The 42,196-nt window shown below is 70.1% G+C and carries 36 protein-coding genes and 4 pseudogenes; 24 read left to right on the top strand and 16 right to left on the bottom strand.

Translation table 11 applies throughout. The annotated features are described in order from the left end of the window. The 3 genes and pseudogenes from B056_RS43690 to B056_RS40975 form a co-directional block, all read left to right on the top strand. Positions 1–272 (top strand): annotated as a pseudogene (locus B056_RS43690) (IS3-like element ISCARN54 family transposase); the annotation flags it as partial. Between the two features lie 394 nt (positions 273–666). Then, positions 667–1,098 carry a GNAT family N-acetyltransferase gene (locus B056_RS37740; protein ID WP_018504341.1) on the top strand — a complete coding sequence of 144 codons (432 nt, stop codon included), beginning with the start codon at positions 667–669 and terminating at the stop codon, positions 1,096–1,098. 56 nt (positions 1,099–1,154) lie between these two features. Continuing rightward, positions 1,155–1,541 (top strand): tetratricopeptide repeat protein, encoded by a 387-nt coding sequence (locus tag B056_RS40975; RefSeq protein WP_076784760.1) that lies wholly within the window; start codon positions 1,155–1,157, stop codon positions 1,539–1,541. A 12-nt stretch (positions 1,542–1,553) separates the two neighbouring features. Here B056_RS40975 and B056_RS40970 read toward each other — a convergent pair. Continuing rightward, positions 1,554–2,342: pseudogene (locus B056_RS40970) on the bottom strand (transposase). 153 nt (positions 2,343–2,495) lie between these two features. On the opposite strand from B056_RS40970, the gene B056_RS44675 reads away from it, so the two are divergent. Beyond that, positions 2,496–2,999: a transposase family protein gene (locus tag B056_RS44675; RefSeq protein WP_230203153.1), complete on the top strand. Its 504-nt coding sequence runs from the start codon at positions 2,496–2,498 to the stop codon at positions 2,997–2,999. Continuing rightward, entirely contained in the window at positions 2,954–3,604 is a 651-nt protein-coding gene (locus tag B056_RS44670) for an ISAs1 family transposase (RefSeq protein WP_230203152.1), read from the top strand. Before B056_RS44675 ends, B056_RS44670 begins: the two co-directional genes overlap by 46 nt. Positions 3,605–3,680: 76 nt before the next feature. On the opposite strand, the gene B056_RS0123660 is transcribed toward B056_RS44670, so the two are convergent. After that, positions 3,681–4,049, bottom strand: a complete 369-nt coding sequence (locus tag B056_RS0123660) for a VOC family protein (protein WP_018504339.1) — start codon at positions 4,047–4,049, stop codon at positions 3,681–3,683. A gap of 64 nt (positions 4,050–4,113) precedes the next feature. On the opposite strand from B056_RS0123660, the gene B056_RS0123655 reads away from it, so the two are divergent. Next, positions 4,114–4,575 carry a MarR family winged helix-turn-helix transcriptional regulator gene (locus B056_RS0123655; RefSeq protein WP_026240063.1) on the top strand — a complete coding sequence of 154 codons (462 nt, stop codon included), beginning with the start codon at positions 4,114–4,116 and terminating at the stop codon, positions 4,573–4,575. Here the strand turns inward: B056_RS0123655 and B056_RS46385 are convergent. The 3 genes and pseudogenes from B056_RS46385 to B056_RS0123645 form a co-directional block, all read right to left on the bottom strand. After that, positions 4,563–4,688 (bottom strand): annotated as a pseudogene (locus tag B056_RS46385) (IS256 family transposase); the annotation flags it as partial. The gene B056_RS0123655 and the pseudogene B056_RS46385 overlap by 13 nt on opposite strands. A gap of 238 nt (positions 4,689–4,926) precedes the next feature. Further along, positions 4,927–5,496, bottom strand: a complete 570-nt coding sequence (locus B056_RS0123650) for a DUF4062 domain-containing protein (RefSeq protein ID WP_230203151.1) — start codon at positions 5,494–5,496, stop codon at positions 4,927–4,929. Positions 5,497–6,450: 954 nt separating this feature from the next. Beyond that, entirely contained in the window at positions 6,451–7,110 is a 660-nt protein-coding gene (locus tag B056_RS0123645; protein ID WP_018504336.1) for a TetR family transcriptional regulator, read from the bottom strand. 200 nt (positions 7,111–7,310) lie between these two features. Between B056_RS0123645 and B056_RS0123640 the strand changes: the two genes are divergently transcribed. The 3 genes from B056_RS0123640 to B056_RS0123630 all read left to right on the top strand — a co-directional run bounded on the left by B056_RS0123640 (position 7,311) and on the right by B056_RS0123630 (position 8,736). Next, entirely contained in the window at positions 7,311–8,030 is a 720-nt protein-coding gene (locus B056_RS0123640) for an alpha/beta hydrolase (RefSeq protein WP_018504335.1), read from the top strand. 173 nt (positions 8,031–8,203) lie between these two features. Further along, the gene (locus B056_RS37725; protein ID WP_230203150.1) at positions 8,204–8,548 is read left to right on the top strand and encodes a hypothetical protein; all 345 of its coding nucleotides are present in this window, start codon (positions 8,204–8,206) and stop codon (positions 8,546–8,548) included. Beyond that, the gene (locus B056_RS0123630; RefSeq protein ID WP_018504333.1) at positions 8,467–8,736 is read left to right on the top strand and encodes an FG-GAP-like repeat-containing protein; all 270 of its coding nucleotides are present in this window, start codon (positions 8,467–8,469) and stop codon (positions 8,734–8,736) included. The genes B056_RS37725 and B056_RS0123630 overlap by 82 nt, the downstream gene beginning before the upstream one ends. 51 nt (positions 8,737–8,787) lie before the next feature. On the opposite strand, the gene B056_RS0123625 is transcribed toward B056_RS0123630, so the two are convergent. After that, positions 8,788–9,999 carry an ABC transporter substrate-binding protein gene (locus B056_RS0123625; RefSeq protein ID WP_018504332.1) on the bottom strand — a complete coding sequence of 404 codons (1,212 nt, stop codon included), beginning with the start codon at positions 9,997–9,999 and terminating at the stop codon, positions 8,788–8,790. Positions 10,000–11,013: 1,014 nt separating this feature from the next. Here B056_RS0123625 and B056_RS46155 point away from each other — a divergent pair. After that, positions 11,014–11,172 (top strand): annotated as a pseudogene (locus B056_RS46155) (ABC transporter ATP-binding protein); the annotation flags it as partial. A gap of 18 nt (positions 11,173–11,190) precedes the next feature. Next, complete coding sequence (locus B056_RS45480) at positions 11,191–11,619, top strand: hypothetical protein (protein ID WP_018504331.1); 429 nt, start codon at positions 11,191–11,193, stop codon at positions 11,617–11,619. Here B056_RS45480 and B056_RS0123615 read toward each other — a convergent pair. Further along, complete coding sequence (locus tag B056_RS0123615) at positions 11,595–11,993, bottom strand: TetR/AcrR family transcriptional regulator C-terminal domain-containing protein (protein WP_230203149.1); 399 nt, start codon at positions 11,991–11,993, stop codon at positions 11,595–11,597. The two genes, B056_RS45480 and B056_RS0123615, sit on opposite strands and share 25 nt — an antisense overlap. A gap of 369 nt (positions 11,994–12,362) precedes the next feature. After that, a complete protein-coding gene (locus B056_RS0123610; RefSeq protein ID WP_018504329.1) occupies positions 12,363–13,049 on the bottom strand; it encodes a TetR/AcrR family transcriptional regulator in 687 nt (228 codons plus the stop codon). 715 nt (positions 13,050–13,764) lie between these two features. Between B056_RS0123610 and B056_RS0123600 the strand changes: the two genes are divergently transcribed. After that, positions 13,765–14,025 carry a hotdog family protein gene (locus B056_RS0123600; protein WP_018504327.1) on the top strand — a complete coding sequence of 87 codons (261 nt, stop codon included), beginning with the start codon at positions 13,765–13,767 and terminating at the stop codon, positions 14,023–14,025. Between the two features lie 128 nt (positions 14,026–14,153). Continuing rightward, positions 14,154–15,194 (top strand): LLM class F420-dependent oxidoreductase, encoded by a 1,041-nt coding sequence (locus tag B056_RS0123595; protein ID WP_026240060.1) that lies wholly within the window; start codon positions 14,154–14,156, stop codon positions 15,192–15,194. 33 nt (positions 15,195–15,227) lie between these two features. On the opposite strand, the gene B056_RS0123590 is transcribed toward B056_RS0123595, so the two are convergent. The 5 genes from B056_RS0123590 to B056_RS0123570 all read right to left on the bottom strand — a co-directional run bounded on the left by B056_RS0123590 (position 15,228) and on the right by B056_RS0123570 (position 19,327). Beyond that, on the bottom strand, positions 15,228–15,662 hold the full coding sequence (locus B056_RS0123590; RefSeq protein WP_018504325.1) for a nuclear transport factor 2 family protein: 435 nt from the start codon (positions 15,660–15,662) through the stop codon (positions 15,228–15,230). A 29-nt stretch (positions 15,663–15,691) separates the two neighbouring features. Then, positions 15,692–16,342 carry a TetR/AcrR family transcriptional regulator gene (locus tag B056_RS0123585; protein WP_018504324.1) on the bottom strand — a complete coding sequence of 217 codons (651 nt, stop codon included), beginning with the start codon at positions 16,340–16,342 and terminating at the stop codon, positions 15,692–15,694. Then, the gene (locus B056_RS0123580; RefSeq protein WP_026240059.1) at positions 16,339–16,815 is read right to left on the bottom strand and encodes a hypothetical protein; all 477 of its coding nucleotides are present in this window, start codon (positions 16,813–16,815) and stop codon (positions 16,339–16,341) included. The genes B056_RS0123585 and B056_RS0123580 overlap by 4 nt, the downstream gene beginning before the upstream one ends. A 307-nt stretch (positions 16,816–17,122) precedes the next feature. Next, the gene (locus B056_RS0123575) at positions 17,123–17,917 is read right to left on the bottom strand and encodes an enoyl-CoA hydratase/isomerase family protein (RefSeq protein WP_018504322.1); all 795 of its coding nucleotides are present in this window, start codon (positions 17,915–17,917) and stop codon (positions 17,123–17,125) included. Positions 17,918–18,073: 156 nt separating this feature from the next. Then, entirely contained in the window at positions 18,074–19,327 is a 1,254-nt protein-coding gene (locus B056_RS0123570; protein WP_020572663.1) for an MFS transporter, read from the bottom strand. Between the two features lie 123 nt (positions 19,328–19,450). Between B056_RS0123570 and B056_RS0123565 the strand changes: the two genes are divergently transcribed. Then, a complete protein-coding gene (locus tag B056_RS0123565; protein ID WP_018504320.1) occupies positions 19,451–20,395 on the top strand; it encodes a LysR family transcriptional regulator in 945 nt (314 codons plus the stop codon). On the opposite strand, the gene B056_RS0123560 is transcribed toward B056_RS0123565, so the two are convergent. Continuing rightward, positions 20,392–21,069, bottom strand: coding sequence for a uracil-DNA glycosylase (locus B056_RS0123560; protein ID WP_018504319.1), 678 nt, complete (start codon positions 21,067–21,069; stop codon positions 20,392–20,394). The two genes, B056_RS0123565 and B056_RS0123560, sit on opposite strands and share 4 nt — an antisense overlap. Before the next feature lie 439 nt (positions 21,070–21,508). Here B056_RS0123560 and B056_RS0123555 point away from each other — a divergent pair, with 439 nt between their 5' ends. The 8 genes from B056_RS0123555 to B056_RS0123510 all read left to right on the top strand — a co-directional run bounded on the left by B056_RS0123555 (position 21,509) and on the right by B056_RS0123510 (position 35,709). After that, positions 21,509–22,306 (top strand): hypothetical protein, encoded by a 798-nt coding sequence (locus tag B056_RS0123555; RefSeq protein WP_026240058.1) that lies wholly within the window; start codon positions 21,509–21,511, stop codon positions 22,304–22,306. 446 nt (positions 22,307–22,752) lie between these two features. Next, complete coding sequence (locus B056_RS0123550) at positions 22,753–27,675, top strand: diguanylate cyclase (protein ID WP_026240057.1); 4,923 nt, start codon at positions 22,753–22,755, stop codon at positions 27,673–27,675. Between the two features lie 152 nt (positions 27,676–27,827). Then, positions 27,828–28,400 carry a DUF5990 family protein gene (locus B056_RS37715; RefSeq protein WP_018504316.1) on the top strand — a complete coding sequence of 191 codons (573 nt, stop codon included), beginning with the start codon at positions 27,828–27,830 and terminating at the stop codon, positions 28,398–28,400. A 423-nt stretch (positions 28,401–28,823) separates the two neighbouring features. Then, a complete protein-coding gene (locus B056_RS0123530) occupies positions 28,824–30,074 on the top strand; it encodes an ABC transporter substrate-binding protein (protein WP_018504314.1) in 1,251 nt (416 codons plus the stop codon). Continuing rightward, entirely contained in the window at positions 30,071–30,967 is an 897-nt protein-coding gene (locus B056_RS0123525; RefSeq protein WP_018504313.1) for a carbohydrate ABC transporter permease, read from the top strand. The genes B056_RS0123530 and B056_RS0123525 overlap by 4 nt, the downstream gene beginning before the upstream one ends. Beyond that, positions 30,967–31,860, top strand: a complete 894-nt coding sequence (locus tag B056_RS0123520) for a carbohydrate ABC transporter permease (RefSeq protein ID WP_018504312.1) — start codon at positions 30,967–30,969, stop codon at positions 31,858–31,860. Before B056_RS0123525 ends, B056_RS0123520 begins: the two co-directional genes overlap by 1 nt. 8 nt (positions 31,861–31,868) lie before the next feature. Beyond that, positions 31,869–33,074, top strand: coding sequence for an ABC transporter ATP-binding protein (locus B056_RS0123515; protein ID WP_018504311.1), 1,206 nt, complete (start codon positions 31,869–31,871; stop codon positions 33,072–33,074). 184 nt (positions 33,075–33,258) lie between these two features. After that, on the top strand, positions 33,259–35,709 hold the full coding sequence (locus tag B056_RS0123510) for an endonuclease/exonuclease/phosphatase family protein (RefSeq protein ID WP_026240056.1): 2,451 nt from the start codon (positions 33,259–33,261) through the stop codon (positions 35,707–35,709). Positions 35,710–35,828: 119 nt separating this feature from the next. On the opposite strand, the gene B056_RS0123505 is transcribed toward B056_RS0123510, so the two are convergent. Both B056_RS0123505 and B056_RS0123500 read right to left on the bottom strand, forming a co-directional pair. Then, positions 35,829–37,031, bottom strand: a complete 1,203-nt coding sequence (locus B056_RS0123505; RefSeq protein WP_018504309.1) for a thiolase family protein — start codon at positions 37,029–37,031, stop codon at positions 35,829–35,831. A 32-nt stretch (positions 37,032–37,063) separates the two neighbouring features. Then, the gene (locus B056_RS0123500; RefSeq protein ID WP_026240055.1) at positions 37,064–37,456 is read right to left on the bottom strand and encodes a Zn-ribbon domain-containing OB-fold protein; all 393 of its coding nucleotides are present in this window, start codon (positions 37,454–37,456) and stop codon (positions 37,064–37,066) included. A gap of 187 nt (positions 37,457–37,643) precedes the next feature. Here B056_RS0123500 and B056_RS0123495 point away from each other — a divergent pair, with 187 nt between their 5' ends. Then, positions 37,644–39,188 (top strand): AMP-binding protein, encoded by a 1,545-nt coding sequence (locus tag B056_RS0123495; RefSeq protein ID WP_018504307.1) that lies wholly within the window; start codon positions 37,644–37,646, stop codon positions 39,186–39,188. A 1-nt stretch (position 39,189) separates the two neighbouring features. After that, entirely contained in the window at positions 39,190–41,619 is a 2,430-nt protein-coding gene (locus B056_RS0123490) for a CaiB/BaiF CoA transferase family protein (RefSeq protein ID WP_018504306.1), read from the top strand. Positions 41,620–42,196 lie beyond the last annotated feature (577 nt).

Below are 42,196 nucleotides of genomic sequence, written 5' to 3'. Positions count from 1 at the left end.
CCCGCGTCTTCTGCGACGTCTTCTTCCGCTACTACAACAACGAGCACAGGCATTCGGGTATCGCTCTGCACACCCCGGCCAGCGTCCATGACGGCACCGCCCATGAGATCCAGGCCCGTCGCTCCCAGGTCCTCGACGCCGCCTACGCGGCCCACCCTGAGCGGTTCCGCCGCCGACCGGCCCCGCCCGCGCTGCCGACCAGGGCGTGGATCAACCAGCCACCAACGATCATCGAGACCGAGGAGGCGCTACCCACGAACCAAGCAGCCTGATGTCTCATCGGGATTGACAGGCTCCGACCCGCCGGCCTGTCGACGCCGCCCTCACCCTGCCCCACCACAACGGCGGCACCTCCTGCTCGGCTAACACACAGTCACTAGCGAATGTGGAACAGAGCCGTTGAACGGACACTCCCTCTCCCGACCGACAGCGTCCGGCGCGACCCACGGACTGCTCGTACTGACGGGAGTGGAGCCCCACTGTCAACTACTGAACGTGACCGCAGTTCGGGTCCAGGTTGAGGACGAGGGTTGTCGCTGGACGGTCTGCCCCTCGCGCTCAGCGGACGTGGCGAAGCCAGCATTTCGATGGAGGTGTCCCCAGCCCCCCGCGCAGTGAAATAATTGCGCTGATGGGACGGGACCGGCGTTCGGGACGGGCGGAGCAGTGAGGATCGAACCGGCGGACGATGCCATGTTCGGCGAGCGCGCCGCCTGGCGGTACGACCCGCCCTACGACTTCTACGACGACGACGGCCTACCCGTGAAGAACCCCGAGCTTTTCTTCGCTGTGCGCGACGACGACGGTGCGCTGATGGGTTTCTACTTCTTCGAGTTGCACGGCGACGCGCTGTTCTACGGGTTCGGCCTGCGGCCCGATCTCACCGGCCGAGGGCTCGGCGAGCAGTTCGTGCTGGCCGGGTTGGAGTTCGCCCGCCCCTTCTACGGGCAGCGCCGGGTCGTGCTCTACGTCGCCGCCTTCAACGAACGCGCCATCCGCCTGTACCAGCGCCTCGGTTTCACCGAGACCGGCCGGCATGCCGAGACGTTCGACGGTTACGGGGCCGTGGAGTTCGTCGACATGGAAAAGCCAGGCTGAGCGCCCTCCGCGCCGGGCCGGGTCGATGCGGAGGGCCTGTTCACCGAGAACGGCCCGTGGCTCGTAGACGCCCGACCGACTCCGCGCGGCTGCTGGGCCAGAAACACCCAGACACCCTCACCGCCCGCCACAACCTCGCCCACTCGTACTGGCAGGCGGGGCGGACCACTGACGCAATCAACATCGAGAAGGGGGTGGCCGCCGACTTCGCGCGGCTGTTCGGCCAACAACACCCGAACACGGTCGCGGCGGCCGGCGCGGTGCGGGCGTGGCGGGACTGTGTCGCCAGCGGTCGGGTAGCCCGGGGGGGATCTCACCCCCGGGTTACCACAGATCCCGGCGTGACGATCTCTCGTCACCGGGCTCTTGTCATCCTGTCCGCCAGGACGCTGCGGCCCATGCCACGTCCACGGTGGTGGTGTACGGAGAGTGACTTCGCGTGATCCTGGTTCAGGTTATGCGGGGAGGGCTTCGGGTGTCACGCTGATCTCGGGTGTGTCGGCGGTTTTCTGCGCGGGGTCGGTTCTGGCGAGGATTTTCAGGCCGATGTAGCGGTGGGTTTCGATCCACTCGTCGTGTTGTTCGGCGAGGACGGCGCCGACGAGCCGGATGATGGCGTCACGGCTGGGGAAGATACCGGCGACGTCATCTCTGCCAGGACGCGCCGGGCAGGGTCGACCCGATCGCGTTGACCAGGCCGCGGTGGGCGTCCGAGGTCACCAGGCGGACCCCGGACAGGCCCCGGGCGACCAGGCCGCGGAAGAACGCCGGCCAGCCGGCCCCGTCCTCGCGGACCTTCATCGTCAGCGCGTCCGCCTGCACGAACCGGTACGGGCCGGCGTCCAGCGGCCGGGACCGGAACGCCTCGACCTGAACGTCGAGGTGCTTCGCGAGCTCGGACACCTGGGATTTCGAGATGTTCGCGACCCCGAGCTGCTCGACGAGCCTGTCGACTCTTCTCGTCGATACTCCGAGCAGACAGGAGGTGGCCACGACCGAGATCAGTGCCTGTTCGGCGCGGTGCCGGCGAGTCAGCAGCCATTCCGGGAAGTACGAGCCCTGCCGCAGCTTCGGCACCGCCAGCTTGATCGTCCCAGCCCGCGTGTCCCATTCCCGCGTCCGGTGGCCATTCCGACGGTTAACCCGATCCGGGATATCTCGCCATATTCGGCGTCACGGATCCCGTCCGCCTCGGCGCCCATCAACGCCTCCGCGAACGCCTTCACCATCGATCCCAGCAGCAGGGACCCGGCAAAGTCATGAAGTTAGGCCGTGACCTGCGGTGTCATAACCGCCGTGATGTGTTTGGCGTGTCTGAGGGTGGCGGGCGGGGCCCGGCGGAACGATGGAAGCTCTCACACTCACCGTCGTCTGCCACGAGGGACGCCCGCCCGCTTATGCCATCTCCCTCCCTGACGGCTGCTGCCCGCAGCCAGTACCTTCTTGATCTGCTTGCTCAGCTCCCGGACCCGCGGAAGAGACGCGGGCGGCGGCACTCGCTGGCCGGGCTGCTTGCCGTCGGCGTCGCGGCGGTGACCGCGGGCTCAAGGTCGTTCGCCGCGATCGGCCAGTGGGCCGCCGATGCCGGGGCCGACGTGCTGGCCGGGCTCGGAGCGGTCCGCGGGCCGGCGGAGGAGTCCACGTTCCGGCGCGCGTTCGCCCTGATCAGCGCGGACGTGCTCGACCAGGTCATTGGCGCCTGGCTTCACACCGGGGCGATGCAGGCCGGCGGCCGGCTGGTAATCGCGGTCGACGGCATGGCCGTCCGCGGCGCCCGGAACAGGGAAGAGAAGGCCCCGCACCTGGTCGCGGCCCTAGCGCACGGTATCGGCGCGGGGTCCTCGGCCAGGTCGCCGTGGACGCGAAGTCCAATGAGATTCCTGCCGTCCGGGAACTGCTGAAAGCGTTCACTGACCTGGCCGGGGCGGTCATCACGGTCGACGCCCTGCACACGCAGAGCGACACGGCGCAGGCCATCACCGGCCGGCACGCCGACTACGTGATGACCGTCAAGGCCAACATGCCGACCCTGTACAAGCAGCTGAAGAAGCTGCCCTGGACCGGGATCCCCGCGACCTCGGCCGTGAGCACGGGCCACGGCCGCCGGGCCCGTCGAAAGATCAAGGTCGTGCTGGTGCCGGCCTGGATCGAGTTCGCCGGCGCCGCCCAGGTCGCGCAGGTCCACCGCACGGTCACGAGGAAAGGAAAGAAGACCGTCGAGGTCGTGTACCTCATTACCAGCGACCGCGGCGCCGATCCCGCCACCCTGGCGGCCTGGGTCCGCGGCCACTGGGAGATGGAAAACCGGCTTCGCTGGGTCCGCGACGTGACTTATCAGGAGGATAGATCGCTGGTCAGGACAGGAAACGCGCCCCGTGTGATGGCCTCGCTGCGCAGCCTGGCCATCAGCCTGCTGCGCTTGGACGGCCAGGCCAACATCGCCGCCGCTAACCGCCACCACGCCCGCGACCCGCAGCGGACGCTAAAACTGCTTCAAACTGCATGAGCGGCTTTGCCGTGTCCCTGGCGGCTGGCCTTCCGCTGTAAGAAGCCCGCTCAGGGTGAAGACCGGGACGCCCGGCTCAGCCGCGGTCGTGGAGGGTCACCTGGTAGCCGTCCGGGTCGGCGAACGTGAAAGTGCGGCCGAACGGCCCGTCGACGGGCGCTGACACGATCGTCGCGCCGGCGGCGGCTAGGGCGTCGTGGATGTCCTGCGCGTCGGGGGCGTGCAGCCACAGCGCCATTCCCTGGCCCGGCTGCGCGATCGCGTCCAGGTCGGTGCCCGCGGCGACGTCGCGGACGGCGAACGCGATCGGCTTGGTGTCGAACACGACTGCGTGCGACGGGCCCGCGTCGGAGCGCTTCAGCCCCAGGTACCGCTCGTAGAAAGCGGCGGAACGCTCCAGGTCGCGCACCTGCAGTGAAACGAAGTCGGGTCCCGTGACGGCCATGATCCTTGCCTTCCCATTGGATGTCAGTCTTCTGACGCGCCGCAATCTATGTCAGACTGCTGACATGAGTCAAGGCGAGCCCGGAATCGAGCTGGACACATCGCTGGGGTACATGCTGAAGGCGGCCGCGAGCGCTCTGCACTCTGCCCTGGAGGCCGTGCTGAGGCCGCTCGGCATGACGATCACCCACTACGCCTGCCTGGAGCTGCTCGCCCAGCGGCCGGGCCTGTCGAACTCCGAGCTCGCCCGCGGCGCCTTCGTCACCCGGCAGTCGATGAACGTGCTCCTGCAGGCCCTCGAACGCCAGGGACTCGTCGTCCGCCCGGCACAGGCACCCGTAGGCAGGGCCCTGCCGACCGAGCTGACCGCCCGCGGGCGCCGCCAGCTCAAGGTGGCCAGCGCCGCGGTTCGCCGCGTCGAGCAAGACATGCTGGCCAATCTGGATACCGGCGAGCAAGATCAGATGCGGCGCCTGCTCGCTGCGTGCATCGCCTCACTGACCGAATCGCCCGCATCGGCGACGTAACTGCTCCGGAATTTACGACTTTGCCGTGTCCCTGATCCCAGCAGGTCCGGACTCGCTGCCATCAGCTCTTTGCCGAACGAGTCGGCATCGGTCACAGTCGGGCGCACGGCCATCGCGTATCTCCTCCTCGAGTCGCTTTCGCAGATTTCTCGTGAGGATCACGCGGTGGTCGCTCTACGTCACGGACCGCCACTCCGGCGAGTCGCTAGATCGTTGCTCTTCGTGCACCACGTCCATGGACTCCACTGCGATAGGTAGATAGATTAGAAACGCGGCGATGATCCCGGGGTAAATCGCCCCCGGGTAGTGACGGTCTATCCTGCAAGATTGGCGCCGTCGAACGTCCTCACTCTACGGCCAGCCTATGGCGTCAGAAATGCCTGACGCGATCTCCGGAGCCCAATCCTTCAGACCATTCGCGTCACACGCCGGGCCGATGCCCGGAGGGTCCTGCCGGGCGCGCTTCCTCGCGGCGCGTTTCGGCGAGCGGGACCGCCAGCCCTCCAGCGCGATCCGCGCCAGCCGATGCAGTTCCTCGTCGTCGACGAACCAGCCGCACAGCCCGTCCTGCCGTGCTCGTTCACGGAACGCCTGTTGACGACCGTCGATCGACTCGGTCTCGAGGGTTCTGACGAACACGATCCGGTGGAGGCCGGCCTTCTGCGCGGCGGCGTACTCCAGCTCGAGGTAGGACCGGGACGGCAGGTCGACGACCTGGGAGCCGTACTCACGGCCGATGAGCCCCAGGTATACGTCGCACGTGCCGACCTGCCGGCGGCGCTCCTCGGCCGGAGGGTCTTTGTGCCCGGTCGAGCCCGAAGGAGCGGCCACTCGGCAACCCGAATCGCGCACCGCGGCGTATGCGGCGGCGGCGAACGATCGCGGCCGGGGCGACAGCTCGAGTTCCTCCGCACAGCTCACGAACACGACCGGGGAGACCCTACCCATGATCATCATGGTAGTGCGGAGGCGGCGAAATGGGGAGAGCGTGTCGCGCGGCCGACGTACAGCCGACCGTCGTCCGCGGGGGCGCCGCACCCGGGATCAGCAGGAGCGCGCGGTGGAACCGGCCAGAACCGGCCGATTGTCCCGTCGGCCAGCGGGAGGACGGGAGAGTCCATCCAGGAGCCCTCTCCGTTCCTGATTCCAGCCATTCCGCCACGGTGGCGCAGAGATCCTTCGCCGCGCACGGCGAGGCGTTCCTGGTATTAACCTGTATTGCCGTCGTGCATTCGCTACCGGCCACGATCTCGCTTGTTTCACGGCACGCGTCGGTCATTTCCATCACCTGCGCCTCGGTCAGTTGCAGCCGCGCCACGTCCTGCAGCGGAGCCTGGACGTCACCGCCGACGTCCGGGGCATTCGGCTGTAGTGGGAGACTGGTCGGCTCTGTGGGCAGGGCCGAGGCCAGGCTCTCGGACGAGGACAGGGCCGCCCCGCCCCCACAGGAGGCGGTTACTACGACGGACGCGGCGACCAGAAATACCGGAAGCACCCCGTGACGGCCGTACGTCAGAATCGTGGTGTACATTTCTCGGCGACTCCCCTTTGGCTGGCCAGGACAGGGGCTGTCGAAATCGTCGCCATGGTAGGTGGGGTATTGGCTTGATCGCCAGCCGGCGACCGATTCCTGCCTGTCCGTACGGCTCTAATCTCGGTCGCCGCAGGCACGCGAACGGAACACTCCACCTCGTGGCGAGAAACCGGACATGGTTTCAGATCACCCGATGCCGACCACGGGAAACACCGACCACGGGAAACGGATCGCGATCAGCGCTGCCGACTAGATCGTCCAGCCGCTGATCTCGCTGAGAAGGATTCATACCCAACGGCGTTCATCGGCCGGTGGCCGGTATGCCGTCGTTCCAAGGATCGTCAGCGCTGTGACTCGCCCGGACCGGCCGCGTCCTGTCGGTCGCGGGGTACGGGCGATGTGGGGTACCCGCCGGGCTGCGTCCGTCGCGTCTGTGTCGCGGTCGCGGCGGGCTCGTTGTTCGTGGTGAGGCGGAAGACGGCCCGTTCGAGGGTCGGGAGAATGGCGGTGATGTCGAGCTCGCCGTTCGCGAACTGGCCGACCACGGCGTAGGCCATGTTCGTGAGGATGAGCCCGACGTCGTCGATGTAGTCGGGGTCGCCGCCGACCAGGATGGCGCGCGCGACGGGTTCGATGGCGCCCATGGCCTGCTGGTCGAGCTTTCGCCCGCCCGGCCCGTTGCGGGCCCGGTGGTAGGCCTCGAGGATGCGCGGGCTGCGTTCCCACGGTTCGAAGACGTGCCGGAACACCCGCATCAGGCCGTCGTAGAGGGATTCGCCGGGGGTCGGCGGCGCCACCGGCGCGCAGCTGTTGACCGTCAGCCACTGCTGCAGCGCGGCCACGACGAGCTCGTCCCGACTGGGGAACAGCTTGTAGATCGTCAGCGGCGAGACGTGCGCGCGGCGGACCACCTCGCGGATCTGGACGGCGTCGTGGCCGCCGGACTCGAGCAGCTCAAGCACCACCCGGAGGACCGCGTCGCCCGGCCGGGATCCGGACACCCGGTTTCTCCCCTCGTTCGTCTACGGGCCGGCAGATCCCGGGCTCCCGGGCCCAGGCTCACAGGCCTTGTTCAGGACATCACCTACGATATCCTGGTTATCCAGATATCCGTGATATCCGGACGGGCTACCGATCGGAGACGGCTCGCCGACCCGCCCCGCGGGTCGGCGGGGGAGCCGTCGTGGCGAAGGAGGATCACATGGCGACGTACGTCCTGGTGCCTGGTGGCGGGCACGGCGGCTGGTGCTACCAGCTGGTGGCCCGTCTGCTGCGGGCCGCCGGCCACGAGGTCTACGCGCCCACACTCACCGGAGTGGGGGAGCGCGCGCACCTGGCCAGCTCGAAGGTCGACCTCGACTTACACATCCAGGACATCGTCGCGGTGCTGCACTACGAGGACCTGCGTGACGTGATCCTGGTCGGGCACAGCTACGGCGGCATGGTCATCACCGGTGTCGCGGACCGGGCCGCCGACCGGGTGGGCCGCATCGTCTACCTCGACGCGGCGAACCCGATGAACGGCCAGTCGCTCGTCGATGTCGCCGGGCCGATCATCACGGTGACCCGGCCGCACGGCCAGGTTGTCGACGGTGTCGAGCTGGTCCTCCTGCCGGCCCCGGGTGCGGGGGCCTTCTACGGCGTGACCGACCCGGCCGACCTAGCCTGGATGGACGGTCGCCTGACCGGCCACCCGTGGCGGTGCTTCGAGCAGTCGCTGACGCTCACCAACGAGGCGGCGCTCTGGGCGATCCCGCAGTACCACATCGTCTGTACCTCCACCCTCGCCACCCGCGACGCGGAGCTCATGGAGAAGGCGCGCGCAGCCGGCCGTCTCTGGGCCGTCGACACCGGCCACGATCTCATGATCACAGAGCCGCGGGCGGTCGCCGACGCGCTCCTCGAGGTCGTCACCGTCTGACGAGACCGGTGCCTGCCCGAGCGGACGCCTGCCTGTCGGCGCCGCGGGCGGGCCGGGCCGGGCCGCGAGGTCGATCCGGCTGCCCGCTGCCCGCTGCCCGCTGCCCGCTGGCTTCGGGCGGACCAGGGCCCAGGCCTGGGTCGACCGCGGGCCGGGCCGTGCACCTGGTCGACATGAGCGCCGTCGGCACCGCCGACATGAACGACTCGCTGCATCCCAACGACACCGGCTACCAGAAGATGGGCGACGCCTTCTACCGGACGATCAGCGACGTGCTGAGGTACGACGCGTTCCGGGTCGCCCAGGCCGGTTTCGCGGACGCCGGTGGTTCCGCGACGGGTGGCGCGGGCGGCACGACCAACCCGACCGCCGGCTCGGTGGAGGGCTGGAACTACGAGGGGAAGATCGTCTCCGGGGTGGGGCGACCCGCGACGAGGTGCGGTTCGCCGACCTCGACGGTGACCACCGGGACGACTACCTCATCGCCAACAGCAACGGGCGGATCTGGGCCTGGCTGAACCGGCGCGGATCCGGCGGCTCGGCCCGGGCCGCCCAGGGCGAGATCGCCAGCGGCGTCGGCGCGGTCCGTAACCAGCTCAACCTGGTCGACTACGACGGCGACGGCCGCGACGACTATCTCGTCGTCGTCGACGCCGCCGGCGCGGTGACCGCCTGGACGGACAACGGCCTGATCCGCAAGGGATAGCGCACCGCGTTGCCGGCCCGCCGCCTGAACCACGGCGGCGGGCGCGCACCGTCAGTCGGGGATGGGGGAGTTCCCGAGAACCTTGAAGGCCGTGGGCTGGCCGTCGCCGTCGAGGGTTGTTGTCAGTCCGCCGCGGATGCACACCGCCGGGGTCTCCGGGGAGGCCTTGCCGTTGCAGCGGAACGTGAGGCCGCCGCCGCCGGGCAGCTCCTTCTCGGGCATGGCCTTGATGGCGGCGGTGGCGGATGCCGGGGTGATGTCACCCTTGACGCCCTCGAGCGCTGTCACGAGGCCGGCGAAGGTGACGAACATGCCCCGGCCGACCGACGAGCTGGGGTCGATCCCCTTCCCGTACGCCTCGAGCACTGCGTTGTAGAGGACGGTGGACGGGTCGTCGCCGCCGCTCGGCATGGACGCGGCGATGGTCATCCCCTTCAGGACGTCGCTCGGTACGGCCTTGCGGGTGGCGTCGGTGACGCACTGGGAGACGGCGCTGATGCTGCCGTCGTAGCCGACCGCCCGCAGGCCGTTGAAGGCGCTGATGCAGAACGAGTCGTTGCCGACGACGAACACGACTCCGGGCGTGCCACTCGTGACGCGCTGCAGCTGTGCGGTCATGTCGGCTGTTCCCGGGGGGACGCGGATCAGGCTGTACTCGAGGCCGGCGGCCTTCATGAGCTTCGGCGCGGTCTCCTGGACGCTGGGCAGCACCGCGGGCACGTCGATGACGACGGACGTGACCTTCTTGAGGTGTTCCCGCTTCGCGATGGCGATGGGCAGCTGCTGGATGGCGAAGTTCGGGTCGCTGACCGTGAAGGTCGTCGGGTCGCTCAGGAGCGCCGGGCTGGTCAGGCCGTAGAACATCGCCGGTACGTCCGCGTCGGTCAGGGGCTTGGCCACCGCGTCGCCGACTCCCGACTCGCCGATCGCGACCGCGACGACGTCCTGCTCGATCATCTGGTTGCCGCAGTCCGTGCCTTTGCCCGGATCGCCCTGCGTCTCGCAGGTGACCAGCTGGATGGGCCGGCCGGCGATCCCGCCGCGATGCTCGTTGAGCCACTTGACGGCGGCGTCGGCGACGTCGAACTGGATCGAGTTGTCCAGTGCGACGGACTGGCCGTCGGAGATGATGCCGATCTTGACCGGCGTGCCCGCCGCCTTGTTGACGGGGCCGAGCGCGTCTGTGTTCGCGGGCGGGTTCGGCGTGGTGCTGTCGGAGTCCGAGCCGCAGGCGGCGGTGAAGGTGAGCAGGGCGACCGGCAAGACTAACAGTGTGCTGGCGGAGCGTCGCGAGCGCCGCCTCGGGGTGGCCCGACCACGTGGGTTGGCAGTGTGCTGCATTTGTTCTCCGTTCCGTAGTTATTTTTCGTGATCGGTGGTTTATTGAAGGGCTTCTTTCGGCGGCTGGTCCGCTCGGCGGGCCGGCGCAGAACGCAATTCCAGTGGTACTACCAGGGCTTTCAGGTAATTCGACCGCTCGCGACCGGCGAGCGGGCGTAACGAAGAGCTGCGGGGTCATCGGACGGATCGCGTGGGCAGACGTTCGGGTCTGGGGCGGACCGAAGACCTGTGCTGACCGAAGACCTGTGCTGGCTAAAGATCTGTTTCGGCTAAAGATCTGTGTCGGCTAAAGATCTGTGTCGACGTCGACATCGACATTCTGACCCTAGTGGCGGCCGGTGGACGTTGGCAACAGATCGGCAGCAGATCGGCAGCGGAACGTGGTTGGCGCGGCGCGGGTGCCGGCGGTGGCGGTGGCCTGGACGCCGCTCACTCCACCGGCACCCCGCGCTGCCCAGTGATGCCAGGGGCACCGGCGCGTTCGCCGGTCCGGCCTTCGGCGCGGTCTCCGTGGGTGTCGAGGCGCCCCCTGACCTACGGCTGCGCGTCGCCTAATTTCTCCCGCCAGGGAGTAACTGTGGCCGCCGTACCGCGAGATCCACGTAGTCGAAGGGCCGAGACGTGAGCACGCCTCTCGATGTCGAGGATCCCGTGGTCGACTACCCGGTCAGGGGTTTTCGCCGGAGCCCCGTCCGAGCGTCGCGGGGCGTGTCGATCGACGTCCGTCCTGGCGAGTGCTCAGGCCTGATGGGCGGGCCCGGATCCGGCAAGACCGCGCTCGGCCGGGCGGGTGCTGGGGCTCGCGCCGGTTGCTTCGGGCTCCATCCGCCTCAAGGGCCAGGACATCGTCCGTCTGTCCCGAGGCGGGCGGCGGCGGCGCCTCGCCGACAAGATCCAGACCGTTCCGCGTGACCCCACAGTTCGCTCGATCCGTCACTGACGATCGAGACGCCTCTCGCCGAACCACTGCGCGCTCAGCGGGTCCCGGCCGCCGCGGCTGCCCGCCGGGTCCGGCGGCTGCTGGATCGGGTCGATCTCCCGGCCAGCGCGGGCCGACGACCGCCCCGGGAGTTCTCCGGCGCTCAGCGCCAGCGCCTCGCCGTCGCCCGGGCGATGGCGCTCTCTCCCGAGCTGGTCATCTGTGATGACCCGGTCTCGGCCCTCGATCCTCCCGGCCGGTCGGCGGTCATCGACCTGTTCGTGAAGTTCCAGCGCAGCACTGATGTCGCCTATGTGTTCATCACCCGCGGCCGTGCGGTGGCGCAGCGCGGGTCGCACCGGATGGCGGTGCTGGAGCACGGGGAGGTCGTGGCGCGGATCGACGGTGCCAGGGCCACCGTCTCGCGGCCCGGGTGCCCGCGGTGGCCGTTTCCAGCCATGCCCGGCATGGATCCGACCACGCCGGCACCGTGCCCGGCCGGTCGGCCGCGGCTGTCACGGGACGGGGCGATCCCGCGGGCCTGGAGCCGGGCCGCCAGCCAGCGGTCGTGGCCCCGGCCCGGCGACCGTCCGACCTGTCACCGCCCCCGCTCGCGGGGCTGACCGCCGGCGAGTAGACGTTCCAGCCCAACCACCATGAACTCGAGCTCAAGCTCGAAAAGCGACTCCCGGCTGTCAGCCGGGGCCTGCTGCCTGGCGGATATCCGTCTGAGGTGGGGCAGCTGGTCATGGGGCAGCTCGGCGAGGATCCGCTGCACCTCGGTGACCGTCGGGTGCCGGGCGAAACGAGCGGCGAAAAGAATGTCCTTCGCGTTGGTGAACACCACTCGGGTGACAAGGGAGAGGGCGTGGCCGGCGCCGGTCTCGTCGAAGCCGGCGCCGAGCAGCCTGGCGAGCAGTGCGTCCGCCGGGACCAGCACACCTGCTCCGGGAAGTCGGTCGATCAGGAGCGACAGTGAGGCCTCGCGCAGCAACACCCGGCGCACCCCGCGTGCGTAGCCGCGGACGGCCTCCTGCCAGCTGCCCTCGGGGATGCGCAGGTGCTCCAGCTCGGCGGCGAGAGCGCTCCTGCTCGGGCGGCTGGCCGACGCCGTGGGGCACGGGGGGCGGGCTGTTCGCTGCCACGTTCTACGGGTTCCGGGATCCGGCGGCGTCGGCGGTGATCAGAACGCATCAGCTCCTGTGTCGGGAGATCCGGAACCTCATGTTCGACGTCGACTTCAACATTCTGGGCCGGTGGCCGACCCACCGTCAAGCACCGGAGCGGGCCGCTGGAAGTGGGCCGCTGGAAGTGGGCCGGCGGCGGTGCGCTCCGGCGCTGATGGCCACCCGTTCCGACCGGTCAATCAGAGCTGCGGGCGAATTCCCAGCGCGTTCGTCCAGAGGATGGTGAGCTGGCTCACCGCGGTCTCGAGCTCGAAGGGGGAGCCGTTCTCGGTGTTGAACAGAAGGTCCGCGAAGTAGGCGACCATCCCGCCGAGGGCCTGCGCGGCGTACGCGGGGTCGACGTTCCGGTCGGCGAGATCGGTTTCCTGGAGTATCCGGATCCGCCGCTCGATGGCGTGGGCGAAGACCTCGTGGCGTTGCAGGCGAATCGTGAGGACCTCGTTGTCGAAAGTCGCGACCTGCTGGATCACCTGCATTATCTTGGCATTGGCGGCGTACGTCTCCAGATAATGACGGTTGGCCGCGCGGATGCGTTCGACCGGATCCTTCTCGGAACCGGTCGGGTCGGGAGTGAGGAGATCGAGCTCGACCGAGTCGACCACCTCCCGGAAGATTTCCTCCTTGGAGACGAAGTACGTGTAGAACGAACCGTGGGAGAATCCCGCCAGATCGCAGATGTCGGCCACCCGGGCATGGAGGAAACCGTCGCGTTCGAACACGGCGCGGGCGGCGTCGACGAGCTGACCGCGGCTCTCGCGGCCCCTGCGGGTGCGCCCGGTGCCGCGACGCTTACCTGTTTCGACGGCGTCGCGCCGCGCGCGGGGGGCGTTGGGTCGGGCGGTCCCGTTCTGGGTGCGTTCCGGCACGGTGGGTCCTCTCGGCGGGTGTCAACCGGCTCGGGTGCCTCGTGCCGGAACCTGGCGACCATTGACGAGCCCGGGGGCGCCACTGCTCGCCGCCGCCTTCCATGATGCCGGTGTCATGGTGCCGCAACATCTAGCTCGACGTCGACATCGTGAATGTGGCGCCTGCCACGTTGAGATCGTGCTGTGCGGCGCGCCCACCAGGGGTGATACCGCATCGGTGGGGTCGCGGCGACCGGGTCGAACACCTGTTGGCGGTTCCGGGTGACGACCGCCACGGATGAAACTCGAAATTGACATCGACATTGCGAACGGGCTATGGTCCGCGCGTGCGAATGTCGACGACGGCCGCGGAGACGCTGCGCCGGCGCCGGCGACGACAGGACGGCGCTGCTGCTCGGGGACCAGCGGTGGGGCTATGGCCAGCCGGTCGAGGATGCCTCCCGGCGGGCCGCGCTGTTCGAGCAGCCGGCGCTGCCGCCCGACCGGCCGGTGCGGCCCGAGGACCTGTTCCTGCTGATCTTCTCCGCCGGTTCGCCGGTGCCGTTCGGCCGCGCCATGTCGACCTTCACGGCGATCGATCACGGGGTCGGGTACGCCGCGGGCCCGTCGCGACTCGTGCCGGTCGAGGGCGGTTCCTTCGACGCGTTCCTCACGGCCCGGGTGCGGGACGAGCCACCTCGTCCTCGAGTCGTCGCCGAGGCTGGCCAACGGCCCGGTGGGCACCCTGCACGGCGGTGTCCAGTCGCTGGTCGCCGAGCTCGCGGCGGAGCACGTGCTGGGCGGGCGCGAACGTGGCCTCGCGGTGACGGACCTCGACGTCCGCTACCTCGACCGCCTTCGGGCCGGCCCGTTGACGGCGTCCGCGCGGCGGCTACCGTCCGCGACCGGAGCCGCGGTCGTGGTCGTCCGACTCGGCGACGCCGGTCGCGACGGTCGTCTGATCGGCCCCGCGACGGTCACCTTCGGACAGCTGTGAGCCCCGCCCGTTCCCGGTATCGTCCGCCCTCGAACTGAGGGCGGCCGAGGCACGCATCCCCGAAATCCGCTGGACCGGACGCCGGATGTCCGGGGACATCCCACCACGAGCACGGAAGGTGGAACGGCATGCGAATCGGAATGCCGCTGAACTACAGCGGCGGGTTCACCGAGGCGGTGGCGGAGCTGGGCGACTACGAGAAAGCCGGGCTCGACATCATCTCCGTCCCCGAGGCGTACTCGTTCGACGCGGTCAGCCAGCTCGGTTTTCTCGCCGCGCGCACGGAGCGGATCGAGATCGCCTCGGGCATCCTGCCCATCTACACCCGCACACCCACACTGACGGCGATGACGGCGGCCGGGCTCGACTTCGTGTCCGACGGGCGGTTCACCCTCGGTCTCGGTGCTTCCGGGCCGCAGGTGATCGAGGGCTTCCACGGCGTGCCGTACGACGCTCCGCTCGCCCGTACCCGCGAGATCATCGAGATCTGCCGGGCGGTGTGGCGGCGCGAGAAGGTCGAGTACGCGGGCCGGCACTACACCCTGCCGCTGCCGCCCGGACAGGGCACCGGCCTCGGTAAGCCACTGAAGATCATAAATCGTCCGGTCCGGGAACGGATCCCGATCGTCCTCGCTGCGACAGGCCCGAGGAACGTCGCGCTGGCCGCCGAGATCGCCGAGGGCTGGGAACCGTTCTTCTACCATCCGGAGAAAGCCGGCGAAGTGTGGGGGCGGGCGCTGGCCGAAGGCGGCGCGAAACGCGCACCGGAGCTCGGAGAACTCGACGTCGTCGTCGGCACGCCGCTCGCGATCGGCGAGGACACCGACGGCCTGCTCGACCTGATGCGTCCCATGTTCGCGCTTTACCTCGGTGGGATGGGGGCCAAGGGCAGGAACTTCTACAACGATCTCGCCCGGCGATACGGCTACGTCGCCGAGGCGGAGCTCGTCCAGGAGCTCTACCTCGCCGGGAAGAAGGAGGAGGCCGAGGCCGCGATCCCCGTCGATCTGCTGCGGGCGACGGCGCTCATCGGTCCGCCGGGCCATGTCCGGGAGCGCCTGGCCGCCTACGCGCAGGCCGGTGTGACGACACTGAAGGTCACCCCGCTTGCCGGTGACCACCGTGCACGGGTGGCCGCGATCGAGCGGCTGCGCGAGTGGACCTCCTGACACTCCGGCCGGCGGGCCCGGAGAACCCGTGGATCAGCTCGGGCCGCCCGGCTTGTTGACGAACCAGACAAGCTCCTCGGTGAGCTTCTCGCTCTTCCAGCCGTCCGGCGTACGCACGAAGTCATGGAAGTAGTAACCGCCGCAGTAGCTCGGCTCGGCCATCCCCGGCATCTGCATCGGATTGTAGAACTGTGCGATCACCTTGGCGCAGTCGCCGTCGAGATCGATCTCGACGTTGGTCACGTAGTGAATCTTCCACGGGGCCCTGCCCAGGCCCTGCTCGAGCCAGCCCGCCATCTCGTCACGTTTCCCGACGGGCAGGCTGCTGGACGTCGACGTGTAGTCGATGACCGCCTCGGCCGTGAACACCGACTTCCACAGCTCGAAGTCGTTCGTGTCCACTCCGCGCGCGTAACGCGCCAACTGCTCCTGGATCTCCAGCTTGTCGGCAAGCTCCTGCAGGTCCACCGATACTCCCCTCAGCTGACAACTGACAGTCAGACCGTCGCCGGTCGGGCCTGGTCGAAGAACATCCCCCTGATCAACAGCTTCAGGGCGTGCACGGTTGCGTGGTACGTGGCGGCGGGTGCGGTCAGCGCGTGTTCGTAGAGGCCCATGAGCAGTACGTCGATGGCGTTCGTGGCCGCCTGGACGTCGACGTGCTCCGTGAGGATGCCCTGTTCGCCGGCCTCGCGCACGATTCCGCTGACGACCTGGTGAATGGAGGTGACGATGGTGTCGCTTTCCGCGGCGAGGTGCAGGTCCGCGGCGCTCTCCACCCGGATCGCCCGGTCGAAGGGGACGGCGTGGGGATGGTCGCGGACCATTCTGTCGGCCTCGTCGAGTACCGCCATGAGCTTGTCGAGGACGCCGTCGACGGATTCCACGGCGAGGGTGAAACGGGGGATTGTCTGCTGGGCGATGTCGTGAAAGGTCTCCTTGACCAGCTCGGCCTTGTTCGGGAAGTAGTGGTAGAGGCTGCCGCTGGTCATGCCGGCGGCCCGGGCGATCTCGCGGATCGTGGCGCGCGCGTAGCCGACCTCGGCGACACAGCGCAGCGTCGCCTCAAGAACGCGCTGTCGTGTCTGATCGCCGCGAGAGCCGACCGGCCTGCCCAACAGCGGTGATGTGCCGGCCACGATCGTCACTCCGTGATCTGGACACCCTCGTAGCTTCGGAGCGTCTCCGGGTCGGGCAGCCGCATCTGGAGGTACACCGCGAGGTGGGAGATCCTGCCGTCGGGGTCGAAGTCGTAGACCGTCGCGGAGTTCACGGCTGTGCTGATCCCGGAGACCGTGCTGCGTTCCTCCAGCTCGAGCAGCACCACGTCGCCGGCCTCGGTGATCCGCCTGAACGAGCATTCCCACGTGGACGTCCGCGCCCACTGGGTCAGGAAGGCGGCGTACTCCGGCCAGTTCATGATCTCCTTGAACGGGCCGATCCGCTCGAAGGAGTCGACGGCGACCAGCTCGGCGACCGGTGCCCAGCTCTCGACCGAGAATCCGGGCTCCCTGCCCGTGTCGACCAGCTTTTTCATCAGCTGGGTGTACTCCAGCACGACCCGCGAGAGGCCGGTGTGGTCGCCGATGACCTCGTCGAGGTCGCGCAGCGCGAGCGCCATGATGATGCTCCCGGTGGTGAGGTCGGAGATCTTCCACGTGCGGGGACACGGAGGCACGGCACATATCCGGAGAACGTGCTCTGGGCTACCGCGCGGTGCTGGCGCACACTCCGGAGGTGCCGGGCGCCCGACCTGGGTCAGGGCGGCAACGGACACCCGTCGGCACTGTTGACGCGGAAAAGTAACCAATTGATTGATTAAGAGTATGATGCACGCCACACTCGGGCGCCGTCAAGCCGTCCTCCGCGGGCACAGGGACGGACCCGTGGGCCCTTCGAGGGCGACCGTGATCGTGACAGGCGGGGCGTCAGGCCCCGGGCGCGCGATCACCGAGCTGGGCCGGGGCCTGCCGGGTTCCCGTCGCCGGCCCGGATGATCGTCCTGCCAGCAACGACGGGCTCGCGGCGACGTGCAGGTGACGCGCCGACTCGACCTCGATGTACTCCGCCAGGTCCATCCGCTCCGCGGACAGCACGTTGGCCTTCATCATCCGCAGCGGGAACGGATGGTGGCCCGCGAGCTCGTCGGCCAGCGCGAGGACCTCGTCGTGCAGTGTGTCGGCCGGGAACAGCCGGGTGACGAGGCCGAAGGCGAGCGCGTCCTGCGCCGTCACCTTCTCCGGGAAGAACAGCAGCTCGCGAGCGCGGGCCGCGCCGACGAGCCGCGCGAGCGACCAGACGAGACCCATGTCCCCGGATACGCCGACCTTCAGGAAACCGGTCGCGAACCTGGCGCGGTCGGAGGCGAACCGGAAGTCGCACGCACACGCCCACCCCATCGCCGCGCCCGCGCAGCCACCGTCGATCGCGGCGATCGTCACCTGCGGCATGGTGTGCAGCAACGTCGACGCGTGGTAGACGGGGCCGAGTCGTTCCAGCGTCACCGGTTCCGTCGAGTGGCCGCCGGTGAGGTCGGCGCCGACCGAGAAGTCGTCGCCAGCGCCACGCAGCACAACGACGCGTGCGTCACTGGCGGGCACCGTGGAGAGCACCTCGTGGAGCTCCTCGCACATCCGCGTCGTCACGCCGTTGCGGCGGCCCGGCCGGTGCAACGTCACGATCGACACCGCGCCCCGCCTCTCCAGCAGCACGGATGGTTCCACGACGACCCACCTTTCTCGGATCGCCCAACGGCCGGGTGACCACGGGGGCATGAGTTCTGATCAGCTGGCCTGGCCGCGGGCGGGCTCGGGCCATCGTCTCAACGTATCGGACCCATCCAACGCGTTGACTGCAAAGTGAGTTGCTACGACGACGCGTCAGGTTCGACCGGGACGGACGGCTTCGGTTGGCGTTCTGGCCGCGGGCTCGGGCAGGTGCCGCCGTTGGGGGAGGAGGAGGGGGGTGGGGAGCAGGAGGGCGCCGGAGATGGTGATGGCGGTGAGTGGGCTGGTGAGTGTCGCGAGGACGCCCCCGATCACCGTGAGGGTCGCCTGGGCGAGTCTGCTGCTGATGCTCCATGCGCTGAGGACCTGCGCGGTGTGGTCGGCGGGAACGCGCCGGAGGCGTTCTGTCGCGTTGACGGGGTTGAAGACGCCCATGCAGGTGATCAGCAGGGCCTCGACGAGGATCACCGTGAGGAGTCCGGGCAGGCCCGGACGGGTCAGGGCGAGTCCGAGCGGAAAGATCGAGCGCAGCCAGCCGGAGACGATCAGGACGCGGTGCCGGCCGTGGCGGGTGACGAGGCGCGCGCAGAGGCGGGCGCCGGCGAGGCCGCCAAGGGCCGGGAGGCCGAAGGCGAGACCGTACTGCCAGGCGGGGAAGTGGTACTCGCCCAACAGCAGGACGGCCAGGAGTGGGCTGGTGGCCATGATCAGACCGCTGACCGTCACGGAGTTGAGGAACAGGCGTCGCAGCGCACGATCCTGGAGGATCAACCGCCAGCCGGTCAGCAGGTCGGTGGCGCGCGCCTTGGTACCCGGGTCGCGGTGCGCCACGACGTCGCCCCCGGAGATGCGGAGGATCCCGAGCGCGGAGAGCAGGTAGCTGACGGCGTCGGCGGCGACGGTGACGAGCGGGCCGAGCAGCCCGACGAGGGCTCCGCCGAGTGGCGGGCCGGCCGCGGTCGCCACCCAGCTCGTGCCCTCGAATCTGCCGTTCGCGACGAGCAGACGGTCCGCGTGGACGAGGTGTTTCAGGTACGCGCCGGAGGCGGCGGTGAAGGCGATGCCCGCCGTCGCGGAGAGGACCGAGACGGCCAGCAGCTGGCCGTAGGAGAGCAGGTCGAACAGGTGCGCGATCGGAACGCTCGCCAGGGCGAGGAACCGGAGCAGGTCCATCGCGATCATCACCGGGCGCTTGGCCCGGTGCTCGATCCAAGGCCCGAGCGGGACCGCGACGATCGCGGCGACGGCGAGGCCGGCGGCTCCCAACAGCGAGACGGCGAAGGCCGGCGAGTGCAGCACCCGGACGGCGATGAGCGGGAACGCCCCGAAGGCGATCCAGGTGCCGTAGGCGCTGACGGCGTAGGCCGACCACAGCCACCCGAAGCCGGACTCCAGTTCCACGCGCACAGGGCTCCTCACGGACAACTGATGGTTTGGATGCCCGAAGCACATCAGCCACGCTGGAAGGCGATCAAACAACCGATTTCTCGCGAGCTACAACGAATAGTTGTGCGTACCTACGATGAGTCGGTGGACACCGAGGCATTGCGATCGTTCGTCCGGGCGGCCGAGCTCGGGCAGCTGCAACAGGCGGCCGCCGAGCTGGGCGTGACGCAGCAGGCGATCTCCAAGCGGATCGCCGCCCTGGAGCGCGCGCTGGAAGTCCGGCTGTTCACCCGTAACGCCCGAGGGGTTGAGCTGACGCTCGACGGTCAGGCGTTTCTCCCGCACGCACGAGGCATCGTCACGGGTGCGGAGTGCGCCGTCGCCGCGGTCCGGCCGGGTTCCCGGGCCCTGCGGATCGACGTTCTCGGCCTACGAAGCGCGCAGGCCGTTGTTCTGCACGACTACTGGCGGTCGCATCCCGAGACCAACCTCGACGTGGTGACCCTCAGGGTCGACGACCCACGCCTGGCGGTCGCCGCCGTCGAGGCCGGAGAGATCGACGCCTCGTTTCGCACGGTCACCGACCCGGCCACGCTGCCGCGTGGCATGCGGATGATCCGCGCCTTCGACTCCCCGCTGGAACTTCTCGTCGGCCCGGGACATCCGCTCGCCGCGGCCCGCGCCCTGACCCCGGCACAGCTGCGCGGGCATCGGCTGTGGGTGCCGGGTATCGCGCCCCGAAGTGAATGGGCGGAGTTCTACGACCAGCTCGCCACCGATTTCGATCTGCGCATCGACGCGGCGGGTCCGCATTTCGGCGACGAGGTGCTCCTGGACATCCTCGCGGACTCCGCGGACATGGCCACCCTCGTCGGGGCCCGCGACCGCTATCTCTGGCCGACGAACCACGACCTGCGCCGCATTCCCATCACGAATCCGACGCTCGCGTACCCACTCTCGCTCATCATCTCCGGAACGAATCCACACCCGGGCCTCCGCGCGGTCATCGCCCACCTCGGGACCCTGCCGAGGCTGCCGGAGCCGGTCTGGTTCCCGTCCTGGGCACCGACGGCGGCGGGGGAGGACTAGGGAAGGCGCCAGTCGACGGGTTCGGCGCCCTGGGCGAGCAGGTGGTCGTTGGCGCGGCTGAACGGCCGGGAGCCGAAGAAGCCACGGTCCGCGGAGCGGGGCGACGGGTGGGCGGACTCGATCGTCGGGGTGCCGCCGAGAAAGGGGCGAAGGCTACGCGCGTCGGCGCCCCAGAGGATCGCGACCAGCGGGGTGCCCCGGGCGGCCAGGGCGCGGATCGCCTGCTCGGTGACCTCCTCCCAGCCCTTGCCCCGGTGCGCGCCGGGCTGGCGCGGCGCCGTCGTCAGCACCCTGTTCAGCAGGAGCACCCCCTGCCGGGTCCACGGGGTGAGGTCGCCGTTCGTAGGCCTGGGTACACCGAGATCCGCGCACAGCTCCTGGAAGATGTTCTCCAGGCTGCCCGGAAGCCGGCGCACTTCGGGCGCGACCGCGAAGCTGTACCCGATGGCCATGCCCGGGGTCGGGTACGGGTCCTGCCCGACGATCAGTACGCGGACGTCGTCGAAGGGCTGCTGGAAGGCCCGCAGTACGTGCTGGCCCGCCGGAAGGTAGCTGCGGCCCGCCGCGATCTCCGCGCGCAGGAAGTCACCCATGGCGGTGACGCGGTCGGCCAGCGGGTCGAGGGCCTTCGCCCAGCCCGGCTCGAGGATGTCCCGCAGAGGTTGTGCCGGCATGGCTGATCATCCTACCGGGGGTGCGGTGACAGCCCGGGGCGGACTCCCGCTGGAACGATGTGGCCATACGCCCCAGTGGCCATACGCCCCAGCTCTGGCTCACGGTGGCCGCTGCTGTCCCGGCAAGCCGGTCGGGCCTCGATGCCCGCCCGCTGACCGGCAGGCCGGCCTGCCGGTCAGCGGGTCGTCGGCCGGCTGCCGCTCATCCCGCGGCAGACCTGGCGGGCTGCTGTCCCGCTGTCAAGGGCGGCATCACGAACACCCGTCGCGCGTTACCCGGTCGAATTCCGGCGGGATAATATCCCCGCGACGGCCTGTCTCGCGAAAGACATCTTCAGCATTGGCTCCCAATCGCCTTTCTCCGGCATCGTGTGACCTGTTGGCGGCGGCGGATACCGCCGTTCGTATAACGGTCCGGTGAATTCTGCGGAGGTAGAAAATGGGCGGCATGTGGCGGGGCCGGAACGTACGCCGGTCATTGTGCGGCGGGCTCGCCGCCTCGGCTTTGGCGATCGTGGTCGCGGGATGCCAGGAGGGCGTCATCCCGGTGGACCCCGCGGCGGCTCCGCCGGCTCCGGCGGCCTCGGCAACCTCGGTGCCACTGCCGGCTTCGGCGGCTCCGCCCGCGCGAGTCGCCGTCGCGCCGACGAGAGACCTGCACGCGGCGGACTATGTGCTCACGGCGGGTGAGGAGACCGCGGGCTTCGAGAGTTCGGGCGGCGCTGACGACGAGAACAGCGACAGCAGCGCGATCCGCGCCCAGGTCGCCGCGTGCGTCGGAGTCCCCGACTACAATCCATCGCCGCCATCGGACGAGACGACCGGCGACACTTTCACCAACACCGAGGAATCCGATTTCCAGGCGATCAGCCGGGCGAAGATTCTTTCTGAGAGCCAGATCCGCCAGAACGCCGAGATCGTGACCAGTTCTGGTTTTGGTGACTGCTACCGCACGGCGTTGGAGGACCAGCTGGCGGGTGAGGACGAGAACGGCTTCACCTACGAGATCGTCGCGGTCGAGACCCCGCCCCCGCCGCAGGGGGCCACCGCACTGGTCCGCACCTCGATGGGCATCACGGACGAGTACGGCACCTACGGTTACGTCTTCGACACGATCTATTTCTATGTCGGCCAGGTGGCCGTCGAGCTCGACGTCACCAACATCCAGGACGTCCCGCCGCCGGTCATCGAACAGGGCCTCATCGACCAGATCGCCGCCAAGTTGACCGACCAGTAGCCACCGGGCCGCCGCACGGCCGGCCGGGACACGAGCTGGCCACTGGGCAGGGCCGGTACAGGAGCTGAGCGGTGTTCGCGGCGCCGACGGCCAGAGCGCCGTGCTGACTCGGTACGAGGGACATCGGGACCGGGGAGAGGACCGGGCGAGGACCGGGGCGAGGGCCGGGCGGGCTATCGGTACGACTTCCGCGGTCGCTGACGGTGTCAGGAGAGGGAGACGGCCCACGCGATGCCGTCGTGCGCCGCTGCCTGCCACCGGTTTACGACCTCGTCAGGCATCCGCCGGAGCGGACGGCTGCCCGCGCGCCCGGGCGACGGACCGGCGTCCCCCGGCGCCAGCCGGCCGTGGGTCGGCTGGCGCCGGCCAGCAGCTCGTTGCTTCGTCCATGATTGCGGGCAAGCTAGGGAAGTGAACTGTTCGTGGTGTGGCATGGGGGCGTGGGCATGGCCGCCAGGTGGATGACCCCAGGCCGGGATCCTCCGACGGCAGCGGCCGCACCGGTGGTGCTGCACGCGACGGATCGGACCCGGATCAGCCGGCTGGTGCTGCCGAGCGGTCGGGTGATCCGGAAGGAGCCGCTGGGGCCGGACGCGCAGCACCGGGTGCGCCATGAGGTCGAGATCCTCGAAAGGTTGGCGGGAGTCGAGGGTGTCGTGCGCCTGGCCGCCGGGGCGGCGCAGGACGCGAGATCGATCCTGCTGGTCGATGTCGGCGGCACGGCGCTGTCCCGGCGGGAGACTCCGCTGGAGCCGGTCGAGCTGATCGATCTGGCCGTGTCGCTGGCGCACGCGGTCGCGGAGATGCACCGCCGGGGGGTGATGCACCGGGACCTCTGCCCGGCGAACATCGTGCTAAGCGAGAACAACGGGGCGCCGTATCTGATCGACTTCGCGCTCGCCACGACCTTCTCGGTGGTCCAGCCGGAGTTCGCCCATCACGGGGCCGCGGTCGGGACCGTGCCGTACCTGGCACCGGAACAGACCGGACGGACCGGTCGTCAGGTCGACCAGCGGGCCGACCTGTACGCGCTGGGGGCCAGCCTGTACGAGCTGGCCACCGGCGCGCCGCCGTTCGGTACGGAGGACCCGATCAGGATGATTCATGATCATCTCGCTCGGGTTCCGGAGCCGCCGGACGCGGTCGAGCCGTCCGTGTCCCCCGCACTGTCAAAGATCATCATGCATCTGCTGGAGAAGGAGCCTGACGACCGCTACCAGACCGCCGAGGGGCTGGAGCATGATCTGACGCTGGTGCGCCGGGGCGTGATGGCGGTGCGCCCCGGCGAGCACGACCTCCCGACGCGACCACTGGCACCCTCCCGGCTGTACGGGCGGGACCGGGACATCGACCGGCTCCATGCGGCGTTCACCGAGGCCGTCACCGGGAAATCCCGCGGGGGCCTCGTCGCGGGCGCGCCAGGTGTGGGCAAGACATCCCTGGTCAACGCCCTGCGGCCGATCGTGGCCGGCGCCGGTGGCTGGTTCGTGGCGGGCAAGTTCGACCAGTATCGCCGTGACCAGGAGTTTGACGGAGTCCGGCAGGGGCTGCGGGCGTTGGGCCGGCTGTTGCTGGCCGAGCCCGACGACTACCTGGCCGAGGCGCGGGAACGGATGCTGCAGGCCCTGGGCCCCAACGCCGGCCTGCTGACGGCCACCGTGCCGGAGCTGGCGGCGCTGCTGAAGGTTCCGCCGAAGCCGGGCGATCCGATGACCGCCCAGGCGCGGCTGTCGCGCATACCGGTCGAGGTGCTGCGCGCCGTGGTCTCCCCGGAGCGGCCGGTGGTGTTCTTCGTCGACGATCTGCAGTGGGCCGGGCGCACGCCCCTGGGCTTCGTCGATCTGATCCTCACCGGCGAGGAACAGATCGCCGGGCTGTTGCTGGTCGCCGCCTACCGCGGCAGTGACATCGACGCCGCGCACCCGCTGGCCCCGATGCTGGCCCGCTGGTCTGACCAGGCGGCCGGCCCGTACCAGCTGCACCTGGGCAGCCTGCCGGCGGCGGGACAGGCGGCCATGGTCGCCGACATGCTGCACCTCGCTCCGGAGCCCGCCACCCGGCTGGCGCGGGTGATCGCCCCGTCCACCGGCGGCAATCCGTACGACGTCGTGGAACTTCTCAACTCGCTGCGGCGCGAAGGCGTCCTGACCCCGGGCGCGGGAGGTTGGCGATGGGATGAGAAGGTGCTGCGTCGCCGGCTCGACCGGGTGGAGGTGACCGCGCTCCTGGCCGCCCGGATGTCCGCGCTGCCGTCCGAGAGCGCCGAGCTGCTGGCGGTGATGGCGTGCCTGGCGGGCCAGGTGGATCTCGATCTTCTCTCGGCCGCGACAGGCCTGCCGCCGGGCGAGGTCGAGCGGCGGTTGGCGCCCGCCTGCAACGACGGCCTGCTGGTGCTGCAGTGCGACGGGCGACCCGGTGTCCGGTTCAACCACGACCGGACGCGCGAGGCAGTGTTGAGCGGCAGTTCGGCGGGGGAGCGGCGCGCCCGACAGCTGAGGCTGGCGCGGCGGCTGGCCGCCCGGCCGGAGTTCTTCGCCGTGGCTGCCGAGCAGTACCTGCAGGTCGTGGACATGGTGCGCAGCATCGGCGAGCGGCGCGGCATGGTCGAGCTCTTCCGGCGTGCCGCCGAAGAGGCGAAAGTGCTGAGCAGCTATCCGTTGGTGGAGAGGTTGCTGAGCGCAGCGGTCGGGCTTGTCGACCCGACCGACACCGATACGTTGATCGCCGTCCACACCGACCGGCATGCCGCTCTGTACTGCCTCGGTCGGTTGGACGACGCGGACGACACCTACCGGATCATCGACCGGTTGTGCACCCGGCCGACCCAGCTCACGTCTGCGACGATGGTCCAGGTCATCAGTCTCACCAACCGGGGCTGCGCTGACGAGGCGGTGCGGCTCGGCCTCGACCAGCTGCGGCGTCTCGGCCTGTCGGTTCCGGTGGATAAAGCGCTCGAGGAGGAGATCGACCGCGGGCTTGACGAACTTCGCCGGTGGATCGACACCACCGGCGAGTCGGATGACCTGCGCAAGCCGGAGATCACCGACCAGTCCCGCCTCGGCACCATCAGGCTCGTCAACCGGATCATGGTCGCGGCGTTCTTCTGCGACCACACGGTGATGGCCTGGCTGGCCATCGGAACTCTGCGGATGTGGGAACGCTACGGCCCGGATCGTGCCCTGGTGGGCCCGGCCAGCCACATCCCGATCGTGACCATTGTGCGCAGAGGTGACTATCACACCGGGTCACGCATCCTGCGACGGATCCTGGCGGTGGCGCGGGCTCGCGGTTATGAGCCTGACGTGTGGCAGGCGCTCTTCATCTACGTGATCACCTGTGGCCACTGGTTCACGCCTCTGGAGGACAACCTCCCCGACGGCCGTCGCGCGCTGGAGGGCCTTCTGACGGGCGGTGACCTGCAGAACGCGTGCTGGACCCACTACGCACTGGTGTGCGACCTGTTGGACTGCGCGCCGACGCTCGACGTCTTCGCCACGGCGGTCGAGGAGGCGCTCGCCTTCGCCCTGCGCACCGGAAACGGGCATGCCGAAGGAACGTTCCGGGCCTACCTGCGGATGGTGCGGGTGCTGCGGGAACCCGTCGAGCTGGCCGGTGACGACACCGCCGAGCTGAGCCTGCTGGCGGCCGACCCGTTCTCTCTCGCCAACCGGCATGTGGCCCGGGCTCTCGCCGCGGCGGTTCTCGACCACCCGGCCGACGCGGCGCGGCATGCCGCGGCCGTGATGCCCTGCGGGGCCGCGATCGAGACGAACTATCCCATGGCGGTGGCGCGGGTGCTGCTCGCTATGACGCTGGCGGCACGGGCGCGGGCCACGGGAGCGGATCAGCGCGACGCCGTGCTGGACGAGCTCGACGAACTGATCGGATGGCTGGCCGCGCGCGCGGCGGACGCGCCGAGCAACTTCCTGCATCTGCTGCGCCTGGTGGAAGCGGAACGGGCGTGGGCCGTCGAGGACTTCCACGAGGCGGCGTACATGTTCGACGTGGCGGTGCGCGAGGCGTCGGCCCGGATGCGCCCATGGCACCGGGCGCTCACGCTGGAACGCGCCGCGCGCTTCTACCTGTCACACGGCATGGAGGCGGCCGGCCTCGCGTTCCTGCGGGCCGCCCGGGGCCAGTACCTGGAATGGGGCGCGACGGCGAAGGTCGGTCAACTCGACTGGGCCTACCCGGCACTACGGACCACCGTCGCGGCCGCGCCCGCGGTGCCGATCGTCCTCCCGCAGGCGGAGCAGCCCGGGCGCCGCTCGACCGTGGCGACCGGCACTGTCGACCTGCTCGCCGTGGTCGCCGCCTCCCAGGCGCTCAGCTCCGAGACCAGCGTGGACGGCCTGCAGGCGAAAGTGGTGGGAATACTCTCCGAGATGACCGGCGCCACCAGCGTCCACCTCCTGCTACGAGAGAAAGAGCAGGACCGATGGCTGGTACCCACCGGAGCCGGCGGCACCGTCTCGCTCCAGGAGGCCGGCCGGCGGCGCCTGCTGCCGCTCTCGGTCATCCGCTACACCACCCGCACCCACGAACCCGTCGTCGTCGCCAACGCCACCCGGGACGACCGCTTCCACCGCGACCCCTACTTCGCCGGACTCAACCGCTGCTCGCTGCTCGCCGTCCCCGTCGTGACCCGGGGCAGCCTGCAGGCGATGCTCCTGCTGGAGAACCGGATGATCCGCGACGCGTTCTCCACCGAACGCCTCGAAGGCATAATGATCATCGCGGGGCAGCTCGCGGTCTCGCTGGACAACGCCCTGATCTACGCGTCGCTGGAACGCAAGGTCGTCGAGCGAACCAGGCAGCTTGCCGCGGCGAACCACCAGCTCGAGCAGCTTTCGATCACCGACCCGCTAACCGGGCTGGCCAACCGGCGGCGTCTTGAGGAGGTACTGGCCGTCGAATGGGAACGGGCCAGGAAGCACGCCGGGCCGATTGCGCTCGCGATGGTCGACATCGACCACTTCAAGCTCTACAACGACCACTTCGGGCACGCAGCCGGTGACCGGTGCCTACAGCGGGTCGCCGCCTGCCTCGCCGGGAACATCGGTGACGCCCTGCTCGCCGCCCGCTACGGGGGAGAGGAGTTCACCGTCGTGATGCCCGACACCGACCTGGGCACCGGTGCCCAGGTCGCGCGGCAGCTGTGCCGTGCCGTCGAGGACCTGGCCGCACCGCACCCGCTGACGGCCGAGCGCATCATCACCGTCAGCATCGGCGTCACCGCGGCAGTTCCCGCTGGTGCCGACGGCGCGGCGACGGGCGCCGGCATGGTCGCCTTCGTGAAGGCCGCGGACACCGCGTTGTACCGGGCGAAACACGGTGGACGTAACCAGGTGGCGACTGCGGAGCGGTGACGCCGCCGGCTCCGGACCGTCGCAGAAGCCTGGTAAGCCAACCGCGGCCCTCGCGGCCCTCGCGTGCCGCGCCGGGTGCACCAGCAGGCGGAGTTCGTCGGCGGTCACGCGGCCGATGAGCAGTACGTGGGAGCCGCCGCTATCCTCCGCCTGTGACCGGACGCGGCGGGACCCCGGGTGGGCGACGCGACGCGGACGGTGACCTGGGCCGCATCGAGATCCGGATCGAGGCCACCGACCTTCCCGGTCGCGACTGGGGACCCGGCGGCGACGCGGACCGCTACCGGAACCTCCAGGTCGCGGTTCAGCGGCGAAACCGCCCCCAGGACCTGCTCGACCCGCACTCCGGCGACGCGCCGCGGGCCGTCTGGACGCTGCCGGCCGCCATGACCCCCACACCGGCCGGTCTGGACATCACCGGTCCCTACGTCCAGGGCCGGCCCGGCGACCGGTTCATCTACCTGTCCTGGGGGGCGGTCGACAGCGCCGGCACCTTCACCATGTTCCGCCGAGCGAAGTTGATGCTCGACGCCGTCGATCCCGCCACTCTCGGCACCACCCGGGAACACGGCCTTCTCACCGCTCGCCTGGCACTCACCGACGCCAGGGGAGGTCCCCTCTGCGCGTCGGTGCGCCCACCCCTTGTCGAATGGAGCGCAGGCGAGGTTCGGCTGGGCGCCACACCACGCCGACCCGCACGCCGACCCGCCGAAGACGAGGACTGACCAGGCGCCGCACGCTATATGCGACGCACCGGGAAGTGCGCCGTCCGGAACGCTCCTGTGACGACACGTTTACGTCGTCATGAGCCCGGGAACGGCGGAGCCACCGCCGGTCGGCCGACCGGCGGATGCACGGCCCAGGGACGACGTGGTGCGATCGTCGGTGCGGTAGCCGGTCACCATCCGGCTTTGAACGTCTGCTCCGGCTTTGAACGTCCGCTGTCGGCGCGTCGTTTCCGGTGGCGCGATGTGGGGTGGTGAGAACGGCCTATGGGAATCGGATCTCCCCGTCAACCTCGTGAATCTCATGAACCTGATGGCGCCTGCCGGCGTCGTTGCCACGGTCCGCGAACGGCTGGATTCGCCCGCGGCGTCCTGAGCCGCGGCACCCCAGGAGGTCGGGGCGGCCGGTCCACGGCGGCCGGCGTGGGAGCACTGGTACTGGCGGCGGTGCTGGCCCTGGGCGCCTGCGGTGGTTCCGGCGGTGGCGGAGGCGGCCGCGGCCCGGTGCGGCTGACCTGGTACGTCTACAACGAGTCGTCCGGCTCGTTCGCGAAGGCGGCCGCGGACTGCTCGGCCGCGTCGAACGGCCGGTACACGATCGGCGTCAACATGCTGCCGAACGACTCGGACGGTCAGCGCCAGCAGCTGGTGCGGCGGCTCGCCGCCGAGGACTCCTCGATGGACATCCTCACGCTGGACGTCACCTGGACCGCCGAGTTCGCCGAAGCCGGCTGGACGGTGCCGTTCCCGGCGGCGGAGGCCAGGCGGCTCACCGACGGGATGCTGCCGGCCGCGGTGCGGACCGGAACCTGGGAGAACCAGCTCCACGCCGTGCCGCTGAACACCAACGTCCAGCTCCTGTGGTACCGCAAGGATCTGGTGCCGCGGCCGCCGCGGACCTGGGACGAGATGCTGGCGGACGCCCGGCGGCTGGCCGAGCAGGGCAAGCCGCACTACGTCGAGGTACAGGGTGCCCAGTACGAGGGCTACACCGTGCTGTTCAACTCGCTGGTGGCCTCGGCCGGCGGCCAGATCCTCAACGAGGACGGCAGCCAGGTGGTGCTGGGCGCGCCGGCGCGGAAGGCCGTCGAGGCGATCCGGGCGCTGGCGCACTCACCGGCGGCCGACCCGTCCTGGTCGAACCAGCGGGAGGACGACAACAGGCTCGCGTTCGAGACCGGTTCGGCCGCCTTCCAGTTGAACTACCCGTTCATCTATCCGTCGGCCCGGCAGAACAACCCGAAGCTGGCCGAGCGGATCGGCTGGGCGCAGTGGCCGACGCTGGTGCCCGGTCAGCCGTCGCACAGCACGATCGGCGGGTACAACCTCGCGATCGGCGCCCACAGCCGGCACCGGGCCGAGGCGGCCACCGCGATCGAGTGCCTGACCAGCCGGGACAACCAGATCCGCGACGCGATCGACGGCGGGCTCCCGCCGACCATCGAGGACCTCTACACCGACCAGGAGTTCATCGACGGCGGCTACCCGTTCGCGTCGGCCATCTACACGGCGTTGCGGAACGCCGGCGTGCGGCCGCGGACGCCGGCCTACCAGAGCGTGTCACTGCAGATCGCGCACACCCTCTCCCCGCCGTCCTCGGCGAGTCTCGGCCGGCTGACGGAGCTGCGCGGGGCGATCGCCGATGCCATCGAGTCGAAGGGACTGGTGCCGTGACCGCGAACAGAGCGGAGCTGTCGGCGCGGGCCCGGGCCGAACGCCGGCTCGGCTGGGCGCTGTGCGCGCCGGCGGTCATCGTCATCCTGGCCGTGACCGGCTATCCGGTCGGGTACGCCGTCTATCTGTCCCTGCACCGCTATGACCTGCGCTTCCCCGCCGACTCCGAGTTCGTCGGGCTGGCGAACTACGCGACCGTGCTGACCTCGTCGCTGTGGTGGCAGGCCCTCGCGGTAACCGTGATCATCGCGGTCATCTCGGTGACGATCCAGTTCGTGCTGGGGCTGACGCTCGCGCTGGCGATGCACCGGGCGCTCATCGGCCGCGGCCTGATCCGGACGGTGATCCTCATCCCGTACGGGATCGTGACCGTGGTCGCCGCGTTCGGCTGGCGGTACGCGTGGACACCTGACACCGGTTACCTGTCCGGCCTGTTCGGTGACGCCGCCCCGCTGACCTCGCAGGTCCACGGCATCGCCGTGATCATCCTGGCCGAGGTGTGGAAGACGACGCCGTTCATGGCGCTGCTGCTGCTCGCCGGGCTGGCGCTGGTGCCGGAGGACCTGCTGCGGGCGGCGAAGGTCGACGGGGCCACCGCCTGGCAGCGGCTGACCCGGGTGATCCTGCCGTTGATGAAACCGGCGATCCTGGTCGCGCTGCTGTTCCGGGTGCTGGACGCGTTCCGCATCTTCGACAGCATCTACGTGCTGACCGCCGGGGCGTACGACACCCGGTCGGTGTCGATCCTGGGCTACGACAACCTGTTCACGGCGCTGAACCTGGGCGTCGGCTCCTCGCTGTCGGTGCTCATCTTCCTCGTCGTGGCACTCGTGGCGTTCGTTTTCGTCAAGGGGTTCGGCGCCGCCGCGCCCGGTGGGGAGGGCCACCGCTGATGACCACTGTCACCTCGGCTCCCGTTCCCGCCACTGGCCGGGGCGCGGGGCGGGCTCGGCGCCCGGTACGGGACCGTACCGCGCTGCTCGGCTGGTCGGCCGCGAACCTCGGCATCGTCGGGCTGTCGCTGGTGCCGTTGCTGTGGCTGGTGTCGCTGTCGTTCAAGACCCCGGACAGCATCACCGACGGCAGCTTCATCCCGCGCGAGTGGACCTTCGAGAACTACCGGGAGATCTTCGGCGAGTCGCTGTTCACCCGGGCACTGCTGAACAGCCTGGGGATCGCGCTCATCTCCACCGCGCTGGCGGTGGTGCTCGGCTCGATGGCCGCCTACGCGATAGCCCGGCTCGAGTTCCCCGGCAAGCGGCTGCTCGTCGGCCTGGCCCTGCTGATCGCCATGTTCCCGCAGATCTCGCTGGTCAGCCCGCTGTTCAACCTGTGGCGCCAGATCGGCATCTTCGACACCTGGCTCGGGCTGATCATCCCGTACCTGACGTTCTCGCTGCCGCTGGCGATCTACACGCTGTCGGCGTTCTTCCGGGAGATCCCCTGGGACCTGGAGAAGGCCGCGCAGGTCGACGGGGCCACCCCGCGGCAGGCGTTCCTGCGGGTCATCGCCCCGCTGGCCGCGCCGGGCATGGTGACCACCGCGATCCTGGTCTTCATCTTCTGCTGGAACGACTTCCTGTTCGCCATCTCGCTGACGTCGACGGAGCGGTCGCGGACCGTCCCGGCCGCCATCGCGTTCTTCACCGGCGCGTCGCAGTTCGCCCAGCCGATCGGGTCGATCGCGGCGGCGGCCGTCGTCATCACCATCCCGATCATCATCTTCGTCCTGCTGTTCCAACGTCGGATCGTCGCCGGGCTGACCTCCGGCGCGGTGAAGGGATAGGCCCGCCCATGGCCGACATCGTTCTCGACCACGTCACCAAGCGGTTCCCGGACGGCCGGCTCGCGGTGGACGACGCCAGCCTGTCCATCGCGGACGGCGAGTTCGTCATCCTCGTCGGCCCGTCCGGGTGCGGGAAGTCGACCACCCTGAACATGATCGCCGGCCTGGAGGACATCTCCTCCGGCGAGCTGCGGATCGGCGGCAAGGTGGTCAACGACCTGGCGCCCAAGGACCGCGACATCGCCATGGTGTTCCAGAGCTACGCCCTGTACCCGCACATGTCGGTCCGGAAGAACATGGGCTTCGCCCTGGCGCTGGCGAAACGGCCGAAGGAGGAGATCGACCGGTTGGTCGAGGAGGCCGCCCGGGTGCTCGACCTCACCGAGCACCTGGACCGCAGGCCGGCCCAGCTCTCCGGCGGGCAGCGGCAACGGGTCGCGATGGGCCGCGCGATCGTCCGCTCGCCGAAGGCGTTCCTGATGGACGAGCCGCTGTCCAACCTGGACGCCAAGCTGCGGGTGCAGATGCGTACCGAGGTGTCCCGCATCCAGAACCGCCTCGGCACGACCATGGTGTACGTCACCCACGACCAGACCGAGGCGATGACGCTGGGCGACCGGGTGGCGGTGCTGCGGTCCGGGCGGATCCAGCAGGTCGGCACGCCGACCGAGCTCTACGGCCGGCCGGCGACCGTGTTCGTGGCCGGTTTCATCGGCTCACCCGCGATGAACTTCGTGCCCGCGACCCTGGAGGAGGGCGAGCTGCGCACCCCCCTCGGGGCGATCGTCCCGGACGAGCGCCAGCGCCGGCTGCTGGACGGCTGGACCGGGGCGGCGGCCGACCGCCGGTCGCTGATCGTCGGGGTGCGGCCCGAGCACTTCGAGGACGCGGCGCTGGAGCCGACGAAGGACCGCCCGGGCCTGCGGTTCACGGTCATGGTGGACGTGCTGGAACGGCTCGGCTCGGACAGCTATGCCTACTTCACCCTGGCGGGTGGGCGCGCCCGGACCGCCGACCTCGACGAGCTGGCCCACGACGCGGGCACGGTCGAGCTGTCCGGCAAGGCGGAACAGGTGGTCGCCCGGCTCGACGCGGCCAGCCGGATCCGGGAGGGCGAGCGGGCCGAGCTTTGGCTGGACGCCCACCAGCTGCACCTGTTCGACCCCGACACCGGCCGCAACCTGGACGCCCCGGCCCCGGCCCCGGCCGCCTGACGCGGCCCGGCCCGCTCCTTCGATTCCGCCGTCCCCATCCCTGCCCACCAGCAGTGAAACACGGCGCAAAGAAATGAGGAATAAATAGGGCAATCACGGCACTTCATGAAAATATGTACTTTCGCTGGACCGCGGCAGGCCCCATGCTCCTGGAGACATTCTTTCCCTTAGGAGCAGAACACCTGTGGCACATCTCAGAGCACGCCGCTGGATCATGGCGGCGAGTCTGCCGATAGTGGTCGGGGCCACCCTGACGACCCTTCCGACTCCCGCGAGCGCACTGTCGACCGACGTCGTCATCTCCGCCGTCTACGGCGGAGGCGGCAACTCGGGGGCGACCATCAAGAACGACTTCATCGAGCTGGCGAACCTCACCGCCAGCCCGGTCAGCGTCGCGGGCTGGACCATCCAGTACGCCTCGGCGGCCGGTGCCGTTTTCCAGTCGACGGCGCTGTCCGGCTCGATCCCGGCCAACGGCCGTTACCTGATCCGGCAGGCCGCCGGCGCGGGCGGCACGCTCGACCTGCCGACGCCCGACGCCACGGGCAGCGTCCCGATGTCGGCCACCTCCGGCGTCGTCGCCCTGGTCACCTCCACCATCCCGCTGGTCGGCTGCGGCATCAGCTGCGCTACCGCGCCGAACGTCAAGGACCTCGTCGGCTACGGCGCGACCGCCAACGTCGAGACCCTCGCCGCCCCCGGGCTGACCAACAGCACGGCCAACGCCCGCGGCGGCGCCCTGGTCGACACCGACAACAACTCGGTCGACTTCACCTCGGGCGTGCCGAGGGCCACCAACTCGGCCGGTGTCACCGTGTCCGCCGACGACCCGACCGACCCCACCGACCCGACCCCCGGCACCACCCGGATCCACGACGTCCAGGGCGCCGGCCGGATCTCCCCGATCGTCGGCCAGAGCGTCACCAACGTGCCCGGCATCGTGACCGCCGTCCGCGCCACGGGCAGCTCCCGCGGTTACTGGATGCAGGACCCCTCGGCCGACGCCGACCCGCTGACCAGCGAGGGCGTCTTCGTCTTCACGGGCAGCACCACCCCCGAGGTCGCCGTCGGCGACTCGGTACTGGCCACCGGCCGGGTCACCGAGTTCCGGCCCGTCGCCGGGGCGCAGACGCTGACCGAGCTCGGTGGCTCGATCAACACCGTCAAGCTGACCAGCGGCAACGCGCTGCCCGCGCCGATCCCGGTCAGCTTCCCCGACGCCTTCACCAAGACGGGCAGCCTCGAGGCCCAGCCGCTCGAGCCGGGCTCCTACGTGCTCGACTGGCTGGAGGTCCATGAGGGCATGCGGGTCACCGTCGCCCAGGACACCCGTCTCGTCAGCCCGGTCGACACCGAGTTCGGCGAGCTCTGGGTGACCCTGAAGCCGGCCCAGAACCCGACCCCGCGTGGCGGTTCGGCGTATGTCTCCTACGACGACCCCAACAGCGGCCGGCTGCTGCTGCAGGCCCTCGACGGCGCCCCCGCCGCCAACGTCGGCTCCACCCTCGCGGGCGGCTCGGTCGGCGTCGTCGACTACCAGTCGTTCGGCGGGTACGTCGTCCAGACCACCGCCCTCGGCGCCATCACCCAGGGCGGCCTCAGGTCGCAGAAGGTCACCCCGCCGAAGAAGGCCGGCGACCTGTCCATCGCCACCTACAACGTCGAGAACCTCACCGCCGCCGACTCCGACGCCAAGTACGCACGGCTGGCCCAGGCCGTCGTCGTGAACCTCGGCAAGCCCGACATCCTCGCCCTGGAGGAGATCCAGGACAACAACGGCACCGGCGGCGGCGGCGTCGTCGCCGCCGACCAGACCGTCGCCAGGTTCATCGCGGCGATCGCGGCGGCCGGTGGCCCGACCTACGCCTGGCGTTCGATCGACCCGGTCGACGGCGCCGACGGCGGCGCCCCCGGCGGCAACATCCGCCAGGTGTTCCTGTTCAACCCGGCCCGGACGACCTTCGTCGACCGTCCCGGCGGCACCGCGACCACGGCGGTGACCGTGCTCAAGGTGCGCCCGACCACCAACCAGGTCATGCTGTCGGCCTCCCCGGGCCGCATCAACCCGACCAGCTCCGCCTGGAACGCCAGCCGCAAGCCCCTGGTCGGCGAGTTTCTGTACGACGGCGACAAGCAGCTGTTCGTCGTCGCGAACCACTTCAACAGCAAGGGTGGGGACTACCCCCTCAGCGCCGCCGTGCAGCCGCCGAACCGGACCTCCGAGGCCCAGCGCGTCAGCCAGGCGACCGAGGTCCGCAACTTCGTCGCCGACCTGGCGGCCAAGAGCGGCAACACCGCCCGCGTGGTCGTGCTGGGTGACCTCAACGACTACCAGTTCAGCCCGACCCTGGCGACGCTGACCGACAACGGCGCGCTGCTGAAGCCGCTGATCAACGACCTGCCGGTGAACGAGCGTTACAGCTACGTGTTCGACGGCAACTCGCAGGCGCTGGACCACATCCTGCTCAGCCCGACGATCAAGGGCTACGCGTACGGCGTGGTGCACATCAACGCCGAGTTCTCCGACCAGGCCAGCGACCACGACCCGCAGATCCTCCGGATTCTGACCGGATGCGGGTCCGATCCGCTGCCGGAGCGCTGCCGTCCCGGCAACCCCGTGGTGGACGTCCCGTAGCACCCTCCCGCGATGAGAAGAAGCGCCCGTCCCCCGTGACGGGGACGGGCGCTTCTGGTGTCGCGGAGGGCCCGGTGACCAGCCACGGCGGCTCCGCGTCCACCCGGGGATCGGGCCGCTCAGCTGGCGGCCTTCTCCAGGACGTGCACGCCGCAGGCACTGCCGAGCCCGATGACGTGGGCGAGCCCGACACGCGCGCCCTCGATCTGCCGGTCCCCGGCCTCGGTGCGCAGGTGCTGGCAGATCTCCCAGATGTTGGCGATGCCGGTCGCGGCGATCGGATGCCCCTTGGACTCCAGCCCGCCGCTGACGTTGACCGGTGTCCGGCCGTCCCGCCAGGTCGCGCCGGAATTGAAGAAGTCGACCGCGCCGCCCTGCTCGCACAGCATCAGGTTGTCGTAGTGCACCAGTTCGGCGGTGGCGAAGCAGTCGTGCAGCTCGACGAGGTCCAGCTCCTCCGGGCCGATGCCGGCCTGCTCGTAGGCCCGTGCCGCGGCCTGCCGGGTGAGGGTGTTGACGTCCGGCAGGACCTGGCAGGCCTCCTGCCAGGGGTCGCTGGTGAGCACCGAGGCGCTGATCTTCACCGCGCGCCGGCGCTGCTCCGGGGAGAGCGTCCGCAGCCTGCGGTCGCTGACGACGACCACCGCGGCGGCGCCGTCGCAGTTCGCCGAGCACATCGGACGGGTGTTCGGGTAGGCGATCATGACGTCGTTCATGATCTGCTCGACGGTGAACCGCTTCTGGTAGGCGGCCAGCGGGTTGAGTGTCGAGTGCGCGTGGTTCTTCTCCGCGATCCGGGCGAAGAGCTCGAAGTCGGCGCCGCCGTAGCGGTGGCCGTACTCCAGGCCGATCTGGGCGAACACGCCCGGCATCGAGTCCGTGCCGACCCTGCCCTCCAGCGGCGTGATCGCCCCGAACCGCCCGGTGGGCGTCCAGGCTCCGCCCTTGTCCTGGCGCGGGGGAGCGCCGAGCAGTCCGGCGCCCGAGAGCATCTCGACCCCGACGGCCAGGCCGAGGTCCGCCTCGCCGGCCTTGATCTCCAGGAGCGCGACGCGCAGCGCGGTGGCGCCGGTGGCGCAGGCGTTGGCGACGTTGTAGACCGGGATGCCGGTCTGGCCGATCTGCTTCTGGATCTGCTGACCGAAACTGGAGCTCCCGGCGGTCAGGCTGCCGGCGGCGAGCACGCCGATGTCCCTGATGCCGACCCCGGCGTCGGCGAGCGCGGCCAGCGCCGCCTCGGACGCCAGGTCGACGTGGTCCCTGCCCGGGTGCTTGCCGAACTTCGTCATCGAGATCCCGAGGATCCAGACGTCCTCCGCCATCGCGGACCTTCCCCTAGTCGCGACGAGCCTGCTCAGGCGGGCTCGAACCCGTAACCGACCGCCTCGACGCCCGCGCTGTCCGCGCCGAGCGGAACGGTCGTCAGCCGCACCCGCATCCCGAGCCTCACCTGCTCCGGATCCGGATCGATGTTCACCAGATTGCCCCGCACGCGGGTCCCGCCGCAGTCGACGATCGCGGCGACGAACGGTACGGGGACACCCGGCGGGGCCACCGCCACGATCGAGAACGTGTACAGCGTCCCCTCGCGTGGGATGTCGACGGAGCGGAACGTGGTGTTGTCGCACGCCGCGCACGCGTTACGGCGGTCGAAATACCGCGCGGAACACTGCTCGCACTCGTGCGCGACTAGATGTGGCTCGTCATCCAGCACGAGATAGTCCACCAGTGCGATGCGATCCACCAGTGAATTGCGATCCGCCACCACATGCTCCCCACGTCCGAGCGTGCGTCCAGGAAATCACGCACGCATCACGACACATCTACAGGACGGATTTATCGGCCAGGCTACCCGCTTGGTTCGCCGTCGTCCATATTTACACTAGGTTGAAGTACATGTACTGTCAACCCGGTTCGCTGGAGGGAGGATGGGGATGAAGGTTTCCCTGACGGTGTCGGACTTTTTGGACCGGGCGGAGACGGTGTACCCGGACAGCCTGGGGGTGGTTGACGAGCCGGGCGGCCCGGGAGCATGGGGCCGGGTGTCCTACGCGGAACTGGCGGGCCGGGCCCGGGGGGTGGCGGTCGGGCTGGACCGGCTGGGCGTGGGGGTCGGCGAGCGGGTGGCGATCGTGTCCCCGAACTCGGCCCGCTTCCTGGCCTGTTTCTACGGGGTGTCCGGCACCGGGCGGGTGTTGGTCCCGGTGAACTACCGGCTGGGCGCCGAGGAGATCTCCTACATCCTCGAGCACTCCGGGGCGCGGCTGCTGCTGGTGGACCCCGACTACGCCGAACCGCTCGCCGAGGCGAAGGTGCCGGACCGGCTGGTCCTGGACGGCGCCACCGACAGCGAGCTGTTCGCCGCGGCGCCGCCGGGAGCGCCGGCCGGCTGGGAGCCGGACGAGGACGCGGTGGCCACCCTCAACTACACGTCGGGGACCACGGCCCGGCCGAAGGGCGTGCGGCTGACGCACCGCAACTGCTGGCTCAACGCCGCCTCGTTCGGCTGGCACACCGGTGTCAGCGACCGGGACGTGCTGCTGCACACCCTGCCGATGTTCCACGTCAACGGCTGGGGCATGCCGTACGCGGTCACCGGGATGGGGGGCAGCCATGTGATCATCCGCAGGATCGACGGCGAGGAGATCCTGGCCCGAGTCGCCGCCGAGGGCGTCACCCTGCTGTGCGCCGCCCCGGCGGTCATCGCCTCCGTGCTCGACGCCGCCACCCGCCGGGTCGCCGAGAACCGACTCGTCCCGGGTCGGGACACGGTCCGGATCGTGGTCGCCGGCGCCCCGCCGCCCAGCGCGATGATCGCCCGGGTCGAGGAGGAGCTCGGCTGGGAGTTCATCCAGATCTACGGGTCGACCGAGGCCTCGCCGCTGCTCACGATCAACCGGGCCCGACCCGGCTGGGCGGCCCTGCCCACCGAGGAACGTGCCCGTCGGCTGGCCGCCGCCGGCCCGCCCGCCCTCGGCGTCCGGTTGACCACCGACGCCACCGGCGAGGTCCTCATCCGTTCCAACCACGTCTTCGACGGCTACTGGGACCAGCCCGACCAGAGCGCCGAAGCCCTGCGCGACGGCTGGTTCCACACCGGCGACGGCGGCGTCGTCACCGACGCGGCGCTGACTCTCACCGACCGCAAGAAGGACGTAATCATCACCGGCGGTGAGAACGTCTCCTCCATCGAGGTCGAGGACGCCCTCTACCAGCATCCCGATGTCGCCGAGGCGGCCGTCATCGGTGTTCCCGACGCCAAATGGGGGGAGACCGTCAAAGCCCTCGTCGTGCTCCGTCCCGGTACCACCGTGACGCCGGAGCAACTCATCACTTTCTGTCGGGACCGTATCGCGCACTACAAATGTCCGACCTCCATCGAGCTCCGCACCGTGCTCGAACGCACCGCCACCGGGAAGCTGCAGAAGTTCAAGCTCCGGGCGCCCTACTGGAAAGACCACGAACGGCAGGTCAACTGACATGGCCGGCCTGTCCGGCGTCCGCGTCGTCGACTTCGGCCACCAGCTCGCGGGTCCGCTGACCGCGCTGTTGCTCGCCGAGGCCGGCGCCGACGTCGTGCACGTGGACCAGCCCGGTTCGGACCGGGCCGTCGATCCGGTCGACGCCTACGTCAACCGCAGCAAGCGGCGGATCACCCTGGACCTCGGCCGCGACGCCGACCGGGCCACGGCCCTCGAGCTCGTGGCGCGCGCGGACGTGCTGATCGAGAACTTCCGGCCGGGTGTCATGGACCGGCTCGGTCTCGGGACCGCGTCGGTCCGGGCCACCAACGAGCGGCTCGTGTACTGCTCGCTGCCGGGGTTCGCCGCCGACGATCCCAGGGCCTCGCTCGCCGCGTGGGAGGGCATCGTCCAGACCGCCGTGGCCGGTTACCGTCCGCTGCGGGAGCACTGGGATCCCTCGGGCCGCCGGCGGGCGGAGGTACGGGACCCGGCGGCGCCGCTGTTCACCCCGATCACGACGGCGTCCAACTTCGGCGCCCTGATGGGGGCGGTCTCGGTCGTCATGGCCCTGATCGCGCGGGAGCGTTCCGGCCGGGGGCAGCGGGTGGAGGTCCCGCTCGCGGAGGCGTTCGCGGAGGCCTACAGCACCATGCTGGGGATGCGGGTGTACGAGAACCCGCTGATGGGTGACAACCACCTGCTGCGAGACCTCACCTACGAATGCGCGGACGGCGGGATCATCGACCTCTCGCCGTACTCCAAGTTCGTCATCCCCCTCCTCGCCGCGGCGGGGGTGGCCGAGGAGTGGGAGCGCCTGGGCCTCATCGACGTCGCGGCCCGCGACTTCTCGCTGGAGCGTCGCGACCAGGCCATCGCGATGTTCGAGGACCTGGTCCGCAGCCGGCCGGCCTCCTGGTGGGACGAGGTGGCGGCCAGGGCACGGATGCCGGTGTCGATGGTCCGCACGCCCGCCCAGTGGGTCGCCACCGAACAGGCGGTGCGCTCCGGGACCGTCCTGACGCTCGACGACCCGCTGGCCGGCCCGACCGTGATGCCCGGCCGCAGCTTCGACCTGTCCCGGGCGCCCGCCCCGCCGCGGCCCCGCCACCTGCCCGACCAGGACCGCGACGCGCTGCTCGCCGAGCTGCGCGGGGCGCCCGCCGGCGCTGGCCACCCGGCCGTGCCGGCGGGTACGACCGGTGCCGCGGGTGCCCCCGCCGCCGCGGTGGATCTTCCGCTCAGCGGCTTCACCGCGCTCGACGTCAGCCAGGCGGTCGCCGGCCCCACCGCGGCCCGGCTGCTGGCCGACTTCGGCGCCGATGTGATCAAGGTGGGCAACCCGGTGCCCGCGGTGACCGACGGCATCGTCGGCCAGCTGCACCGCGGCAAGCGCGCCGTGCTCCTCGACGCCAGCAGCGCGCCGGGGGCCCGGCTCACCGCCGAGCTGATCCGGCGCTCGGACGCGCTGGTCACCAACTTCACACCGACGTCGCAGGCCCGCTACGGCATCGACTACGAGCGTGTCAGCGGGCTGAACCCCGAGCTGGTGCACTGCTCCATCACCGCCTACGGCCTGAGCGGGCCGTGGGCGCACCGCCGCGGCTACGAGAACCAGTGCAACGCGGCCACGGGCATGAGCTGGCGGTACGGGCACCGCTTCGGGTGGACGCTCTACCAGCCGACACCGATCAACGACGCCGGCACCGGCATTCTCGGTGCCTACGCGGTGGCCGTCGCCCTCTTCGCCCGGCTGAAGGGCGGGGGTGGCCAGCAGGTGGGCGCCTCGCTCGCCCAGGGGTCGACGTTCCACCAGGCCTCGTACCTCGTAGCGGAGGCATGGGGGAGTGCCGAGGCACCGGGTAACGCGGAGGCACCGGAAAGCGCGCAGGCACGGGGGAGCGCGGACGGGCCGGACGTGCTGCGCAACGAGTACGGCAGCAGCGCGCTGTACCGCTTCTACCAGGCGCGGGACAGCTGGTTCTTCCTGGCCGCCCGGCCGGGGCAACTGGCGGCTCTCCTAAGCGTGGCCGGTGCCGACGGCCAGGACGGCGCCGAGAGCTGGCCGGACCCGGGCGGCCCGCTGGCCCGTGACCTGGAGGCGCGTTTCGCGCGGCGCCAGGCCGCCTCCTGGATCGAGCGGCTGGCGTCGGCCGGCGTCGCCGCGCACGTGGTCGTCTCCATCGACCAGGCGGTCGACTACCTGCACCACCGCGGCGTGGTCTACTTCGAGCGCGGCCCGGGCGGAACCGACGTTCCCAGGCCGGGCATCGGCCGCTGGCTGTCGGAGACCCCGCCGGTGGTGGGCACGAACCCCGGGCCGATCGGCTCCCAGGCCGTCGAGATCCTCGCCGGCCTCGGGCTGACCGAGCCGGAGATGAAGGAGCTGGCCGAGGCGAACGTCCTCTGCCTGCCGGACGGACTGCCCGAGCTGCGCAGACTCACCTGACCGGGGGGCGCGCCTGTTCCGCTTCGGTGAGGTCGGCGGCTGGCCGATCTCACCGAAGCGTTGATCGTGGCGTGGTTCTGGTGGTCGGCGTCGGGTGATCTGGTTGCCGTGGCGCGCGTGCGGTGGCGTGGTTCCCGCCGGTCGGTGTCGGGTGATCTGACGCCGTGTCCGGTTTCTCGCCACGGGGTGGGGTGTTCCGTTCGCGCGACTAAAGGGCCGTGCGTGTCCGTTCCCGCCGGACCCTTGACGGATCAGCCTGAGCTGCGTTCCGCAAGCCTTCCCCGGCGGGGCCCCGATGAGACACCACCCGCCCCACCGCCCCCGGGCCGGGCCTTTCCACGCCCAGCGAGAGTGACAGAACCCCAGCTCGGGGGGCCTGCCGGTCCCTTGGGGGCCGTACCGGCGGCGCCGTTGGAAGACCATGCTGGCCGACCAGCACCTCCCACCCCGGCCCTCGGGGTCCATCCGGCCGACCGCCACACCCGGGCACGGCCCCAGACCCGCCGCCCCGGGATCCACCTGCCCACCCGACAACACCACAGACCGTTTCAGACAGCACCGTCACCACACCCGAGAA

It is taken from the genome of Parafrankia discariae, assembly GCF_000373365.1.
Classification (GTDB): Bacteria; Actinomycetota; Actinomycetes; order Frankiales; family Frankiaceae; genus Parafrankia; species Parafrankia discariae.
The sequence above is the reverse complement of the archived record's forward strand: the minus strand, read 5'-3'. Positions and strand labels throughout refer to the sequence as shown.

Coding starts and splice junctions, on each gene's coding strand:
- B056_RS44675 (WP_230203153.1), top strand. CDS start 2,496: ATGCCATCTCCCTCCCTGACGGCTGCTGCCCGCAGCCAGTACCTTCTT.
- B056_RS0123660 (WP_018504339.1), bottom strand. CDS start 4,049: ATGGCCGTCACGGGACCCGACTTCGTTTCACTGCAGGTGCGCGACCTG.
- B056_RS0123655 (WP_026240063.1), top strand. CDS start 4,114: ATGAGTCAAGGCGAGCCCGGAATCGAGCTGGACACATCGCTGGGGTAC.
- B056_RS0123640 (WP_018504335.1), top strand. CDS start 7,311: ATGGCGACGTACGTCCTGGTGCCTGGTGGCGGGCACGGCGGCTGGTGC.
- B056_RS37725 (WP_230203150.1), top strand. CDS start 8,204: ATGAGCGCCGTCGGCACCGCCGACATGAACGACTCGCTGCATCCCAAC.
- B056_RS45480 (WP_018504331.1), top strand. CDS start 11,191: ATGGCGCTCTCTCCCGAGCTGGTCATCTGTGATGACCCGGTCTCGGCC.
- B056_RS0123595 (WP_026240060.1), top strand. CDS start 14,154: ATGCGAATCGGAATGCCGCTGAACTACAGCGGCGGGTTCACCGAGGCG.
- B056_RS0123580 (WP_026240059.1), bottom strand. CDS start 16,815: ATGGCGCTCGCGCTGCGCGACCTCGACGAGGTCATCGGCGACCACACC.
- B056_RS0123560 (WP_018504319.1), bottom strand. CDS start 21,069: ATGCCGGCACAACCTCTGCGGGACATCCTCGAGCCGGGCTGGGCGAAG.
- B056_RS0123555 (WP_026240058.1), top strand. CDS start 21,509: ATGGGCGGCATGTGGCGGGGCCGGAACGTACGCCGGTCATTGTGCGGC.
- B056_RS0123550 (WP_026240057.1), top strand. CDS start 22,753: ATGGCCGCCAGGTGGATGACCCCAGGCCGGGATCCTCCGACGGCAGCG.
- B056_RS0123520 (WP_018504312.1), top strand. CDS start 30,967: ATGACCACTGTCACCTCGGCTCCCGTTCCCGCCACTGGCCGGGGCGCG.
- B056_RS0123515 (WP_018504311.1), top strand. CDS start 31,869: ATGGCCGACATCGTTCTCGACCACGTCACCAAGCGGTTCCCGGACGGC.
- B056_RS0123505 (WP_018504309.1), bottom strand. CDS start 37,031: ATGGCGGAGGACGTCTGGATCCTCGGGATCTCGATGACGAAGTTCGGC.
- B056_RS0123495 (WP_018504307.1), top strand. CDS start 37,644: ATGAAGGTTTCCCTGACGGTGTCGGACTTTTTGGACCGGGCGGAGACG.
- B056_RS0123490 (WP_018504306.1), top strand. CDS start 39,190: ATGGCCGGCCTGTCCGGCGTCCGCGTCGTCGACTTCGGCCACCAGCTC.